Source organism: Flavobacterium soyangense, from assembly GCF_015277675.1.
Lineage (GTDB): Bacteria > Bacteroidota > Bacteroidia > Flavobacteriales > Flavobacteriaceae > Flavobacterium > Flavobacterium soyangense.
In genome coordinates, this window is sequence record NZ_JADHEC010000003.1 from 57672 (window position 1) to 115342 (window position 57671).

Sequence of the window (57671 nt, forward strand, 5' to 3'; positions counted from 1 at the left end):
TTAATAAGACTATTCCAATACTCTTGGATATTATTTCCTATTGGAGTAAGCGCACCCAAACCTGTAACTACAACTCTTTTTAATACCATAACCTAGGGTGTTTTTTATATATTTCAACAAATAAAACCCACGCTTTCTTTCCTGTATTATTACTACAAAAGAGCATGGGTAATTCTATTTTTAATATTATTGAGATTGAAATTCAATCCGAAATTTAGTTTTTAAAATAATAACACCCGTTTACAATGAAGCAAACGGGTGTTTTTTTATTATTTCTTAGCTTCTTCGATATAAGAAATCGCTTGACCTACAGTAGCAATGTTTTCTGCTTGATCGTCTGGAATTTGAATATCAAATTCTTTTTCGAATTCCATAATAAGTTCTACTGTGTCTAATGAATCTGCTCCTAAATCATTAGTGAAGCTTGCTTCTGTTACAACTTCGTTTTCGTCAACGCCTAATTTGTCTACGATAATCGCTTTTACTCTTGATGCAATGTCTGACATAATCTTTAATTTTAAATTTTAATTTGTTGGCAAAAATAAAAAACTTTATTTTAAAACAACTATTTAGTTAATAAATGTGACAGCTAATTTATAAAATAAATTTCACAAAGACTTCAGTTTGTTATTTATTATCACTTTTTATTCTTTTTTTTGCATAAAAGAAATCATTTTGGTTATGAAGAAAATTGTAATTTTCGCTTCTGGTTCGGGGACTAATGCCGAAAACATCATAAAATATTTTGAAAATAAAGCCATTGCAACTGTTGTCGCTGTCTTTACCAATAATCCAAACGCCAAAGTGATTGAAAGAGCCAAAAACTTTCAAGTTCCAACAGAAATCTTCAACAAAGAAGAATTAATAGAAGGTAATGTCCTACAAAAATTAAATAATTTAGTACCCGATTTGATAGTTCTCGCCGGATTTTTATTAAAACTGCCCAAAAGTATGATTGAATCGTATCCAAATGCCATAATAAATATTCATCCTGCCTTGTTGCCAAAATTTGGCGGAAAAGGAATGTACGGCATGAATGTTCACAAAGCGGTTGTTGAAAACAAGGAAAAAGAAACCGGAATTACCATTCATTTTGTTAATGAAAATTATGACGAAGGTAATGTTATTTTTCAAAAAAGTGTTATGCTTTCGCCAACAGATTCCCCAGAAGTTGTTGCCGAAAAAATACACGAATTAGAACAAGATAATTTTCCAGTAGTGATTGATAAACTTCTAACCTCTAACCTCTAACTTTGAATCACGACGTACATATTTATACTGATGGCGCTGCCAAAGGAAATCCCGGACGAGGCGGTTACGGCGTTGTTATGGAACTAGTGGGAACGCCGCACAAAAAAGAATTTTACGAAGGTTTTCGTCATACTACTAATAACAGAATGGAATTGTTGGCCGTAATTGTGGGTCTCGAAAAGTTGAAAAACCCCAATATGAAAGTTTTAATAGTTTCAGATTCTAAATATGTGGTGGATTCCGTTTTAAAGAAATGGGTTTTCGGTTGGGAGAAAAAAGATTTTGCAGGAAAGAAAAATCCCGATTTATGGAAACGCTTCCTGGCAGTTTACAGAAAACACCAAGTCGATTTCAAATGGATAAAAGGACATAATAATCATCCTCAAAACGAACGTTGCGATGAATTGGCAGTTTTTGCATCTAGCCAAAAAGAACTTTCTGTCGATGTTTTTTATGAGAAAGAAGAGTCTAAACTTAAATAGTAACTTCTAATCACATACATTTTTAAACTTCAAACTTATAAACTATCTTTGCCGCTTAATTCGAATTACATATAATGAATAAATTATTGATTGTTGGAACCGTAGCTTTCGACGCTATTGAAACGCCTTTTGGCAAAACAGACAAAATTTTAGGCGGAGCAGGAACTTACATAGGACTTTCGGCTTCTCATTTTAAACTTCAATCTGCAATAGTTTCTGTAGTTGGAGATGATTTTCCGCAAGAATATTTGGATTTATTGACAGATAAAAACATAGATATTTCAGGTCTTGAAGTGGTCAAAGGAGGAAAAACCTTCTTTTGGAGTGGTCGTTACCATAACGATTTGAATTCAAGAGACACATTGGATACCCAGTTAAACGTTTTGGCTGATTTTCAACCAAAAGTTCCCCAGAATTTCAAAACTGCCGATGTTGTGATGCTAGGAAACTTGCATCCATTAGTACAAAGCAGCGTTCTGGATCAAATGGATGTCAAACCAAAATTAGTGGTTCTAGACACTATGAATTTTTGGATGGATTGTGCTTTGCCAGAATTATTGGATGTGATTAAACGTATCGATGTAATTACCATCAATGATGAAGAAGCAAGACAATTATCAGGAGAATATTCATTGGTAAAAGCAGCAGCAAAAATCCATACTATGGGACCAGAATATGTGGTTATCAAAAAAGGAGAGCACGGAGCTTTGTTGTTTCACGACCATAAAATTTTCTTTGCCCCAGCTTTACCTTTAGAAGAAGTTTTTGATCCAACTGGAGCTGGAGATACATTTGCAGGAGGATTTGCTGGATATATTACACAAAGTGAAAACGTATCTTTCGAAAATATGAAAAGCGCCATAATTTATGGGTCAAATTTGGCTTCATTTTGTGTAGAAAAATTTGGAACAGAAAAAATGGTTGACCTTGAGAAAGAAGAAGTGATTGCTAGATTGCAACAATTTAAATCTCTAACTCAATTTGATATAGAAATATAAAAAAGTATGCCTCGAATTTCGGGGCTTTTTTTATTAAGAATAGCCGCAGATTCACAGATTTTAATTTGCAAACTGCGTTAAAAATAATTAACTACAAATTACAACAACAATGAGCGACGCAATTAAACACGAATGTGGCATTGCCCTTTTAAGATTAAAAAAGCCGTTAGAATTCTACAAAGAAAAATACGGCACTGCTTTCTACGGTATACAAAAAATGTATCTCCTAATGGAAAAGCAGCACAATCGAGGACAAGACGGAGCAGGTTTTGCAAGCATCAAACTTGATGTGGAACCGGGTGAAAGATATATAAGCAGAGTTAGGTCGAATGATGCTCAACCTATCCAAGATGTTTTTGCCCAAATAAACGACAGGATAAATGAAGAATTAGCATTACATCCTGAATATTTGGACGATGTGGCTTTGCAAAAAAGGAAAATCCCTTATTTGGGTGAATTGTTTTTGGGACACGTTCGTTATGGAACCTTTGGAAAAAACAGCATCGAAAGCGTACACCCTTTTTTACGTCAAAACAATTGGATGCATAGAAATCTGATATTGGCTGGAAATTTCAATATGACTAATGTAAAAGAACTTTTTCAAAATCTTGTTGATTTAGGACAGCATCCAAAAGAAATGACGGATACGGTTACCGTAATGGAAAAAATAGGTCATTTTTTAGATAAAGCTGTTATTGAATTGTATCAAGATTGCAAAAATGAAGGCTTGACAAAACAAGAAGCTTCTCCAGTAATTGCAGAAAGATTAGATATTGCCAAGATTTTGACCAGAGCTTCAAAAAATTTAGACGGTGGTTATGCAATGACTGGGCTTTTGGGTCACGGAGACGCTTTTGTTTTTAGAGATCCAGCTGGAATTCGTCCTGCTTATTTTTATGAAGACGATGAAATTGTGGTAGTGGCATCGGAACGACCGGTTATTCAAACAGTTTTCAATGTAGATTTCGAAAAAGTAAAAGAACTTCAACCCGGAAAAGCCTTAATCATCAAGAAAAACGGAAAAGTTACAGAAGAAGAAATTCTTCCGCCAACTATAAAAAAAGCGTGTTCTTTTGAAAGAATTTATTTTTCTCGTGGTAGTGATGCCGAAATATATCAGGAACGAAAAAACTTGGGAAAACTAATTCTACCAGCCGTTTTAGAAGCCATTGATAACGACACAGACAACACCGTTTTTTCCTATATTCCAAACACTGCCGAAACTTCTTTCTATGGAATGGTCGAAGCGGCTCAGGATTTTTTGAATCAAAGGAAGAATAATTACATTCTCGAGAACAGAAAAAAACTGACAAGAGAAAAACTCGAGGAAATCCTTTCAGTAAAAATCAGAACCGAGAAAGTGGCTATTAAAGATGCAAAACTGCGAACTTTCATCACTGAAGACAGTAGCCGAGATGATTTGGTTGCCCACGTATATGATGTTACGTATGGCGTTATTAAACCAACAGATAATTTGGTAATTATTGATGATAGCATTGTGCGTGGAACAACACTCAAAATGAGTATTATCAAAATGATGGATCGGTTGAAACCCAAAAGTATAGTTGTAGTTTCATCGGCACCGCAAATTAGGTATCCGGATTGTTACGGAATTGATATGGCAAAACTTGAAGGATTGGTGGCGTTTAGAGCTGCATTAGAACTTTTAAAAGAAAGAAACCTATACCATATTGTCGATGAAGTTTATGCCAAATGTAAGCAACAGCAGGATTTAATGGATCATGAAGTCCTTAATTTTGTCACCGAAATTTATGCTCCATTTCAACCGCAAGAAATTTCAGATAAAATAGCACAACTTTTGAGTTCACCAGAAATCAATGCCGAAGTGAAAATTATTTTCCAAACGGTTGAGAATTTGCACATCGCTTGTCCAAAGAATTTAGGGGATTGGTATTTCACCGGGGATTATCCAACTTCTGGGGGTAACCGTGTTGTAAATAAGGCATTTATGAATTTTTATGAAGGTAAAAATGCAAGAGCATATTAATAGATCAATATTTTAGTAGTTCATCGAGTTTTTGTGTATTTCATCTAATTTATTTGTTATTAGCATATTGTGATTATATCTTTGATTCACCATAATATTAGTAGGTTAAGTTTATGGTAGATTTGGGGCAAAAAGGGTGAAAGCAATTTCACCTTTTTTATTGGAATAAAGTCAAGGGAAAGAGAATAGATAATAACCTTTTATTAGATAAAAGACAAAAAAATAGACGAACAAACCTTTTCAAGTCTATTCGTCTATCAGTTAAAGTCTAGTTTCTTAAAAGACTATTTCTCTAAAGCATATCTTCTGGCAACTTCATCCCAGTTTATTACATTGAAGAAAGCTTCAACATAGTCCGGTCTTCTGTTTTGATAATGCAAATAATAAGCATGTTCCCACACATCCATTCCAAGTATTGGTCTTCCGCCACAACCTACGCCAGGCATTAAAGTATTATCTTGATTTGGTGTTCCGCAAACTTCTAATTTACCATCTTTTACACAAAGCCAAGCCCATCCTGAACCAAACTGTGTGATTCCAGCTTTGGCAAAAGCCGCTTTAAACGCTTCAAATGTTCCAAAAGCACTTTCAATTGCAGTCAATAATTCTCCTGTTGGCAATCCGCCGCCGTTTGGAGACATAATTGTCCAAAACAAACTGTGATTGAAATGTCCGCCGCTGTTGTTACGAACAGCCATATTTTTCATATCCAAATTTGTCAAAATATCTTCAATGCTTTTTCCTTCTAAATCTGTTCCTGCAATAGCGGCATTTACGTTAGTGATATAAGCATTATGGTGTTTTGTAAGATGGATTTCCATAGTGCGCGCATCAATATAAGGTTCCAATGCGTCATACGCATAAGGTAATTGTGGTAATTCGAAAGCCATAATATAGTTGTTTAATGATTTATAAATATTTTATTCAAAAATAAACAATTAACTTTGGAATTGGAAATTCTATTTCGTTATAGTTTTATTAAATTAATTGATAGTGCTGTTTTATATCACACTGAGCTTTCGAAGTGAGGAGCTTTTTCCTGCTGTCATTCCAATCTCGCCAAGAAAAATGGCGAGGATTTTCCCTTCCATCAGGGCATTCGGGATAAGGAACTAAATCTGAAATGCTTCGCCAGTTCGCTATCGCTCGGGTCAAAAATCGTTACTCTGAAATCAAAAATCTAAATGCAAAGACCATCATTCTCCATATATGACGCATCGGCAGGTTCCGGGAAAACCTATGCACTCGTCAAAGAATACCTGAAAATCATTCTCGTTGCCAATAAAAATGATGCCTATCGAAACATTCTCGCCATCACGTTTACCAACAAAGCGGTGCACGAAATGAAAAGCAGAATCGTGGGCAGTTTATCCGAGTTTTCAAAAGACAATCCAAGCGAAAAAGCTCAGGATTTAATGCAACATTTGGCCATAGAAACGGAACTTTCCATTATCCAAATCAAAACCAAATCGCAACAAATCATCAAGCATATTATTCACAATTATGCGGCTTTTGATATTTCGACAATCGATAAATTCACGCACAAAGTCATTCGTGCTTTTGCACACGATTTAGGTTTGCCAATGACTTTTGAAGTGACTTTGGACACTGAAAATCTGCTCACAGAAGCCGTCGATGCCATTATTGCTCAAGCCGGAGAAGATGAAACCTTGACAAAATTGCTGATCGATTTCACAATGGAAAAAACTGATGACGACAAATCTTGGGACATTTCCAGAGAAATTCTCGAAACAGGTCGTTTGGTTCTCAATGAAAATAACCGAAATGAAATTACTCATTTTCAAGATAAATCCATCACGGAATTTGTCGAAATAAAAGAAAAACTTTCCGAAGCCTGCAAAGCTTTGGAAAAAGAAAATACAGCAATTGCAGAAAGTGCATTACAATTAATTGAGAAAAACGGAATTGATACCAAATCCTTTTCTGGGGCTTATTTCCCCAAACATTTACAAAGCATTCAAGAAGGAAAATTCAATCCAAAAAATAAAACTTACCACGAATCTGAAGACATAAAAATCAATAAAACCGCTAAAGACGGTGCTTTAATTGAAAATATTATCCCGGAATTATTGAAGATTCTTGCGACTGTTTATAAAAACTTTGAAAAACGGGATTTTTACAAAGCATTCCTGAAAAACATTACGCCTTTATCTTTGTTGAATACCGTCAGCAATGAATTGACAAAAATTCAAAGTGAACAAAACGTGCTTTCCATTTCCGAGTTTAACGCCATTATTCATCGAGAAATTCAAAACCAACCGGCTCCGTTTATCTACGAAAGATTGGGCGAACGCTATCGTCATTTTTTTATAGATGAATTTCAAGACACTTCTGAAATGCAATGGCAAAATCTGATTCCGCTTATTGACAACGCTACATCAAGCGAATTCGAAGGTGAAAAAGGAACTTTGATGATTGTTGGAGACCCAAAGCAGTCCATTTATCGCTGGCGTGGAGGCAAAGCAGAACAGTTTATAGAATTGAGTAAAGACCATAATCCGTTCAACAATCCTGATAAAAAGCCCTTTCATTTAGATAAAAATTACCGCTCTTATTCGCAAATAATCGAATTCAACAACGAGTTTTTTCAATTGTTGTCCAATGAATTCGAACAAGAAGATTACAAGGATTTGTATGCCAATCACAGCCATCAAAAAAGTAATACTAAAACAGGGGGTTATGTGAATATTTCTTTTATTCCAAAAGTTGAAAATGAGGAAGACGACGAAGAGGCTTTGGGTAAAACAGAATTGTATATTTTGACGACTTTAAACACCATTCAAAAAGTTGTGAAACAGGGTTTTGAATATAAGGAAATTGTTGTTTTGACACGGAAACGCAGTCAAGGAATTGCAGTTGCCAATTATTTGACAGAGCAAGGAATTCCGCTTTTGTCTTCAGAAACATTGATGATAAAAAATGCCACCGAAGTCCGATTCATTATCCATTTGTTAAAGTACTTAAAAAACAATTCGGATAAAGAATCAAAAGCCTATTTCTTGCATTATTTAGCGCAAAATAGTCAAGACAAATTTCCAATTCACGATTTTATTGCGCAAGGAATGGGGTTTGTAAATGAAATGGATTTTGAGAATTGGCTTGAGAGTTTTGACGTTAGCTTGTCTTTTCAAAACATCAAAAAAAAATCTTTGTATGAAGCGGTTGAGATTATTGTTTCTAAATTCCTTAATCTCAATAAAAGCAATGCTTACGTTCAGTATTTTATGGATATCGTTCTTGAAAGAGATATTCGCAATCAAGCGGGAATATCAGATTTTTTAAATTACTGGGACAAAAATTCGGAGAAATTCAGCATTCCTTCGCCCGAGGGGAATAATGCGGTTCGGATAATGACTATTCATACTTCTAAAGGATTGGAATTCCCAGTCGTAATTATGCCTTTTGCCGATGAAGATTACAGTCGCAGTCCAAAAAATAAATTATGGATTGACACAGAAGTAGAGGATTTTGGACTGCCAAAAGTATTGGTTGATAACAGCAAAGCCGTTGAAGGTTTTGGAGAAACGGCAAAAGCTGTTTATAGCCAAAAATCACAGGAAGAATTATTAGACAATATTAATATTTTGTATGTGGCTTTGACACGAGCCGAAGAACAATTATATGTGATTTCGAATATGAATTTAGATTCCAAAGGTGTTGTGAGAAAGAATAATATGGCTACTTTTTTTGTCAATTATCTGATTAATAAAGGAAAATTTGAAGAAGATAAATTCGAATACGAATTTGGAAATCCTGCCAAATTGTCAGACGAGAAAAAACACGTCGATACTTTGAAAACTATTTCTTTAGTTTCAGAAATTTTGAATCCCAAAAACATTAAAATCGCCCAAAGAGAAGCATTGATGTGGGGAACGCATCAGCAAGAAGCAATAGAATATGGAAATGTGGTTCACGAAATTTTGTCTTTTATAAAAATTAAAACTGATGTTGATTTAGCCATTACAAAAGCTATCGAAAGTGGATTAATTACTATGAATCAAAAAGAAGTGGTTTATAAAACCATTCAGGAAATTGTCAATCATTCGGAACTTTCAAATTATTTTGCCGAAGGAAACGAGGTATTGAATGAACAAACCATTATTCAAAAACTTGGAAACACCATCAAGCCTGACCGAATGGTTTTGACAAATCACAAGGAAGTTTACCTTTTGGATTATAAAACCGGAACACATAATTCAAAGTATCAATTACAATTGGAAAATTATCAAAATGCAATTGAATTAATGGGTTATAAGGTTGTAAAAAAAGCACTTATTTATATTGGTGAACAAATCAATGTGGTAAATTTGTAGAAATCTTTGACACTTAAACATAAGAAATAAAAATATGTACGGAAAAATAAGAGAATATCTGCAAAATGAACTTCAAACCATTGAAGACGACGGAATTTTCAAGAAAGAAAGAATCATCACCTCGCCACAGGGAGCTGAAATCACTGTGAATGGAGAGACGGTTTTGAATTTTTGCGCCAATAATTATCTTGGATTGTCATCTCATCCCGAAGTGATCCAGGCGGCAAAAGACACGATGGATACGCACGGTTTTGGAATGTCATCCGTTCGGTTTATTTGTGGAACGCAGGATATTCATAAAACTTTAGAAAAAAAGATTTCTGATTTTTATGGAACTGAAGATACGATTTTGTACGCTGCGGCTTTTGATGCCAATGGAGGCGTTTTTGAACCTTTGTTAAATGAAAACGATGCAATAATTTCGGACAGTTTAAACCACGCTTCAATTATTGACGGAGTTCGCTTGTGTAAAGCGAATCGTTATCGATATGAAAATAGCAATATGGAAGATTTGGAACAACAATTAATAAAAGCCAATGAATCTGGTGTTCGTTTCAAACTTATTGTCACAGATGGTGTTTTCTCTATGGATGGCATTGTTGCTCCATTAGACAAAATATGTGATTTAGCTGATAAATATGATGCAATGGTGATGGTTGACGAATGTCACGCTGCTGGATTTATAGGCGCAACTGGAAAAGGAACTCTCGAGGCAAAAGGGGTAATGGGAAGAGTTGACATCATTACAGGAACATTAGGAAAAGCACTTGGCGGCGCGATGGGAGGTTACACCACGGCCAAAAAGGAAATTGTCGAAATACTGCGTCAACGCTCCAGGCCATATTTGTTTTCAAATTCATTGGCTCCGGCAATTGTTGGAGCTTCCATAAAGGTTTTTGAATTGTTGGAAAAAGATACAACACTTCGGGATAAATTGGAATGGAATACCAATTATTTCAAATCAGGAATGAAAAATGCTGGTTTTGATATTATTGACGGTGATTCTGCCATTGTTCCTGTGATGTTATATGATGCAAAATTAGCCCAGACTATGGCAAACGAACTTTTGAAGAAAGGAATCTATGTTATTGGCTTCTTTTTTCCAGTTGTGCCAAAGGATAAAGCAAGAATCAGGGTGCAACTTTCGGCCTCACACACAAAAGAACATTTGGATAAAGCGATTCAAGCTTTTGTGGAAGTTGGAATGAATCTAAATATTGTATAATTCACGCTTTTATAGGTTTTTGCGTGTTTTTTTTAACTTTTTATTTTGTAGTTAAAAAATTACGGATTACTTTTGTTTAAAATTAACTAAATCGTAATTAAACCAATTTAAGTATGAAACATCTAGACAAAATTTTATTTATTGTGATAATGGCAATGAGCTTAAGCTCATATGCGCAAGACAAAAACAACCAATGGGCACTCTCTTTTGGGGTAAATGCAGTTGATACTAAAACTAGTGCACGCGGAGGGAAAAATTCGCTAGACGCTCATGTTTCTCAAATATTCGCTGCTAAAGACAATTGGAACATTCTTCCTTCAATATCGTATATCGGTTTATCTAAATATGTAGGGGATAATTTTTCTTTTGGAATTCAGGGTTCTGTAAACAAAATAGACAAATTTGTTAGTTTTAATCCTACTGCTGTTGGTCATGATTCTCGTGGATATGTGGTTTCTAATCCAGGAGATTTAATGTATTATGGCATTGATGCCAGTGTTAAATACAGTTTTATGAGTTTAATTAAATCTAAAGTGATTGATCCTTCCTTACATCTTGGTGGAGGTTATACTTTCTTTGGAGACAATAGTTTCGGAACCATAAATCCAGGACTTGGTTTAACTTTTTGGTTTTCTGAAAATGTTGGGTTTTCATTAGAATCTACTTATAAGCATTCATTTGGTGATAGAGACAATGGTGATGTATCTACTCCAGTAGCACCTACTCATATTCAACATACAGCTGGTCTTACATTTAAATTTGGCGGGAAAGATACTGATGGAGATGGAATTTATGACAAAGACGATGCCTGTCCAGAAGTTGCAGGTTTAAAACAATTTAATGGTTGTCCTGATACTGATGGTGATGGAATCATTGACGGAAGCGATGCTTGTCCAACTGAGTTTGGTTTAGCTGCTTTGAACGGTTGTCCTGATAAAGATGGAGACGGAATTGCTGATAAAGATGATGCTTGTCCTGATACAGCAGGTTTAGCTAAATTCAAAGGTTGTCCTGATACTGATGGAGATGGTCTTGCTGATAAAGATGACAAATGTCCTACTGTAGCTGGTCCTATAAGTAATCAAGGTTGTCCAGTATTAGATGCTGACAAAGATGGTGTTCCAGATTTAGAAGATGATTGTCCTACTGTAGCTGGTCCTGCTAGCAATAAAGGATGTCCTGAAGTAACTCCAGAGGTCGTTGAAAGTCTTAAAATTCAAGCTAGATCGGTTTTCTTTAATACAGGTAAATCGACTTTCAAAGAGGGAGATGCTGCAACAATAGCAAGTTTAGATGCTATGAGAGAAATTCTTAAAAACTATCCAAATGCTAAATTTAGCATTGAAGGACATACAGATAGCGACGGTTCTAATGCATTCAATCAGAAACTTTCTGAAGACAGAGCTAATGCTGTTAGAAACGCTTTAATAGAGAAAGGAGTTAAATCTGAAAATTTAGCTGCTGTAGGTTTTGGTGAAACTAAGCCAATTGCTACAAACAAAACTAAAGCTGGTAAAGCTCAAAACAGAAGAACTGAAGTTAGACACATAGGTTCTATATACGAAGGTAAAATGTAATTTACTTTTAAATAAATAATTTTAAAAAGCCATTCTAAATTGAATGGCTTTTTTTATATTTATAGAATGACAAATACTTCTTTTTTAAATAGAATAGCAAAAGTTTTAATTGAAGACTATTCAGGAAAACTATCAAACACAACTGTTGTTTTGCCAAACAAGCGTGCCAAAATATTTCTGATTGAAGCTTTAAAAAAACAAGTTGAAACTAATATTGTATCTCCAGAGATTATTAGTATTGAAGAATTTATTCAAGATATAGCAAGTATTCGTGCTGTAGATCCAATAGAATTATTATTTGAATTCTATGAAGTTTATCTTTCGATTACCGAAAAAGTAAATCAACAATCGTTTGAATTATTTGCCAATTGGGCCAAAACACTTTTACAGGATTTCAACGAAATTGACCGCTACTTATTAGTGCCATCACACGTTCTTTCGTATCTAAAAGACATCGAAGACATTAAAAAATGGGGAATTGAAGTCGAAAATAAAACCCAATTACTCGAAAATTACATTGATTTTTGGAAACTGTTGCCCAATTATTATCAATCACTTTACAATCATTTACTCAACAAAGGGATAGGTTATCAGGGATTAATTTATCGGGAAGCAGTTAATAATCTTAATCATTTTTCGGATTCCATTAAAGAAAAACAATTTGTTTTTGCTGGGTTCAATGCACTTAATGCCGCCGAAGAAGGAATTATTCAGCATTTAATAGCATCTGATCAGGCTTCAATATACTGGGATGTAGATAAAACGTTTCTTAGTGACCCATTTCACGATGCAGGATTGTTTGTGCGACGGTTCAAAGAAAGTTGGAAACATTATAAATCCAGTCCTTTTGAATGGATTGTAGACGACTTTTCGCAATCTAAAAACATTCAAATTATTGGAACACCTAAAACAATTGGTCAAGCCAAAATTACTGGAAGCATCATTGAAAATATTATTAAGGATAATCCGAATGCCACATTAGACAAGGTTGCCGTTGTTCTCGGGGAAGAAAACCTTTTGGTGCCGCTTTTATATTCGTTACCATCAACTGTTGGAGCATTGAATATCACGATGGGTTATTCGAGCAAGAACAATCCGGCCCAGATTTTGATTGCGAAATTGTTCAAAATGCACACTAATGCCTTGGCAAGAAATGCCAAGAGTTATGTGTTATATTACAAAGACATTTTGGATATTTTAACACATCCTTTGGTGGAGCCTTTTGCCAAAACTAGTGTGTTAGTTGGTATTATCAATCAGAATAATTATACGTTTATTACTCATCATAAATTGTTGGAATTGAATCCAAATCCAAGTGATTTGTTTCTTTTATTATTCAAAAAATGGGAGACTGGTTCGATGGCGGTTTTGGAAACCATTTCTAATTTGTTACTAACGATTAAAACTAATTTAAGTAACGAAAACGAAGAAGAAAAAATCACCAAAGCCTTTGTTTATGCAATTTTCAAAGTTATTAATAAACTGATAAATTACTATTCGAAACATTTGCATATTGATAAAATCGAGACACTTTATGCCATTTACAAACAAGTAATTGATTTGGCCGAAGTTTCTTTTGAAGGAGAACCTTTGAATGGTTTGCAAATTATGGGGGTTTTGGAAAGCCGCGTTTTGGATTTCGAAACTGTTATTATCACATCAATGAATGAAGGTAAATTGCCTGCCGGGAAATCACAGAATTCGTTTATTCCGTATGATGTGAAAAGAGAATTAGGCTTGCCGACTTTCAAAGAAAAAGACGCCATTTATACCTATCATTTCTACCATTTATTGCAACGTGCCAAAAATATTTATTTGATTTATAACACCGAAAGTGAAGGTTTAGACGCTGGCGAAAAAAGTCGTTTTATCACTCAATTAGAAGTCGAAAGACAACCAAAACACCTATTGACCCACGAAATTTACAATGTGGTTTTGCCCGAAACTGCTTATCAGCCAATGGTGATTCCAAAATCGGAATTAGTGATGTTGCGATTAAAAGATATTGCCGATAAAGGTTTTTCGCCATCAGCATTAACGAGTTACATCAGGAATCCGATCGATTTTTATTTCCAAAAGATTTTACGCATCAGTGAAGTCGAAGAAGTTGAGGAAAATATCGCTTTAAATACTTTGGGAACCATCATTCACGAAACTTTAAAGGTTTTATACGAACCGTTTATTGGTAAGTTTTTGTCTGAAGCAGCTGTTTTAAGCTGTTTTAAATTGATGGATGATGAAGTTTTGAAACAATTCAAGCTCGTTTACAAAGAAGGTGAAATCAAGAAAGGGCGCAATCTTTTGGCTTTTGAAGTCGCTAAACGGAATGTTTTCAATTTCTTGAAGGTAGAATTGGAAAATATAAAAAAGGGAGATGCTATAAAAATTCTGGCATTAGAACAACGATTCGAACGAATATTGGAACATCCAAGTTTGCCATTTCCTGTAAAAATTGGTGGATCAGTGGATCGAATTGAAGAACGTAATGGAAACATTAGAATCATCGATTATAAAACCGGAAAAGTTGAAAAGACAAATGTCACATTAAAATCATGGAAAGGTTTGACTGAAGACATCAAAAACGATAAAATCATCCAAGTTTTGGCGTATGTTTTTATGTTCGAAAAAGAAGCAAACGGTAAGCCGATTGAAGCTGGAATTATCTCATTCAAAAACTTAAAATCTGGTTTTTTGCCTTTCAATTTTAAAGATGGGAAAGAAGGAAATGTAATTATTGGCGAAGAAATTTTGAATAATTATTTAGAACAAATGGTTTTGTTGTTGAATGAAATTCTAGATGTGAACATTTCTTTTGAGGAAAAGGTTTAACCGCAAAGTTCGCTAAGATTTCGCAAAGGACACAAAGAGAATTATAAGTAGTTTAGTTAAGAAAAAGATGTTTCTAATTTGAGGAGAAAATTTAAATCGCTTTAAAAAACGCTAATAAAACCTCTTTTAATTCTTCCTGATTTTCAATAGCACTCATGTGTCCGTCGGAGAAAGTGACTAGTTTTACGTCGGTATTTTCTATTTGCTCCAAAGATTCTGGGTAGATTAAAACAGGATCTTTTTTTCCGAGAATAAGCATTTTCGGGAAGGGAGTAAGATGCAATAAAACTTCGCGGTCTTTGCGGATTTTCATTCCTTCGAGTGAAGCAACAATTCCTTGTAAAGGCGTTTTTAGCGCTTCTAATTTTACGCTTTCGCTTTCGGCACTAAATTTTTCACGATTATCCGGGCTAAAAAGATTGGCAATCGAAAGCCGAATAAAACCCATATAATCTTTCTTTACGGCTTTTATGGCGCGATCTCTATTCTTTTTTCGTTCCTCGCTGTCGGCTTTTGAAGTCGAATTTAATAAAACCAACCCTTTTACATTGTCGGGATACAATTCGGCAAAAGCCAATGCCACGTAACCGCCCATAGAATGCCCAACAAAAATCGCTTTTCGGATTCGTAATTCCGATAAAACAGAATGAACTGCATCGGCGTTTTCCTCCATAGAATGCACATAACCTAAGCATCCTGATTCGCCGTGGCCCAACAAATCGATGGTGATGATGCGATGTCTTTTACATAATTCCGGGATCAATTCCTGCCACATTGTTTGGTTTTCAAGAAAGCCGTGAAGCAACACAATAGCGCCGCCTTTCCCAGAATCAGAATAGGAGATTTTCGTGTTTTTGTAGAGGATTTGATTCATAGTTGTAAACTTGAAGCAAAAATAAGGCTAAAATTTTTAAACCATATAAGTCATATAAGAAAAACTTATATGACTTATATGGTTTAAACTTAATACTCAAAACAGCAATTTGATTATTTATATGTTTTAGAGTTTGTCCTAATATAATTTACAAGTTCATTCAACATAGCATTGTTCATTTCTTCGGGCATATATGTTGTGCCAGCAGAAATCCCTATAACATTAGTCTTTAGTTTTCCTTCAACTTCAAACACTTTTCCTTTCGAAGGGTCGACTATAATTATTTGTCGAGTGTCTTTATCTGTGTTTGAAAGTGTTTGAGCTACAAAAATAAATTTTTTATAATCCTTAAAAATGAATTCTGCACCTTCTTTAGTATTTATGTTATATTTTGAAACGTCAAATCCTCCTTTTTTAATTTCTTTTTGAAACTCTTCAAAAGTCATAATTTGTGAAAAATAATTTATTTTTTCAAGTTCTTTTCTAAAATGGCCTCCAGGAATAATAACTAATTCTTTGAAGTTGTCTAAGTTAATTGTGTCATTTATGGTTACGTTCGCTTTGATTTTGGTTTTAAAAAGTTTGTTGATTACTTCTGAGTTTTGACCAAAGCTATTCAAGCCAATAAACAGCATTAAAAGGGAAAAAAGTCTTTTCATTTTATTTTTTTTGTAAATTTTTAAAAAACGGATTACATTGCTGCAAACCGTCTATTTTCTTTTCTCTATATTCTATCCTCTAAATCAAGAATTCATAAGTGTTTCAATTTCTTCAATTTCAATTGGAATATTGCGCATTAAGTTAAAAGGTTCTCCAGTTTTTTGAATTACCACATTATCTTCCAATCGGATTCCAAAACCTTCGGCGGGAATGTAGATTCCTGGCTCGACGGTAAAAACCATATTGGCTTTCATTGGCTCGGTCAAGATGCCGTAATCATGCGTGTCTAATCCCATATGGTGAGAAGTGCCGTGCATAAAATATTTTTTGTAAGCTGGCCAATCCGGGTTTTCGTTTTGCACATCGGCTTTGTCGATAAGTCCTAGACCAAGTAATTCCGAAGTCATTATTTTGCCCACTTCAAATTGATATTGTTTCCAAAGGGTTCCTGGCGTAAGCATTTTTGTTGCTTCATTTTTCACTCGAAGAACGGCATTGTAAACCGCTTTTTGTCGGTCGGAATAACGTCCGGAAACCGGAATAGTTCGCGTCATATCGCTGGAATAATTGGCATATTCAGCGGCAACGTCAAGCAAGATTAAATCACCGGCTTTACATTGTTGGTTGTTTTCGATGTAATGCAATACATTGGCATTGTTACCCGAAGCTATAATAGGAGTATAAGCAAAGCCTTTAGAACGATTTCGAACAAATTCGTGAATCAATTCGGCTTCGATTTCGTATTCGGTTACATTTGGTTTTACGAAAGAAAGAATTCTTTTAAAGCCTTTTTCGGTGATGTTGCAGGCATTTTGGATTAAATCCAATTCTTCCGTTTCTTTCACGGAACGAATGCGTTGCAAAATAGGATTGCTTTTAGCTACTTGATGGGCTGGATATTTGGCTTTCCACCATTTTACAAAACGGGCTTCGCGGGTTTCGGTTTCCACGGTGGCGCGATAATGCTCATTCGTATTGATATAAGCCGTTTCGCAATGGGTCATCATTTCGAACAAAACCTTTTCGAAATCCTGTAACCAATGCACGGTTTTTATTCCAGAAACTTCAAAAGCTCTGTCTTTGGTTAGTTTTTCGCCTTCCCAAATCGCAATGTGTTCGCTGGTTTCTTTCAAGAATAGCATTTCACGTTGGTTTTCATAGGGTGCATCGGGAAAAAGCAATAGAATACTTTCTTCTTGATCAACGCCGGATAAATAGAAAATATCGCGATGTTGTGCGAATGGTAAAGTGCTATCGGCAGAAACCGGATAAATATCATTCGAATTGAAAACCGCCACACTATTTGGCTTCATTTGAGCCGTGAATTTGGAGCGATTTTTTATAAAAAGTTGTCGGTCTATTTGATGGTATTTCATAACATTTAATTTTTAAACTTTGAGTACTCAAAAGTAAAAACTTTGGCAACAAAAAAGGAAGAATAGCAGCTTTAATTTTTATGCAGTTGATAAAATGTTTCAAATAAAATGACAATCCGATTTTTTCAATAAGCCTAGGCACAATACTAGCTCAAAAAAATACGTATTGAACAGTAACAATAAGGTAAAATGAAGTGGGTATAAAAGGTTCGTATTGTTTATCAAATAATTAACAGTCTATTAAGCATAATTAAACAAGAAAAGGTTGTGATTAAACTCAATTTGCTTTATTTTTGTGGCACTTTAAAAAATAATTTATTTTAATACTTATGGCAAAATCTGCAATATTGAAGTCGTCAATTGCTAAAAAAGTGGCAATGGCGCTTTCAGGACTTTTTTTGATTTCGTTTCTATCGCTTCACTTTTTTATTAATATGGTTTCAGTGTTTAGTGCCGATTCATTTAATGCGATGTCACATTTTATGGGTTACAATCCGTTAATTCAATTTGTTATGCAACCCGTTTTAATTGCCGGTGTTGTTTTTCATTTCGTTATGGGAATGGTTTTAGAACTTAAAAACCGAAAAGCTAGACCAATAGCTTACGTGAATTACAACGGAGCAGCAAATGCTTCTTGGGCTTCTAGAAATATGATTATTTCTGGATTAGTGGTTTTGGCATTTATCGGACTACATTTTTATGATTTTTGGGTTCAAGAAATTGTTTACAAATATGTAGATGTTAATTCAATCGAACCAACTAGATATTTTGAAGAGTTGAATCATAAATTCGAAAGTCCAATTCGTACTGGTTTGTATTGTGTGGCTTTCTTATTGTTGTCATTACACTTGTGGCACGGCTTCGGTTCATCATTTCAATCGGTAGGATTTAGCAATAAATACTCTAGATTTTTACAAAAAGTAGGATATGCTTTTGCAATAGTAGTTCCTTTTGGGTTCATTTTTATTGCATTATTTCATCATTTTAATCAAATTTAATATTCAATTATAATGGCATTAGATTCAAAAGTTCCTAGCGGTCCAATTTCGGACAAATGGACAAATTATAAAGATCATATTAATTTAGTAAATCCTGCTAACAAACGTAATATCGATATTATCGTTGTTGGCACTGGACTTGCTGGAGGTTCTGCTGCTGCAACATTGGCAGAATTAGGATATAACGTAAAAACTTTTTGCTTTCAAGATTCACCACGTCGCGCACACTCAATTGCGGCACAAGGAGGAATTAACGCTGCAAAAAATTATCAAGGCGACGGGGATTCCACTTTCCGTTTGTTTTATGATACTATAAAAGGAGGCGATTATCGTTCTCGTGAGGCTAACGTACACCGTTTGGCCGAAGTTTCTACTAATATAATTGACCAATGCGTGATGCAAGGTGTTCCATTGGCACGTGAATATGGTGGATTATTGGACAATCGTTCTTTTGGTGGAACATTGGTAGCCAGAACATTTTATGCCAAAGGTCAAACCGGACAACAATTATTATTAGGTGCTTATTCTGCCATGAACCGTCAAATAGGTCGTGGGAAAATAAAATCAAATACCCGTCACGAAATGCTGGATTTAGTATTGGTAGACGGAAAAGCTCGTGGCATTATCGCCCGTAACTTGGTTACTGGAGAAATCGAAAGACATTCAGCTCATGCTGTAGTTATTGCATCAGGTGGTTACGGAAATGTTTTCTTCCTTTCGACTTACGCAATGGGAAGTAATGCAACCGCAGCTTGGAAAATACATAAAAAAGGAGCGTTTTTTGCCAATCCTTGTTACACACAAATTCACCCAACCTGTATTCCTGTTTCTGGAGATCACCAATCGAAATTGACTTTGATGTCTGAATCATTGCGTAATGACGGTCGTATTTGGGTTCCTGCAAAACTCGAAGATGCCAAAGCGATTCGTGAAGGAAAGAAAAAACCAGCCGATTTAAAAGAAGAAGAAAGAGATTATTACTTGGAAAGAAGATACCCGTCTTTTGGAAATTTGGTGCCCCGTGATGTAGCTTCCCGTGCCGCAAAAGAAAGATGTGACGCCGGTTTTGGAGTAAACAAAACGGGTGAAGCTGTTTACTTGGATTTTGCTTCAGCGATACAACGTTACGGAAAAGAGCAAGCGTACATAAAAGGTTTAGATGCCAATGATGCCAAATTAATTATCGATTTAGGAGCAGCCGTTGTTGCTAATAAATACGGGAATTTGTTTCAAATGTATGAGAAAATCGTTGATGAAGATCCCTACAAAACCCCGATGATGATTTACCCCGCGGTACATTATACAATGGGTGGAACTTGGGTGGATTATAACTTACAAACCACGATTCCGGGTTGTTTCTCTATTGGAGAATCCAATTTCTCGGATCACGGTGCCAATAGATTAGGTGCTTCGGCATTGATGCAAGGTTTAGCCGATGGTTATTTTGTATTGCCATACACCATTGGAGATTATTTAGCTCCAGACATTAAAACAGGAACAATCTCTACCGATTTACCTGAATTTGTTGAAGCGGAGAAAAAAGTGAAAGACCAAATTGATAAATTCATCAATAATAACGGAACCCATTCTGTTGATTATTTCCACAAGAAATTAGGAAAAATCATGTGGAATAAAGTTGGTATGGCCCGTAATGCAAAAGGCTTAGCCGAAGCTATCGAAGAAATTGCCGCCTTGCGTGAAGAGTTTTATAAAGATGTGAAAGTACCTGGAACTGCGAATAGTTTTAATCAAGAATTAGAAAAAGCAGGTCGTGTTGCTGATTTCCTTGAATTAGGAGAATTGTTTGCCAAAGATGCTTTGCACCGTAATGAATCATGTGGAGGTCACTTCCGTGAAGAATACCAATCCGAAGAAGGAGAAGCACAACGTGACGATGAAAACTTTGCTTATGTTGCCGCATGGGAATATAAAGGAAAACCTAGTGATGCTGTTTTACACAAAGAACCATTGGTATTTGAAAACATTAAATTAGTAACTCGTAGTTATAAATAGTCTTTAGGCAAGAGCCATCAGTCAAAAGTTAATTAGTCAAAAAATAGAAATATGAGTGATTTTAAATCCTATAAAGATTTATTGATTTGGCAAAAAGGCATTTTACTTGTAAAAACAATTTATATTAATTTAGAAAGTTTCCCAAAAGATGAAATCTTTGGTTTACAAAGTCAAATAAAAAGAGCTGCGGTTTCAATTCCTTCAAATATAGCCGAAGGCTGGGGAAGAAGTTCAACGATAAGTTATATTCATTTTTTGAAAATCGCAAGAGGTTCGTTATTTGAATTAGAAACGCAAATCATTATTGCAAAGAGTTGAAATTTATAAGTGAATTGAAATTTGACGAAATAACACAAATAATAACAGAAGAAAGTAAAATGTTAAACGCCTTTATAAAGTCATTGAGCAAATAATACAACTTTTGCCTTTTGCCTTATGGCCAATAAACTAAATATTATGAAACTTACATTACAAATATGGCGTCAAAAAGATGCCAAAGCAGCCGGAAAAATAGTTGAATATCCACTAGACGGAATCGAAGGCGATATGTCTTTCCTTGAGATGCTCGATGTTCTTAACGAACAACTGATCAATAAAGGAGACGAGCCAGTATCTTTTGACCACGATTGTCGCGAAGGGATTTGCGGAACTTGTTCTTTGTTCATCAACGGAGAGGCGCATGGACCGGACAGGGGAATACCAACCTGCCAATTGCACATGAGAATGTTCAAGGATGGCGATACCATTTTTATCGAACCCTTTAGAGCAGCCGCTTTTCCGGTAATCAAAGATTTGGTTGTTGACAGAAGCGCTTTTGACAGGATACAACACGCTGGTGGGTTTGTGTCAGTAAATACTTCCGGAAATCCGGTTGATGCCAATACTATTCCAATTCCAAAACACGATGCAGACAGAGCCTTTGATGCTGCAACTTGTATTGGTTGTGGTGCTTGTGTTGCGACTTGTAAAAACTCATCGGCAATGTTATTTGTTGCTGCAAAAGTTTCTCAATATGCATTATTGCCACAAGGAAGAGTGGAAGCGGCTGATCGAGTTTTAAATATGGTAAAACAAATGGATGCTGAAGGTTTCGGAAACTGTACCAATACAGGAGCTTGCGAAGTGGAATGCCCTAAAGGAATTTCTTTGGAAAACATTGCTCGTATGAACAGAGAATATTTATCTGCAAGTATGAAAGGATAAAAATATTCACAGAATATACAAAAACGCATTCATGATTTGGATGCGTTTTTTTGTTACAACCAAATTTAAAATCGTGCTTATCTGTGTCATCTGTGTGTCATTTTTTAGTAATTTTATGAAATGAAAGTGGCACTGATCCAATCGTCGTTATCCTGGGAAAACCCAACTGCCAATCGAAACTATTTCGAAGAAAAAATCTATGCCATTACCGAAAAAGTAGATTTGATCGTGCTTCCAGAAATGTTCACGACGGGTTTTACGATGAATCCTTCTGCGGTTGCCGAAACGATGCAAGGCGAAACAATATTGTGGCTTCAATCTTTGGCGAAAGCCAAGAATAATGCCATCACAGGAAGCATAGTTATCACTGAAAACGGCAATTTTTATAACCGTTTAGTATTCGTTTTTCCGTCAGGCGAAATACAATTTTATGACAAACGCCATTTATTTACTTTGGCAGGAGAAGATAAAGTATATAATTCTGGAAAACAAAAATTGATTGTGGATTATCTAGGTTGGAAAATTTGTCCGCTCGTATGTTACGATTTGCGTTTTCCGGTTTTTACCCGAAATGTCGAAGATTATGATGTTTTGATTTATGTTGCCAATTGGCCAAAAGTACGCACAAATGTCTGGGATATTTTAATAAAAGCACGCTCGGTCGAAAATATGTGTTATACTATTGGCGTGAATAGAATAGGATTTGATAACAATAATTTTGAACACGTTGGACATTCGCAAGTGGTTGATTGTCTCGGAAATTATGTTCTGGAACCACAAGAAACAGAAGGCGTATTCATAGTTGAATTAAACAAGGAAAAACTTTTTGAAACCAGAAAAAAACTAGGATTTCTTAACGATAGAGATATATTTGAATTAAAAACCAATTGATTTATCTTTCTTTTTTTTGTCTACTTTCTTTTTGGGTTCTGGTGTGTAAGGAATACTCACGTCAAAAACTTGTTCCACATCCCAATTTGCCCGAACGTCAATTCCTTTCGAAAAATAGATCACTTCCTCGGCTTGGTGTTTTTCTAGATAATTTCCAGAATCCCATATCTTATTTTTGTTGTCGTCATAAATCAAACGAAGCCAAAACAATGTTGGGTCAACCAAATTAAATTCAATTTTAGCATTATTTTCTGAATATTCAGAAGCCAAAACATCTCCTTTTTCATTCGTCAGTTCAACAATTAAAGGAAAGCGTTTTGCGTTTTTTAAAGTCACTATAAGGTTTCCATAATCAGCAAAACTCTTTGTATTCAGGGTATAAATAATTTTTTCATTCGATTTTCCCAAATAATCGGTAAAGGCACCTGGCATAATCTCGAAAGTATATTTTTCAGAAGGCTCCTTTTTAAAATCAAAATACAGTCGTTGATTAAAATCATCATATTCAGTTTTAAAATCTACCAAAACGGAATCTTTATTGATGAGTTTTATTTTTGAATTGTCAAATTTAGTCAATGGCGTAGCACTTTCTAAAGTAAACCGTTCCCTAAAATTCAAGAAACTAGTTTGTACTGCACTAATATTTAAGGTGTCTTTTTTCTGAGTTTTAATTTTAAAGGCAAATTTTTCTTTGTATTTATCCTTGCCCACAGCTAATGAAAGTGAATCTACTTTCAAGGGTTTAAACCAAACTTGAAGTGAATCTTTTTTTGGAAACTTAGTAATAATTGTTGGTAGTATTTCGGCTCCGTTTTTTAAAGTAATTTTCACGTCATTTGTTTTCCCTTCAAAAGGCAAAATCAATTTGTTTCCTGAAGTCTGTATAGGCTTGTAAGCTTTAAAAGGAAGCACTTCCTTGAATAATTTCAATTCATAAGTTGTATCATTTGGAATTGTAATAAACTCCTTTTTAAACCCGATTTTGTCTTTTTTGGGATTGAATTTATTGTTAGAATTGTAATCTTTCATTGCCACCAAAAGATATTTCCCGGCTTTTAGATTTTCTAATTTAAAAGTTTTCAAACTGTCTAAAGTATTAGTGATATATCTTGGAGTTTGATTGTAAACCACAGAATCCTTAAATTTATCATTCACATCATAAAGCATTACAGAAACAAATGATTCCACTTCTTTATTGTACGCATCTTTCACGCTTCCGCTAAGGGTTAAAGAATCTATATTTTCACCAGTCGAAAACACATATTTAAACTGATTATACGGATTTCCTTCGTTATTATCCTCAATACTTTGTCCAAAATTGAAACTATAAGTTGTATTGGGTTTTAAGGTATCGTTTATTTTTATAGTAAGGTATTTGCTTGTGGTAGTAGGTAAAATTAAAGGTTCGTTCTTCATTGGCGGCGAAATAATCAATTGCTTTTTCAAGTCCTTCAGCTTGATGTATTCATCAAAAGTTAATTTAATTTCGTTTCCTTTAAAATTAGTACTGAAATTTTTCGGAAAACTCATCTTCAAAACCGGAGCAATAGTGTCCTTTAAACCGCCAGTAATACTTCCTCTTTTGGCACAGCCAACCATTGTCAATACAAGTAAAAGTAGAATATATTTAAAGTTGTTTTTTAACATAATGAGTCATAATTAAGAAGCTACAAAATAACAATTATATTCGCTGTAAACGAAATGTTTTTTATAACAATTTTTAGACCTGACAGGTTTTAAAAACCTGTCAGGTCTGGTTTTCTGCAACTAATCAAGAATGTGCCATGGCCATGCAAACAATACTAATTTTTGCTCCAGGGATTTTCAGTAATGCGTGCGAACAGGCTTCTAGAGTTGAACCAGTCGTTATTACATCATCTATCAACAAAAAATGTTTGTTATGGTCTTTTTCGGTAAAAACAACATCAAAAATAGTGTCGATTCCATCACTTCGATTCAATAGGGTTTTCTTGGACTGCGTTTTGGAATAAATATTCCGAACCAATATATTTGAATTATAGGCAATATTTAAACCTTCGGAAAGCGTAGTTCCAAAATTAGTTACTTGATTGTATCCCCTTTCTCTTAGTTTCCTTTTGTGCAAAGGCACCGGAATTATTTCATCGACAGATTGGATTATTTTTGAATCTTTTAAATCTTCGGTATACCATTCACCCAGAACAGTTCCAATTTCTTCTTGTCCTTTGTATTTCAGGTTGTGAATTAATTCCTGTACAATTCCCTTTTTGTGAAAATACAACAATGCCGAAGTGTATTCAACTGGAATTCTCCCGTAAAATTTTTTGAAAGCTTCGTTTTCAGGATTCAAATGATGATTGGTTAATGGAATATTGTGCCGGCAAAGCGTGCAAATCACATTTTCATTCGACAATAAAAACGAATGACAACCAGCACAAACGGGTGGAAAAAATAGATTGATAATATTTTTGAACATAAAAAGCCAATTTGTTTATAAAAATAGGGAAATCAATGCTTCAAACTTCAAGAAATTCCTTTTTTTTAAGTTCACTTTTTATATTTTTGCATCATTATGGCAAAACAAGAAGATTTATTCAAAAATGTAGTTTCGCACGCAAAGGAATATGGATTTATTTTTCCGTCAAGCGAAATATACGATGGTTTAAGTGCAGTCTATGATTATGCACAAAATGGAGTCGAATTAAAAAAGAATATACGCGAATATTGGTGGAAATCGATGGTTCAAATGAACGATAACATCGTTGGACTCGATGCGGCAATATTGATGCATCCCACGACTTGGAAGGCTTCCGGTCACGTTGACGCTTTTAATGACCCATTAATTGACAACAAGGATTCCAAAAAAAGATACCGTGCTGATGTTTTAATTGAGGATTATGCCGAAAAACTAAATCTGAAAGCCAAAAAAGAGATTGAAAAAGCCAAATCACGTTTTGGAGATGCTTTCAATGAACAAGAATTCATTACTACTAATACTAGAGTGGTAGAATATCTTGCTAAAGAAAGAGAAATTCTAGAAAGAATGGGGCGTTCTTTAGGAAACGGCGATTTAGAAGATGTAAAAGCATTAATCGAAGAACTTGAAATTGCCGATCCTGAAACAGGTTCTAGAAACTGGACTGAAGTGCGTCAATTTAACTTGATGTTCGGTACAAAATTAGGTGCTTCTGCTGATACGGCGATGGATTTATACTTGCGTCCGGAAACGGCACAAGGTATTTTCGTCAATTTCTTGAATGTTCAAAAATCTGGAAGAATGAAAATTCCTTTTGGAATTGCACAAACGGGAAAAGCGTTTAGAAATGAAATCGTTGCGAGACAATTTATTTTCCGTATGCGTGAATTTGAACAAATGGAAATGCAATTTTTTGTAAAACCAGGCGAAGAAATGCAATGGTATGAACATTGGAAAACTGCTCGTTTGAACTGGCATTTATCACTTGGTTTAGGAGCAGCAAATTATCGTTTTCATGATCACGAAAAGTTAGCGCATTATGCCAATGCAGCTGCCGATATAGAGTTTAATTTCCCTTTTGGATTCAAGGAATTAGAAGGAATTCACTCTCGTACGGATTTCGATTTGAAAGCCCACGAAAAGTTCTCAGGTAAAAAGATGCAATATTTCGACACCGAAACCAATGCAAATTATACACCTTACGTTGTAGAAACTTCGGTAGGATTAGACAGAATGTTCTTAGCCGTTTTTGCCACGTCTTTAAAAGAAGAAACGCTGGAAGATGGTTCTACAAGAACTGTTTTGCAATTACCATCGGTGCTTGCGCCAACAAAAGCAGCCGTTTTGCCATTGGTAAAAAAAGACGGATTGCCTGATATTGCACATAAAATCATCGAAGATTTGCGTTGGGATTTCAATGTGGCCTATGACGAAAAAGACGCTGTAGGAAGACGTTACAGAAGACAAGATGCGTTGGGAACTCCATTTTGTATCACGGTGGATCATCAAACTATCGAAGACCAAACGGTTACGATTCGTCATAGAGATTCAATGAAACAAGATCGCGTAAAAATTACTGATTTGAAATCAATTATCGAAAATGAAGTTTCGATGAAAAACTGGTTGATGAAAATGTAATCGTAAGATTCAATTATATAAAGAAAGGCTTCTCAATCGAGAAGCCTTTCTGATTTTAAAAGCTGTTTAATTCAGTTGTTCTCTGCATTTTATCGGATTTATTTGCACTTTATTTTAATGTATTAACATTTGTTAATAAAATATTAACAACATATGTGAAAAATGCTGCAAATGTTTATTTTTAGCTTGTTAAATAAGGTTTTTTATTAAAAAACGGAAGATTTTGTTTAATTAGTTTCCCAAAACTACCTATATTACTTAATATTTTAAAGTGTTTCGCTTTGAACGTCTAATGTTATGCCTAACAAAATAGGACAAAACATTGATGAATTACCCGTACATTATTATTGACGACAATCAAGAAAGTGTTTTGAAAACTAAAGCAATTGCTGATGGTTTCTCGGAGCTTGTCTTTGTGGCATCGGCTAATAACTACTCGAACGGTTTAAATCTAATATTAGAACACTCTCCAAAACTAATTTTTCTCGAAATTGATCCTGCTGATAAGGAAAGTAATTTATCATTGGCACTTATCAATGAACTATACAGGTATTTGAAGGTAATTCCGAAAATTATAATAACTACTTCTAAAAAAGATTTGGCTTTTGAAGTCATTCAATACGAAGTAGCCGATTATATGATAAAGCCATTGGTGCGTATTGATTTTATAAAATCAATTTTAAAAATAAAGAAAGCGATTGGTGAAGATGCTGTCTTTATGGTTCAAAAACCAGCTTTTAATGATTCTCAAAAACTTATTGAAGAACAACCGCAATCTTCGGATGATTTGCAAGAACCTATAGCAAAAGAAACTCCGGTTCTCAATGAAACTCCAGTGCTTTTAGAAGAACAAATTCCAGAAAATTTTGTACAACAAGTAGTTCCAATGGTGGAGCAACCGCTAATATTATGTATCAAATCGTATGGTGATTATAGATACATTGATGCTAATGATATTTGCTATTTTCAGGCCGATAATAATTCAACAGACATACACTTAAATAATGGGGAAATGGTTACGGCTTTCAAAACACTGAAACATTTTGAAGGTATATTGTCTTCTCCTTTTACCAGAATTCATAACAGTTATATTGTAAACCGCAATTACATTTCCAGAATTCATACCGGAAATGCGGTATGTTATATTAAAAACACCACTACAAAAATCCCGTTTTCCAAATCTTACAAGGAAAATATCGACGGTATTATCACTGATTTTGCTAATGGCAATTATTTGGAGATTTAAAAAATATCCATCCACCATGATTTGATGGTCATTCACTATCAAACGCCTGCATTCTACCACAAACGCCCATTTTTACTACAAAAATAGAGATATGCTCTATACTTTTACATCGTGATTCTGTGGTACTCACAAGTCATATAACAAACGTAAAATCAAAATAATAATATAAAAACCCCATAATTATGAAAAAATCAATTTTAACTATCGGATTATTGTCATTGGTAATGATATTAACTTCTTTCACTACACCTAAAACAACTGTAAACAATAATACAACTGTAGAAGCAGCTGGTTCTGGAAGTACAGGCGGAAACGTGAGGTTGGATGCTGCTGGTTCTGGAAGCACAGGTGGAAACGTGAGACTGGATGCTGCAGGTTCTGGAAGCACAGGTGGAAACGTGAGACTGGATGCTGCAGGTTCTGGAAGTACAGGTGGTAACGTGAGATTGGATGCTGCAGGTTCTGGAAGTACAGGTGGAAATGTGAGATTGGATTGATCCAATATCATCGCAAATTTGACTTTTATTTATAAATATAATAAGGCTATCAATATTTTGATAGTCTTTTTTTTATGACAATAGTTTTATTTTAGTATTTTTGAGGAAATTGATAAATAACTATTGAAAAACATTTACTACATAATGTTATTGCTGCTGCTGGTATTCTATGCTTGCACCAAGAAGAATGCAGCAAATCAAACTACTACTTCATCAGATGATAGTCTTACAAGCTATATGTCTAAAGCGAATGATTTTAGTGCTACTACTAAAAAACGGCAAGATTACATACAGAAAGCATTTGGTATCATCATTAACCAGCCCAATGATTCCTTGCAAAGGGCTAATCTATTTAGGGTTGCCAATCGCTATTATAATTTGAACGATTGGGCTGGCTATCACAAAATTGCAATAATCGTTTTAGAAAATGCAAAAACTAGTAATGATACTGTGAGTACAGCCAAAGCCTATTCGTATTTAGGCGATTATTATGGATCACAAGGAGTTTCGGATAGTGCTTTTATGTACTATTTCAAAGCCGAAAAAATATATCTTCAACGGAATGACAATTTAAATCTTGCAAAAGCACGATTAAACAAAGCACAATTACAATATAACGAAAGTGATTTTTCGGGAAGTGAAATATCTATTTTTAAGGCCTTGCGAGTTATCAAAGGAGAAAAAGCAAATGATATTGTTTATGAATTATATAATCTTTTGGGATTAGTTTACAATGAACTTGGAGAGTTTGATAAGGCCATTGAGTTTCATAACAAGGCATTGGCAAGTATAAATGATGAGACAACACCAGTTGAGTTTCAGTCAAAAGCTACCTCATTAAATAATATGGGATTAGTCTATCAAAATTTGAATCAATACAAGAAAGCAATACCTTATTTTCAAAAAGGATTGGAACAAAAAAAAGATTTAATTTTGTATAAACCACCTTTATATGCAATGCTTTTGGATAATTTGGGCTATTCAAGATACAAGCTTAAAGACCCTAACGGCCTTCCGAAACTATTATTTCAATCTCTGGAACTAAGAGATAGTTTGCAATTGACCATTGGAGTTATTATCAGTAAAATCCATTTGTCGGAATATTTTGCTTCTAAAAATGATACTATAAAAGCATTACAGTACTCGAAAGAAGCACTAAAGACGGCCAAAACATCTAAAAACAATAGAAATGCTCTATTGGCTCTCAAACAACTGGCTATTATTGAACCAAAGAAAGCGTCCATTTATAACAAAGAATACATCCACATTAACGACAGTTTGCAAAAAGCAGAACGTAAAATTGGGGATAAATTCACCCGTATTGAGTATGAAACAGATGAAATCAAACAGGAAAACACGGATCTAACAACTCAAAACAGGAACTTGGTTTACATCTTTGGTTCTATTTTAATTTTGGGGATGTTCTTATATATCATCAAAGCACAAAAGGCTAAAACCAGAGAGTTGTTATATAAACAAGAACAACAAAAAGTCAACGAGGAAATTTATAATTTAATGATTTCACAACAAGGCAATGTAGAAACCATCAGGATAAAAGAGAAAAAACGAGTGGCTCAAGAATTGCATGATGGGGTTTTGGGAAGAATGTTTGGTGTGCGAATGAATTTGGACAGTTTAAATAAAATTCATGATGAAAGTGCTTCTTATCAAAGGAACAGTTACTTAACTGAATTGAAAAATATAGAACAGGACATTCGTGAAATTTCGCATGATTTAAATAGGGAAAAATCAGAATTAATTAATAACTTCGTTGCCATAGTAGACAACTTATTTGAAGATCAAAAAAAGACATTTAAATCAAAATTAGTTTCAAATATTGATTCAAACATAAAATGGGAATCAATGAGTAACGCCAATAAAATAAATTTATACAGAATAATCCAGGAATCACTCCAAAACATTAATAAGTATGCAAATGCCGATTCTATCAATGTAGAATTCAAAAAAGAAATTGACAATTTACTTTTGCAGATAAGTGATGACGGAGTTGGATTTAATGTAAATAGGGCAAAAAAGGGAATTGGCTTGCAAAACATGCTTTCTAGAATTAATGAATGCAATGGAACATTTGAAATAAAATCAAAAAAAGGAGAAGGAACAATAATTACAGTTACAGTCCCAATTTAACAAAACAAAAATTTACAAAAAAATGACATTTGATTCAACTGCCAAAGAAATAATTAAAAACAATATATTAATAGTAGATGACCACCCATTTATTATTCAAGGCTATAAAAATGCCATTACTAGGTACAATCCTAAAGAATATGAGTTTTTTATAGATCAAGCCAATGATTGTAAATCAGCATACGATATCATTACAAATCCTGAAACTGTGGTTTTTGATATTGCTTTTTTAGACATCAGTATGCCAACATATGAAGAAAAAGGCATTTTTTCCGGGGAAGATTTGGCAAAATTGTTAAATGAATACATGCCAAACTGCAAAATTATTTTGCTCACTATGTACACGGAATTGTTAAAAATACAGAATATCATTGACGCAATAAATCCTAATGGATTAGTTATAAAAAACGATTTAACATTCGACGAGTTACTTTTTGGTTTTGATAAAGTTATAAATAATGAGATTTATTATAGTCAGTCAATCCAAAAAATGATAGATCAGTCACAACACGAAACCATTGAAATTGATTTGTTTGACAAACAAATCCTCTTTCATATTTCAAAAGGCACAAAAACAAATGATATTTCTCAATATGTTCCCATTTCTTTAGAAGCAATTGAAAAAAGAAAGCTTAACCTAAAAAAATTATTGAATTTACAAGACGGCAGTGATATTGACTTGGTACGAGAGGCCAAAAACAGAGGTTTGTTGTTTTAGATTTCAACAATTTAAAAAAAAAAATTGGCACTTATTAAGTGCCGTTTTTATCTAAATCTATTCTTCGCTTAGAGCATTCCAACCTCTGGCTTTCAGCGGAATTTTTGTGTTGGCGCGTGTTACCAAATGTATTCCTTCACTTTCCTGGGTCATATGACCAATAATCGTAAAGTTTGGATTTCCTTTTATTTTGTCAAAATCTTCCATTTTAATAGTGAAAAGTAATTCGTAATCTTCGCCGCCATTTATCGCCACGGTTGTTGAATCCAAATTAAATTCTTCACAAACATTTATCAATTGCGGATCAAGAGGCAATTTATCTTCATACAAATTACAACCTACTTTTGATTGTTTGCATAAATGCATAATTTCAGATGATAATCCATCCGAAATATCGATCATTGATGTTGGTTTTATTTCCAATGCGTGTAGCAAAGTGCGCACGTCTTTTCGGGCTTCAGGTTTTAATTGGCGCTCAATTAAATATGTATAAGCATCTAAATCTGGTTGTGAATTTGGGTTGACTTGGAATACTTGTTTCTCTCTTTCGAGAACCTGCAATCCCATATATGCCGCACCAATATCGCCGGTTACCACCAATAAATCAGTTTGACCAGCTCCATTTCTATAAACAATTTCATCTTCATTGGCTTCGCCAATAACAGTAATGCTGATAATCATTCCTTTTTGCGAAGAAGTGGTATCGCCACCAATAACATCAAGCTTGTACTCATTGGCGGCAAGCGTAATTCCATCAAACAGTTCTTCTAAAGCTTCTAGTGGAAACCTATTGGAAACCGCAATAGAAACCAAAATTTGTGTAGCTTTGGCATTCATCGCACAAATATCGGAAACATTGGTCACCACAGCTTTGTAACCTAAATGTCTCAATGGCATGTAGCCCAAATCAAAATGAACTCCTTCAACCAACATGTCAGTTGAAATCAATACTTTCTTGTCTTTAAAATCAAGAACCGCAGCATCATCGCCAATTCCTTTTAGAGTTGAAGGTTGAATAATTTTAAAGTTTTTCGTTAAATGGTCTATAAGTCCAAATTCGCCTAATTGAGCAATGCTCGTGCGTTGCGGTGATTTATCTTCAATCATAGTCATTTCGAGGAACGAAGCAATCTCTTCATTCACTTGTTTTAAGTTTAAAAAATTTGTGATGCAAAGGTACGAAGTTTTTTAGCCACGGATTACAAGGATTCTCTGCGATTTCGGTGAATCTTTACTAAACAAAAAAACCTGACTATTTCCATCATCAGGTTTTTTATTTATTTCAGCAAAGTCCTTCCCTTTAAGAAGGATTTAGGATGGGATTAATCATTCAATTTCAAAACAGCCATAAAGGCTTCTTGCGGAATCTCCACATTTCCCACCAATCTCATCCTTTTTTTACCTTTTTTCTGTTTTTCTAAAAGTTTACGTTTACGCGAAATATCACCACCATAACATTTTGCGGTAACATCTTTTCGTAAGGCTTTTATGGTCTCGCGAGAAATTACTTTCACGCCAATCGCAGCTTGAACGGGAATGTCAAATTGCTGACGTGGAATTAATTCTTTGAGTTTTTCGCACATTTTTTTACCAATCGAATACGCATTGTCGGCGTGCATCAACGAAGACAAAGCATCTACAATGGTAGCGTTCAACAAGATGTCGACTTTGACCAAATTCGAAGTCCGCATCCCAATTGGAGTATAATCAAACGAAGCATAACCTTTAGAAACGGTTTTTAAACGGTCATAAAAGTCAAATACAATTTCGGCCAATGGCATGTCAAATGTCAATTCGACACGTTCGGTTGTCAAATAAGTTTGATTCGTAATCAGGCCTCGTTTTTCAATACATAAGGACATTACATTTCCAACATAATCGGACTTAGTGATAATAGTCGCTTTTATGAATGGTTCTTCAACATGGTCTAAACGAGAAGGCTCGGGTAAATCTGTTGGATTGTTTACAACCAATGGTTTTTCTGGATCCTTTTTGGTATAAGCCAAATACGAAACGTTAGGAACGGTTGTAATTACGGTCATATTAAATTCTCTCTCCAAACGTTCCTGGATGATTTCCATGTGCAACATTCCCAAGAATCCGCAACGAAAACCAAATCCTAATGCTGCTGAACTTTCCGGTAAAAACACCAATGAAGCATCGTTCAACTGCAGCTTTTCCATCGAGTTTCTAAGTTCTTCATAATCTTCGGTGTCCACAGGATAGATCCCCGCAAAAACCATTGGCTTCACATCTTCAAAACCCTTAATGATATTCGTTGTTGGCACTTTGGCATCCGTCAAGGTGTCGCCCACTTTTACCTCTTTGGCTTCTTTAATTCCCGAAATCAAATAGCCAACATCACCAGCCGAAATTACATTTTTAGGAACTTGGTTCAGTTTCAAAGTTCCTATTTCATCCGCAAAATATTCATTTCCGGTGGCCATAAATTTTATTTTCTGACCCTTTTTAATCTGACCGTTTTTCACTCGAAAAATAACCTCAATTCCGCGAAATGGATTGTAATGCGAATCGAAAATTAAAGCCTGCAACGGTTCGTCAATATTCCCTTTTGGAGGTGGAATTCTTTCGATGATGGCTGCCAAAATATTTTCGACACCCAAACCCGTTTTCCCCGAAGCGTGGATAATATCTTCGAGTTTACAACCCAATAGGTCAACAATATCATCGCTAACTTCCTCTGGATTGGCACTAGGTAAATCCACTTTATTTAAAACCGGAATAATTTCCAAGTCGTTTTCTAATGCCAAATATAAATTTGAAATTGTCTGTGCCTGAATACTTTGCGCTGCATCTACAATCAAAAGGGCTCCTTCACAAGCCGCAATCGAACGGGAAACTTCGTACGAAAAATCTACGTGACCCGGAGTGTCAATCAAATTCAGGATGTATTCTTCTCCTTTATAAGTGTATTCCATCTGGATGGCGTGACTTTTTATGGTGATGCCACGTTCGCGTTCCAAGTCCATATTGTCCAGCAATTGCGCCTTTTCCTCACGTGCCGTTACAGTATGTGTTGCACCAAGCAAGCGATCGGCAAGCGTGCTTTTTCCGTGATCAATGTGTGCAATAATGCAAAAATTCCGTATGTTTTTCATTCTCTATTTATGTCAAATTTTTGGGCGTGACCCTCCAGATTGCTTCGTCGTTCCTCCTCGCAACTCCGGGTCGGGCTATTCGCTATATCTTTTGTTTCGCTATCGCTCCACAAAAGGATGCCGCTTCTATCCCTCACGCAATTAATCTGCAAATATAGTTTAAATTCAGCAGTTTCAAAGTCTCATTATGGCAAACTAATTGGTTTAATAGTATGGCTATTATCTTTTCATCTAAAAAATCTATCTTTGCAAAAAATTTCCCTTGATAAAAATTGGCAACATAACATTACCAGAATTTCCTCTACTTCTTGCACCTATGGAAGATGTGAGTGATCCACCATTTCGTAGATTATGCAAAATGCACGGCGCAGACTTGATGTATTCCGAATTTATTTCTTCTGAAGGGTTAATTCGCGACGCCATCAAAAGCCGAATGAAATTAGATATTTTCGATTATGAAAGACCGGTTGGAATCCAAATTTTTGGAGGAGATGAAGAAGCTATGGCACTTTCTTCCAAAATAGTTTCTACTGTAAATCCAGACATAATCGACATTAATTTTGGTTGTCCCGTGAAGAAAGTAGTTTGCAAAGGAGCAGGAGCAGGAGTCCTAAAAGATGTCGATTTGATGATTCGCTTGACACAAGCCGTTATCGATAGTACGCATTTGCCAGTGACGGTTAAAACCCGTTTGGGTTGGGACGATAATTCCATCAATATTGACGAAGTAGCTGAACGTTTACAGGACATTGGTGTTGCAGCTTTGAGCATTCACGCCAGAACTCGAGCCCAAATGTATAAAGGTCATTCTGATTGGTCGCATATTGCGCGAGTGAAAAATAATCCTAGAATTACGATGCCTATTTTCGGTAACGGCGATATCGATTCTCCCGAAAAAGCATTGCATTATAAAAATGAATACGGCATCGACGGCATTATGATAGGTCGCGCTGCCATTGGTTATCCTTGGATTTTTAATGAAATAAAACATTATTTCGAAACAGGGGAACATTTAGCAAAACCAACAGTTGCATATAGAGTGGAAGCAGTGCGCAACCATCTTACTTGGGCAATGGATTGGAAAGGAGAACGACTCGGAATTGTAGAAACGCGTCCTCATTATTCTAATTATTTCAAAGGGATTCACTCTTTTAAAGAATACAGACAAAAGTTAGTTACCCTTAGCACTCCAGAAGAATTATTTGCTGTTTTGAATGAGATTGAAGATGCGTATTCGGATTATCAGGTGGTGTAAAATCATAAATTTCCAAACCCGACAGGTTTTTAAAACCTGTCGGGTTTTTTTCTAATCCAACAACTTTTTGCTCACGCGACTACTCGCAATCAAAGAAGCGATAAAACCAAGCGTGACAATCGTTGAAAAAACAATCAGGACGTTTTCAATACTAAAAACCACTGGATAAGCAAGAGTAGGAGTTATCATTACGAGTTCGAAATGTTGTTGTAATAATACAATTGCAATTCCTAAAGTTAATCCAATAATCCCACCGATAACACTCAATAAAGTGCCTTGCAGCAGGAATATTTTACGCAAATCCTTGATTTCGGTTCCCAGATTCAACAGTGTTTTCAGATTTCCTTTTTTGTCGAGAATCATCATAATCAATGCGCCAATCAAGTTAAAAAGTGCAATAATAATTACCAATGTAAAGATGAGATATACCGCAAGATTCTCGGTATTTAACATTTTATACAGGGATTGATTGAGTTGAGCCCTGTTTTTTATGGTGATTTTATTGTTGAAAATTGTTTGAAGTCGATTGATGATGGCATTTTCATCAGCACCTTTTTTTTCTTTGATTTCAATTCCCGAAATTTGATTGGGTTTGTATTCCAATAATTCTTGCGCCAATCCCAAATCTGCAAAAACATATTTTGAGTCATAGTCTTCGCTTATGGCATAAATTCCAACGGGCGTTACAACCACTTTATTAAAGGCTTCTGCAGGATTTTCGATAGCGCCTTTTCCTGGTTTTGGAACTAAAACTTCAAGAGAATTGTTGTAATCTAGCAAGCCCATCGAAAATTTATCGGCGATTCCGTAACCTACAACTACGTCATAAGTGTTTGGTTTTAGCCATTCTCCATTGTAGAGATTTTTTTTAATCGCATTTACTTTGCTAAAAGCAGAATCAACACCTTTCAAATAGGTGACCTCTTGCTTTCCGTTAAAAATAAATAAAACGCGTTCTTCTATAATTTTACTATAAGAAGCTATGCCTTTAATTTCCTTGATTTGGTTTTCTTGATTTGGCGAAATATAAAATGATTTTCCTAAAGTGCTGCTAATTTTTAATTCAGGATCAATATTATTGGAAAAAGAAAGGCTAAAATCTTTTAATCCGCTAAAAACGGATAAAACCACGAACAAAGCCATTGCGCCAACAATTATTCCCATACTGGCAATGCGATTTATTATATTGATGGCATTATTTTTACTATTGCTAAAAATATAACGTTTGGCTATGTAGAGGGGAAAATTCAAGTTATGAATGTCTGCGTTTTTCTAAAAGATCACGGTTTTCAATAGGATTTTCTTTGGAAGACAAAGCATTGTCAATTTTTTCAATATAGTCTAAAGAGTCGTCTATGAAGAATACTAAATTAGGAACTTTTCGCAATTGTAATCGAACTCTTTGCGATAAATCGTGCTTGATTAATTTAGAATTTGTTTTTATTGCCACCAATGTTTCTTTGGCTTTATCTTGAGGAAAAATACTTAAATGCACCGTCGCTACTGATAAATCTGTAGTAACACTAACTTTGGATACCGAAATTATCAAATTTGTAACTCCGTTTTTTCTCACTTCACCTTGTAGAATGTCAACCAAATCTTTTTGGATAACGCCACCTATTTTTTTCTGTCTATTTGTTTCCATTGTGCAAAAATACTAATTTTTTGAGTGGCAAAGTTACAAAGTCGTAACGTCAAAAAGAGTTTTATATCTATATTTATAATGTAGAACCAAAATTTTTGATTTTATTTTAGGTTAGATTTCCGAAAAACCACAAATTTCCTTTACTTTTAATGGTGTAAACGTACAATACAAAATGAAAAAAATTGAACATATAGGAATAGCCGTTAGTAGTTTAAAAAATGCTTCTATAATTTATGAAAAACTCTTTGGAGCACCAGCTTATAAAGAAGAAGAAGTCGCCAGTGAAGGTGTCAAAACTGCTTTTTTTATGAGTGGTCCTAACAAAATTGAACTTCTTGAAGCGACAAACCTTGAAAGTCCCATCGCAAAATTTATTGCAAAAAAAGGAGAAGGAATTCATCATATTGCTTTTGAAGTTGAAGATATAATGGTTGAAATAGCCCGTTTAAAAAACGAAGGTTTTATCATTTTAAACGAAACTCCAAAAAATGGAGCTGATAATAAATTAGTTGTTTTTTTACATCCAAAAAACACAAATGGAGTTTTGATTGAATTGTGTCAAGAAATTCGATAATTTTTCATAAGATAACATTTTGTTCAGGATTCTAGTAATCAGGGGTTTTGTGTACTATACATAATTATATTGCAGCACTATATAAATCTAGTTCAAAAATATTTGCATCAAATGTAAAATTGTAGTAATTTCGCAACCGCATAAATGGTCCTATAGCTCATTCGGTTAGAGCAACTGACTCATAATCAGTAGGTGCTTGGTTCGATTCCAAGTGGGACCACATTAAAACCTTGTAAAGCCTTGAAAATCAGTTATATTTTTGAGGCTTTTTTTGTTGAGCTAAAACATATGCTCAAACTCCCTCCGAAAGTCTTGCCTTTATTGACATTATTCAAAAGTATCGCTTCTTCAAAATTAATTTTAAAATGATTTTGTTAGAAGCAGATTACAAAACTAATCTTCCTCTTTATCCTTTTATTACTTACACCTAAAGAGATTGAAAATATTTCCATTTTCGTCAATCAATAAAAATTTACTTAAATTCGCTTTAGAAAATTAAGTAGTCTCTTTGAAAGTCCTCAATATGCCAAAGTACGATAGAATTAAATTAGAATTAACAGATTTATCTCCTAAGAGTGCTTCAATGGTTTTTGAGTTTCTTCATATTCTTTTAGAGGAACATTTATTGGATCTTAATTACTTCAAAGATAGTATTTCAAACTACTCAATAAGAGAGCAATATTTTATTTTTAAGTATGCGAAATCATATTTTGGTTATAATTCTAATAGCTATTTATATGATTGGTTAAAAAAGCAAGGAATAGACAATCAAACAAACGATGAGAACAAAATTTTAGACTTGATTAACACTAACAGTTCCAATATTTTGAATTATATCGAGAACAACGAAAAAACAACTGAGAGACGATTTAAGTTTTATAAGAAGAATGAATCGAATTATTTAATTGGGGGCGAAATCCGATATAAAATTCCTTTGCGTTCATTAACCACCAAAGTACAATTAGATGAAAATCCTGAATTTTTAGAAAAACTAAAACTTATTGATAAAAAGAAGAACGATGAGTTTAAAATTGAAAACTATTTGGTAGAAAAGGCATCGGATTACTTTTTAGAATTCAAATCTGAAGTATTTAGATTATTGACAGGTCTATTTGATAAAAATCAAGTCAAAGAACTATTTTACAACTCATTTTCCACAGGAAACAATACAAATCCAATTTGTTTAAACATAGAATTTAAAAATAGTGCAGAATTATATAATGCATTTTTTGAGATATATGAGTTATATAATTCAGAGAAAAATTCATCTTTAAGATCAAAACAAATTATTGAACATAAAAAACAAACTAAGGAAATTAAAAAAGTCAGAAAGGGTTTTAAAACAAAACCATCAAACAAAAAAATTACCAAACTTGACATTATGAAAGTAATGTACAATTCCTTTCCACAAATTAGAGACTCCTACAAAGATTTCGTTGCTAGAAATCCTTCCACTGATTTAGATAAATACCTCCTTACTAAAAGTAGAAATATCAGAAAATCTTAATCAAAAGAATTTTTCAAGATTTTACGCATTCATATTAAATTATTTGCGTAAAAAAAACATAAATACCCCTCGTTTACGCACCGAGAAATAAACCTCATATGTCCATATTACCTTTGCTGAAAGAAAGCAGAAGTTATATGGAAAATCAAGCACTTTACAACCATTTTTTAAAATTCTTTTCGGAGTTAGAAAACCGAATAGCAGGGAAAGTATTATCTCAACTATTGGAACATTCTAATGTATTTGTAGAGACGTCTACAACTCAAGGAAACTTTTTAAAGCCAAATGAATTGTGTAATGCTCTTCAAATTTCTCTTTCACAATTTTATAAGATGAAGAAAACTTACAAAAACTTTCCAGTTTGTAACGTAGGAGGCGCAAAGCGTTATAAACTATCGGAAGTCGAGCAGTTCATCAAAAACTTAAAAACATAATTTTATGAAAAATGAAAAAAACGAAATAACACAAAAGGTTATTTCAACCCCATTTCGCAAAACTGCAAAGGGGAGGATCTATATTCCAACGATGGATTTTATTAATTTCTTGAACTTTCTGAGTTTTTATAGAGCTAAAGTAAATGGGATGCTTGAATATGTGCAAGTTAAAGGTAACTTAGTTAAGATTGTTGATAAGCCATTTATGATAGAAGTCTGTTTAGATTGGTTGGAAAATAATTTTGAAAGTTATTCGAATGATGGATTCACAATAAAAGACGTCTTGGAGTCTTGGGTAGCCAAAATAAGGGTTTTGATGGATGAAAAAACATTGTATTTTCTTCCCACAATTGAGATTCTACTACATCTTGATACGGAGAATGAGAGTTATTTTTACTTCAAAAATACAGCTGTAAAGGTTGATAAATACAGTATAACATTAGTTGATTACAAAGACTTAAACGGAAATGTATTGGAGGAACAGATCATTGACAGAGAATTCAAACTACCAAAAAGCGGTTCGTCGAAAACGTCTGTGCCATTTCAGAGATTTATTTGTAATATTTCAAACCAATTACCAGATAGGATAAATGCTTTTGAATCAGTTATTGGTTATATGCTCCATCGTTATCAAAACCCTGCGAATTCAAAAGCAGTAATTTTACTTGATGGAACAATCAACGAGTTAAACATAGTTTCTGGGGGTAGTGGAAAGTCTCTATTTGTGAAAGGATTAAGTTATATGCGTAGTCTATGCGATATATCGGGGAAAGATTTTGATAGCCGTAATAATTTTTCTTTCCAAAGAGTTAGTCCACAAACCAATATTGTTGCAATAAATGACATTAAGGAAAACCAAAATTTTGAGATGTTTTACGGAAGGGTTACAGACGGCTTTACAATTAGCAAGAAGTACAAAACTGACGTTTATGTTCCTTTTTGTCTTAGTCCTAAAATGATTATAACCTCTAATTATTTATTAAAAGCCCCTATGGGTAATAGTACTGAAAGAAGACGTTATGAAATAGAGTTTTCAGAACACTACGGAAAACATCTTACTGTTTTTGAAGATTTTGAACATTATTTTTTTGACGATTGGAATACAGACCAATGGAATGAGTTCTCTATGTATATGATATGTTGTATTCAAAAATATCTCAATAGTGGATTAGTACAAGCAGATTCGATCAATTTAAACGAGAGACGATTGATAAATGATGTTGGCATTGAACTGATAGAATTTTTAGACGAAGAATTGATTCGGTCTAAAAAACTACATAAAAAAGAATTGTTTCAAACCTTTGTCAAAGGAGGCTATGTTTCTTATAAATACCAACCTACGCAAAAATCATTTACTACTCGATTAAAAAAATACTTAGAGTATAAAGGATATAATTACAAAGAAACTCCAAGCAATACTAAAATATATTTTGAAGTAGTCAATAACTCCCCTCCTATAGTTTACACAACAATTAAAGACATTTCTGTTGATTACAGAATAGTTGACACCAAAAATAAAATGACTCGTTTGGTAAAAGAACTCACAAAATATTTTGGAGAAAACCGTCAAGGAGTTTTGGCAATAGATTTGGAAACTACTGGTCTTGATCCCCATAACGACGAGATTGAATGTATGGCTTTGACTTTTAAGGAACGTACTGGATTTAATGTCAGTTTTCGAATGCAGAAAGGTAAAATTCTTGATTTTATCCAACCTATAATGCCTTTTGTGACAAGTGAAACCATCACAAAGGTATTTCACAACGCAAAATTCGATTTGAAATTTCTCCAGCTGTACGGAATTGAGATTAATGGACAGATTAAGGACACTATGATTATGGATTATTTATTAGACCCCAATCGCAAAACTCACGGTTTAAAGGAAATTTCAAAGTTACACTTAGGTTACTGTCAAGTCAACTATGAGGAAATGCTCAAAGGAAAATCAATTAAGGAAGTTCCTATAGAAGAGCTGACAAATTATGCATGTGAAGATACTGACCAAACATTTCAATTGTATCATTATATCAATAACCAATTAAATTCCAAATTATGAATGATACAATTATAAATGTAGAACATCAATTAATTCCTGTTCTCATAAAAATGGAACTGGAAGGCGTAAAAATAGACATTAAAACATTATCGAATGTAGAACTTGAATTAATTGAGTTGAGTAACAAAACCAAAATCCAGATTCATCGATTTGCAAATTCTGAACTAAACCTTAACAGTTCTGAACAAATTAGTGAATTACTTTTTGATGTTTTAAAATTAGAGTCAAAAACAAAGAAAAAATCAAATAGTAGTTATTATTCTGTCGATAAATCACACTTAAACAAGTTAAGTAAAGACCACGAAATTATCCCTTTGCTTTTGGAATTTCGAAAAATAGTGAGCCTTTTGAAATTCTGTAGTCAGTTAAAAAAAGTTAATTGTAAAACAAAACGCTTGCACGGAAATTTTAATCAAATCGGAACGGCTACAGGAAGATTTAGTTGTAGTAATCCTAATTTACAAAACATTCCAAACGTAGATATAAAACCTAAAGAAAATGAAGAAATAACTAGATTAAAAGTACTTGAATCTAAATTTAGAGAGGTGTTTATTCCAAAACAAGGATGCCAATTTATTGGAGCAGATTATTCTCAAATTGAACTTAGGGTAACGGCAGAAATGAGCCAAGATACTTTTTTGTTGAAAGCTTATAACGGAGATTTAGACATTCACAAACTTACTGCGAGTGAAATTTTTAAAGTAAAATTTGACGATGTAACCAAGGAACAACGTTCTATCGCTAAGTCAATTAATTTCGGTTTGATTTATGGAAAGACTGCTAATGGACTTGCGGAATCACTAACTGAAATCACAAAAAGGGTTCATTCTGAGGAACAGGCTCAAAAAATTATGGATGATTATTTTAAACGTTTTAGTGGGGTGAAGTCCTTTTTGGATGGATTGATTGTTTTTGCTGACGACTACGGTTACTCCCAAACAATCTATGGAAGAAAAAGACCAATTCCAGAGTTAAGTTCTTCGAGAATGTCAGAAAGAGAAAAAGGAAAACGTCTTGCTATGAATTCTCCTATTCAAGGTAGTGCAGCGGATATTATTAAAATGGCGATGATAGCTTGCGACAAAGCTATTACAAAAAATAATCTCAAATCTAAGTTAGTACTCCAAATTCACGATGAATTATTGTTTGAAGTTCCTGATGATGAGGTGCCAATTATGAAAATTTTGGTAAAAAAGGAGATGGAAAATGCAGTAAAATTATCTGTTCCATTAACAATAGATCTTAAAATAGGTAAAAACTGGGCTATTGCTCACTAAAAATTAAAATATTATGAAAAATACACAATTAGAAAAATATCAAATCGATTTTGTCAAAATTAAAGTTAACATCGATAGTTCTACAACGATTAGAAAGGACAGATTAGTAGAACATCCTGCACTTAGGAATCAATATAGTTTAAATCCTATTTTAGGAGACTATGTAAAAAACTTTAGTCTCTATTTCTGTAATGACAACTCCGTAGTTATCAAATCTAGCATCCCTTATTTTCTATATGGACATAATTATAAAGAGATTAGAGAGGGCCAGTTAAGTAAATTCGCAGAAATAATCGAAGGGTTATTGGGGATAGACGTAACTAAGGGAGTAGTCAAAGAGTTTGAATTTGGAGGATATGAAAAAATCGAGATTAGGAGCGATTCCTATTTGAAAAGTATTTTTGGAATGTGTGGATTTCAGTTAGAGAAATCAACATCTTTTATGAAAATGTACGGAAATCAATCAAGTGCGATTCATTATAAAGTTTATGATGCTATCGCAAATGCTAAAGTGAAGAAAACCTTCGAAGTTGCTAAATTCCCTAAAAGCACAGTAATAAAGCACGAAATTAAATTCCTAAATCCTAAAAAATATTTTGGAGAGGATATATTATTTTTTGATCTCTCAAATAATTTTCACTTCGGAAAAAATATTATGGACTGTTTACATAATTTACTACACGATTTTAAGGGTAAAATTATTTTTAAAAACGAAATAATCTATAAACCAATCAAAGACGATCTAATAAATATTCTTTATGCTACTGTTAAAAATTTGGAAAAGAAAAACAGTATTATGGTTTATGAAGAATTGATGGATCTCATTAATACTTTGGGATTAACTGCATCTCAAAAAAGTAAAAGAAAAAAATCAATTGAATTATTGGAGGAAGCATATAATCGAGAATTCAATATTTTTTAATAAAAATCAATATGTGCGGTAACCTCACGTCGAAATAAGGGGTAATGTTACCTCAACAAAAAAAATTGAAACTATGGCAACATTAAAATTTGTATTAAGTAAATCGCAACATCAGCGAAAAATAAAAAGTAAGGAGTCTATGCTTATGTTGAGGTATATTCACAAAAAGGAAGTTACTTACTTTACTGCTCATAAAAACATCGATGAAAAGTATTGGGACGATAAAGCTCAACAAATTAAGAGAAGTTATTCAGGCTCTGACCGCTTTAACATCTACATCAAAACTGTTAGACAAAAAGTTGAAGATATTGTAAATGGGTTACTAATCAAAGGAGAGGATCCGAGTAAGGATTATGTTAAAAGATTATATACTTCGGGTATAGAGTTGCAGGAAAAGAAGAGACAATATAGTTTTTTTGAATTTGCAGAGATATATTTAGAGAATAGTAAAAAGCGTAAGACCGAAGGAACTATAAAAGGGTATCGTACCACGTTAAATCAGCTTAAAAAGTATGAAAAATATTCAAAGGTAAAACTAGATTGGCAGAATATAGATATGACTTTTTATTATGACTTTTTGGATTACTACACAGGAATTCAAGGGTTGACAAATAATGGTTTTGGAAAGGTTATCAAAATAATTAAAGTTATTTTGAATGACGCAACAGAAAAGGGGTATAATTCAAATCGGACTTATCAGCATAAAAAATTCAAAACGATAAAAGAAGAAGTAAATAACATTTATCTTTCAGAGGACGAAATTCAAAAATTAATTGATTTAGATTTGAAGAGCAATGGTTCCTTAGAACGTGTAAGAGATTTGTTTGTTTTTGGGTGTTATACAGGACTTCGATTTAGTGATTTTAGTCAAGTTAAATCTGAACACATAGTGGACAACAAGTTAAGAATAAAAACAATTAAAACTGATGAATGGGTAACAATTCCATTGTTAAATGAAGTCAAAGACATAATGGAGAAGTACAAGGAAAGTCCGAACAGTTTGCCTAAATCGTGTGTAAACCAGACGATGAACCGATATTTAAAAGAGTTAGGGGAGTTAGCTAAAATTGAGGATAAGGTGTTGAAAATAAGAAACAAAGGGAAGGAAAGAGTAGAAGAGGTCTTTTATAAATGGCAGCTAATTTGTACGCATACTGCAAGACGTTCTTTTGCTACCAATATGTTTAAGAGAGGTGTTCCGACCAGAGTAATTATGAAAATTACAGGGCATCGCACAGAAAAAGCATTTTCAAGCTATATTAAAATATCGCAGGAGGAAAACGCAGATTTGATGTTGGAATACCTTAGCAAATCAGCATAAAAATAAGTTTCTTTCAGTGTCTTTTTATTAAAGAGGAAGGCACTCAAAGAAACATCAGCATTACATTATTAGTACTGCTTTCTAAAGAAATACGACATAACCTCTCGTAAGCATAACTTATAAGTTGGGTAAAAATACTTAACTGGATAAAAGTCCTGTCTTTTAGATGCATTATGCAACAGGTAAAAAGTAAATTTCAAAGAAAATAGAAAATGAAAGGCAGGACAACTTTAAGGCGTAGCTTTAAAAAGTTGTCCTCTTTTTTTTACTTCAATCTTTTAAATGAAGTGGTGCTTTAAGGTACTGTTGTTTAAAAGGGTTAAATCTGTTTTTCAACTAAAGAGGAATCTCAGGAAGAAAATCCTTAGGAGAGCATTCAAGAATCTCTGCTAATTTATTGATATGAGATAGATTATACTTCGCTCTAAATTTTGAACTTTCAACATTTCCAATAAAACCGATGGACAGATTTAAAGCATAAGACAACTCTTTTTGAGAAATCTTCTTTTCTATACGCATTCTTCGAACTGTATCAATTACATATTGTTCAATCGGTTCTATATTCGAATTGTCCATAAACTTGCATTTGGACAAAGTGAGTTAATGCCTAAAAATATTTCACTTACACAGGTGTAAGTGTTTGAAAAAATGTTGATATTTGTGTAAAAAAAATAATACAATGAAAAGCAAAACTTCAATCTTAGTTCTACTATCACTTTTGATAATGAGTTGCAATCAAAAAAACAATAACGCTGACATTACTGAATGTCCTTTTGAAATTATTAAAGCAGAAAATAATTTTTTTAAAAAAGTTGGTACAAAATACCAATTTACATTTACGGGTGCTACAAAAAATAAATCTGCAAATATTTTCGATGATGTTTATACCACATTAAATGTAGAATTTGAATTAGATAATGGAAATATATTAACTCGTGAAGATTATAAAAGTGGATTAATGACAGGTTTTGGTGATTTGGAACATGCTTGGAAACCAAACGAAATTAGACAGATTGATGATAATGGTGGAATAGATTCTGATTTTATACCTGAACACTATAAGCAATATCCAATTAAAAAAGTAACCGCAGTAATTAGGTTTAATACTAAAGACGTAATGAATGGAGCAGAGGCAGATTACTATTATAATATGGACATAACAGACATTTGGAAAAAACTTTAAAAGTATAAAATTGAAACTTTTATTTGCAATTGATAATAATACTTTCGTCTTGCAACAATCTGTCATTCAAACCAATTTTATGATTGAAATGGTAAAATATGAGTCCACACTCACTGAAGATACAGAAATAAATGATACTCCAATAATAGACCAAACTAAATTAAAACCTCGTCCAAAAATTAAAGCCCTTATAGACGGCAAAGAAGTGTGGGTGTAATATGAAAATTAATTTTTCTTCCAAATTGATTAAATTCTTTTTTTTTACAAATAGTTTATAAATTGATTGAAACAGTAATGTTAGAATTTTTAAAGTTTCAAAATGTAATTATTACGGTTAAAAATTGTAGAACCATTGATAATAATCAATTATCTCTCTATTCAGAGATAGAAAGTCATTTCAAAAAAATAAAATTGATTTTTGAATGGTCTCTTATAAAAAATCGTAGCTAAACTAAATTTAGCTACTGGAATTGAAGCGCTATGTCTTATGTAAATATTTTTTGAAATTAAGAAAAACAATGTATTATCTTAGTTATTTAATAAAGAATAGTTTTACATTTGTTACTAACGAAATTTCAAAATGAGTACAATTCAAGATCAACATACGGCTGGCCCAATAGCGATAGGGTTTGATTATCAGTTCTATTACTTTATGTACTTAGCTCTTGAACTTAAACATGGGCAGAAGATTGGTTTTGAGGTCAAAGATGATGTTCATATTGATAGAGAAGATGGAACTACAGTTTTGTTTCAAGCAAAACATACTATTGTAAAAAACACAGACGGGTCTTTGCAAAATTTAACTACGTTAGATGCCGACTTATGGAAAACACTAAGTAACTGGGCTACTTTTATCAAAACTGGGAATACTAATTCAGATTTTCTCAATAAGCATTCATTTATCTTGGTTACTAATAAAAGTGAAAATAATAATGATTTTATTAATTCACTTTCTTTATTTAAAGTAGATGAAAATATTGACAAAGCATTAGAGAAAGTAATTGAATTAGAGAATAAAACTAAAGATGAAACTCTTAAAAAATATCTTAAGAATGTTTCTTCTCTAGGCAAAAGGAAATTAAAATCGTTTTTATTGAAACTTACAATTGAAACAGATGTAGATGAAATAATAGAGAAAATAAAAAACAGGATATTTGAAAATATTAGACAAGAAAATTTAATAGATGCAGTATTTGAAAAATTGTCATCAAACTTGCAATTAGCAAAATATACGGATATTAAAGAGAGAAATAAATTTGAAATTTCTTTTAGAGATTTTAATGACAAATTTGGAAAATGTTTTAAAGCAGCGTATGAAAATAAGCCATTACCAAAAAGAGAATTTCCAATTCTTTTACCTGACGATTTAGAAAGCCAAATATTCATAAAGCAACTACTTGATATTGGCGAAATACAAAGCGGGTCAAAGGAAATTAGGATTTATACCACTCAAATGTTGAAAGCTCTAAATAATTTTTCTTATTGGGTAGATGAAAATTTTGTTCTGCCAACTGATATGGATGAGTTTAAGAAAAATAGCATACAAATTTGGGTTAATGAATTTAAGTCAAAATATAGACAAATTGAAAGACAAGTTAATTCAGGTTCACTTATTGAAGACTTGGAAAACGATATTAAAAACTTAGGTGTTGACCTCATTGACTGTTTGCGTAAACAAGACTTATTTATACCAAGCTATCCTTCTCTTGGCATAGAACATAGCAACGGACATTATTATGCTCTATCGGATAAATTAGAAATAGGCTGGCATTTTGATTGGGAAAGTAAATACAAGGTATAATGAAAGAAATGTATTATATATATAATAACGAAGCAATTGCAAGTTGTGTGTTTTTGTCAATATTGAATAAAGTTGGCACATTGGATATTGCTCGTTCGTGTTTGGTTTTGCCTTTCTTATTGGATGATAGGACTGTGAATTATTTAAGAAGAAACCAAGATGTTGAATTGAATTTGGAGCAACTAATAAGAGAGCAATCAAGGTTATTCATCTCTTTCAATAAAAGATATTTGTCGTTATTACCCATTACAATTAATTCTTTGATGTTGTTAAGTAAAAGTAATCAAATCAAAATCGAAAACGAAATATCGATTGATGATTTTATAAACTTTGAGAGTGAAGATTTAGGTGATAGGTTTAACAAAATAGAAGACATTACGTCAAAATTTTTATCAATTATAGAACAGTATTCGACAGCACAACTCTATAAAATTCTAAAAGTACAATTATGAAATTCATACTACATGAAATAAAACTATGGTTTAAGGATGAGGATACAGAGCCAAAAAGCTATCATTTTTTAGCCGACAAAGTAAATGTTATTACAGGTGATGCGACAACAGGGAAAACAAGTTTTTGGAGTATAATCGACTATTGTCTTTTATCAGGAAAAGTAAAAGTTGCAAATACTATTAATGATAAAGTTTTGTGGTTTGGAATACAATTTACAATAAATGAAAAAGAAATATCCATAGTTCGGAAAACGCCAATTAATGGGGCTGTTTCTTCAGAAGTATGTTTTAATTTTGGTTCATTGCCAAGCCAACCAACAAGCAATATAAGTATTGCTGAAATAAAAGCTATACTTGATGAGGAATTTGGAATTACTGATGCTTTAAGATTTCCTTATGGGAAAGCATTGGGAGGAACATCGTTCAATATTTCATATAGGCATTTCTTGTTATTCAATTCATTAACAGAAAATGTCATAGGAGTTCAGGAAACTTATTTTGACACTACATATTATGGAAAAGAAGAGTATGATAAAGCCCTTGGTCATATTTTCGATTTGGTTATTGGTGTCAATGATATGGAGAATATCAAAGCCTTGGAAAGATTACAGGAAATAGAAGTTGAACTAAAGAAAATTAAAAACCAAGAAAAAAGTAATCAAAGCAAATCGAAAAATTTTGAAAAAGAAATATTTGGATTAATTGACAAATGTAAAAAACACAATTTTATTGAATATTCTGAATCTATTGATGATTTAGACTATGCTTTATCTGTAATTCAAGAAGTTATAACCAATACAAAAAAGGTTGCAGAAAACTCAAAGTTGTTCACCGAAATTGACAGTTTATATAAAAGAAAGAATGAAATACAGACTCAAATTATTGCGATAAGTCAGTATCAAAAAGAATTCGACTCATATAAAAGGAATCTGAATAAGTCTGCCGATAGTCTGCAACCTATTGAATTTTTAAATAAAAAATTATCAGACCAGTTAGTAGAGTCGTATGAAACAAAACTATTTATAGAGTCATTAGAATCGTCTTTGAAAAACATTAAGGCGAATCTTTCAACAAAAATAACAGAACCCTTAAAAGTTACAGGAGAAGTAAAGGAGTTGCAAACTTGGTCACAGGAAATAGATAAGAGAATCAATCAACTAAACGAGATAAAGAAGAATTATCATGCTGAAGGTGAAAAATTCATTGCATTAGGTGAAATAAAGTATGTTTATGAGCAATCACAAAAAAAAGAAGGAAACAAACCTATTAATACAATTAAATTAAATAGTTTAAATGAAGAGAAATCGAGGATAGAAAAAGTACCCGCAAACACTTCGCAGATTAAATTTCAGATGAAAACCATGTTTAATGAAAGTATTCAAAGGAATTACGATCAATTAAAGTCATTACCCACTTATAAAAATTATAAAACAGGATTTGATGATTCAGAAATGATACTGAAGTTGTATCCTCCATCAAACCAACTTCAATTTCCATTGGATAATGTTGGCAGTAAATCAAATTATATGTTTATGCACCTATGTGTTTATTTAGGATTACACGAGCATATGATAAATCTTGAGCAAGTACACGTTCCGCAATTTTTATTTATTGACCAGCCGAGCATTCCATATTATTCAGGCACAGACGAAAAAGGGAATGATGATAAAACGAAACTTATTGACGCATTCACTTTATTAAATTCATTTGTGAATTACATTACAACACAAAAACAAAAACATTTTCAGATATTAATGGTTGAACATGCTTCTAAGGATTATTGGATCGATAACGACTTAACTTATTTTCACACCGTAGATGAATTTGTTGACGGAAAGGGATTAATTCCAAATGATGTTTACAATAGTTAACCTATGAAGGATATGAAATTAGGACAAATGGATAAACTAATTATTCATTTTGTTGGAAATAAAAATAGTGGTGATGGTGTGCGCTTTTCTGATGTTCTCACCAATTTTGAAAATATCGAAGAATACATAAAGAAATTAACGGAAAATAGCTTCAAATTAGAAGAGTTGTTTTGTTTTTATTCGGTACCTACTTTGGAGCTAAATCCAATGTATCAATTTGTAAGTTCAATCTTCCAAGACAATGATTCATTTCTTAAACAATCACAAAATAGCGCTCGACATTTATATGACAAAAGTACTCATCCGCAAGTTAAGGCTGGCGAATTGTTTATGACATACTTTAAAGATTGTGAAATAAATGGAGAGTGTGCAGATGCTATAGGATTATTTAAATCAGAGAACAAAGACACTATACTTAAAATTTCTACATCAAATGATGGCTTCAATCTAAATGATGAAAAAGGAATGAATATTAATAAATTAGACAAGGGATGCCTAATTTTTAATGTACAAAAAGAAAATGGTTACTTAATAGCTGTAGTTGATAATACTAATCGTAGTAGTGAGGCTCAATATTGGAAAGAACATTTTCTAAATATACAACAAATAAAAAATGAATTTCATCAAACAAAACAATTTTTAGGAATTGCAAAGCAATTTGTTACTAAACAATTAGTAGAAGATTTTGATGTAACGAAAGCAGATCAAATAGATTATTTAAATCGTTCAGTAGATTATTTTAAAAATCACGAAACATTCGACAAAAAAGAATTTGAAGAAAAAGTTTTTGAAGATGATAGTCTAATTGAATCTTTCCGAAATTTTGATAAAACTTTTAGGAAAGATAATGACATTTCTGATTATGATAATTTTGAAATTTCAAATAAAGCAGTAAAAAAACAGTCGCGAATTTTTAAAAGTGTCCTTAAATTGGATAAGAATTTCCATATATACATACATGGGAACAAACAACTTATCGAACAAGGAACGGATCAAAATGGAAAGAAATATTATAAAATATATTACGACGAAGAAAGCTAATGTTATTTTAAACAGGAACACCTACTTTAAGATCTGTAATTAGTTATAACAATTTTGAAGAAGCAAAGACGATATTGATGTTTTTAATAAATCCCGATCTTTAGAGTATGAAAAAGGATAGAATAATAAACCAAATTTAAAGATGTCATTAAACATTGAAATAGATAATACAACACTTGATATACTTTCAACTAGACTCAAAAAAGTCACTAGTCCACTTGATATATTAAAATGGCTAGGAAATTTTAAACCTTCCGAAGTTGAGTTAGCTATTGATATTATTTCAAATATGACGGTATACACTACTAATGAAATTGAAGAGATTTTAAATGATAGTTTTCAATCTATATTTCCTAATATTAGTAAAAATGAAAGAATCATTGTTAATCCAATCGGCGATTTTGGAAAAAGCGGAAGTATGATAACTTACTTTTTTCAAAAAACCAGCTTTTATAAAACCAGGAAAAATCAAGGCAAAACAAAATTATTAGCATCGGTAGATAAAATTGACTACAAATTAAATAAAGAATATACTTTAATATTATTAGATGATTTTATAGGTTCAGGAAATACAATTGAAGAGTATTTTTTAAAACATATTGAACCAATAAAAAATAATTTTAAAGGAATACATTTCGTTGGTATAGCTGGAATGCAAGATGGTTTTAGAAGGATATCACCTTTGTTTACCAAAGTAAACATTCCTAAATCAAATATTTTCAAAAAGGCTTTTTCAAATGACAGTAGTTTTTTCGGTTATCGAAACTACGCTAAGTATAGAGAGCTTTGCTATTTATATGGTAAAAAACTAACGAAAGAAACTGTTAGTAAAACTGGAAAAATCAAATTTAATGATGCATTAGGCTATGAAAATTCACAATCATTAGTTTCTTTCGGTTATGGTAGTCCAAATAATACTTTACCCATAATTTGGTCTAATTATGATGGATGGTATCCTCTCATACCAAGAAATTCTGTTGACAAAATGAGTATAGCAAAAAATTTTAGAAAGAGTATTCTACATGAATTATCTATTCTTAAAGAATTTGGGAGTGAACAAATTAGAGATAATTTTTTTAGCTTTAAAATTAAGAAAGGTAAAAGAGAATTTAGTTCCGTTGATAAAATTGATTTTTCAATATATTCAATTATAAAATTATCGAGAACAGGATTTACACCCGTTAGTATCTGTCAAAAATTAGGTATCTTTTATACTGATTATGAAAATTACATAAATAAAGGCAGAGAAAGAGGTATTTTTGATGGTAAAGATGAGTTAACACTTTTCGGGTTGGAATTGTACCAAGACGCAAAAAAATGTATTAATAAATGTAAAAAATCTATATTTTACGAAAATGATGAACAATTTAAAATAAAAAACATTAACTATACACCTTCAAAGTTTAATGGAAAGTCATAAAGAGCAAGCAATTTCAAGTCAATGTAGTTTTTTAACTACATTTAAAGGGCAAGAATACCCGGGTAGTTATCCAAGTAGGGCTGAAGCATCTTTTCATCATTTCCCACACAACATCCTCCTAAAAAGTCGGACCTGTGTGGGATATGCTTCGCATAATTTAATTAGTAGTTGCTCCTATGACTTTTCCATTTAATAAATTGATACCTATTTCTAATGAGGAAATTGTTCATTCCGAAGAATTTTATGAGGAAATCAGAAAATATGGTTCATTTCTAAGCGATAAAAAATTACCTATAATTTATTCATTGCCTCATCTCTGTCTGCTATCTGGTGTAAATATTAATAATATTAAAAAACTCTGTGGCTCCAATCGAATTGACGATTACAAACGTTTCAAATTAAAAAAAAGAAGAGGTGGATTTAGAGTTATACAGACTCCAAATGAAGAATTAAAATACTTACAAAGATGGATTTTATTTAACATTCTTGATAAAATAACTGTTCACGATAGTTGTACAGGCTTTGAAAAGGAAAAATCAATTAAACAAAATGCTGAAATTCATTTAAAAAGCGAAGCTGTTTTGAAAATTGATTTAATGAGGTTTTTTGACACCATAAATGAGAAAAGAATATATGGACTTTTCAAAAATTTTGGATATCATAAAAATTTGGCGGTATCATTTGCTAAAATTTGTACAATAGAGCCGAACGAAAAATTTATGAAGTCATTTAAAAAAAATGAAATTGGAATTAAAAACTTTATAATTGAAAATGAAGAAGGTATTTTGCCACAGGGTTCGCCAACAAGCCCTAAATTATCTAACCTTGTCGCTTTTAAACTGGATAAAAGGCTTTATGGTTTAGCTTTAAAAAGTAAATTGAATTATTCGAGATATGCTGATGATATAACATTTTCAGGAAATTTAGATACCCTTAAAAAAATAAAAAGCATCATATATAAAATCATAAATGAAGAGAGATTTTTTGTTAATCATTCAAAAACAAAACTTTTGATTAGAGGAAATCCTTTTTTTGTCACTGGATTATCCGTGAACAATAACTATGTAACAATTCCAAAAAAACGAAAAATAGATATTGAACATCATCTATTTCATTGTTTAGAAAATGGAGTTGAAGAGCATATGAAAATATGTGAAATAAAAAAAAGGAATTTTAAAGATTGGCTTTTAGGCAATATTGCATTTGTTTATTCTGTAGAAAAAGAGTTGGGACAAAAATATTTTGATAGTTTTAATAAAATCCAATGGCCAATATAATCTTAATATTTATAATGAATAAATTCTAATTTCTTTATTGGACTTGCTAATTTTTAAATCAAGAAGTGTTAATTGTGTTCAAAATTGATAACCTTTTTTCAAATGATGCTCAAACCCACATACATCCATAGGGTTGCATTGTAGTTTAAATATTCGTATCATTGCACTCGAAAGTTTACGTGACTGCACAGAGCTATTTCTAAGTAAATTAATTGAGATACAAGTGGGACCACGAATTGATAATCAAGCACTTACAATTAATTTTGTAGGTGCTATTTTTTTAGTTGTTGCACACATTTTGCACACAACTATTGATAAGGCATAAAAAAACCCGATTAAACTCAATTAATCGGGTCATTCTAAAAACCTCTATTTATTATTTCAATCCATATTTTTCAGCCCAGTAGAAAAATGTTCCAATTGTATAGGAATATTGATTTTGGAGAAGTGGATTAAATAAATTATCGGTTTTTACAGGATGATACTCTTGGTGATTTTTTGAAACCAGATGAAATAATTCCCTTCCCTCTTCACCGAATTCATTTGCGAGAGCACAACCAATTTGAATCCATTGTTCATATCTCTCGGTTATGTCCGTAGAGGTGTTTTGTATTTGAGCAATTATTTCAAGAACTTTTCTCTTAGTGTAGCTTTCAGACTTTTTTATATCTGTATTGCTATATTGATTTTCGGGTAATGATTGTTCTACGATAGTCATGTAATCTATATATTGGTTGAATACTTTTGCATCAGGATTAAAATATGCATTGGCATCATACGAATATCCTCTTAATCGTGTTACATCACCGCAAGCCGTATCAATTATAATTCCTATTTTTTCAAAGCATATTTTCAAAGCTTCAAAATGTTCTTTATGTTTATCAGCAAACATTAATGGAATCAAACAGAAAACACCATTTCCGCTCACTGATAAACTTACATAGGCAATATTCAATATGTTTTTTAGTTGGTCTCTCAAATTTGCAAAGTCTGTAACGCCAGGATTATCCCCTGAGTCTATATCAATACAGATAAATCCACTATGCTTAACAAGAGAATCTCCTTTACGTTTAGAGAAGGTTCCGCTTGGTGTTATTCCTGGAAGATTGGCTTTTAGTCGATTGCGGTCTTCTTTATTGTCAACAGTTCGTATAAAATCCACCTCATTTTTTAAGCTGTCATCATTAAACCAATCCCAAAGAGAAACAACATTTTCCGGGATTGAAGATCTGTAATTTTTGAATTTACTTATATATGTATTTTTCATTGTTATTGTTTTTTATTAAATTAAAAATTGGCATTTGTTAATTTTAAACGCTAACAAACCTATTGCGTTAGCGTTTAAAATTACATCAAGGGTTCTTTAAATTTTTATAATTGTTGCACCGTCATAACTAAAATCCGAAATCAATTTAGCGTAAAAAACATTAGTAAAACCATTTTTACTCCTTTTGACTTCAAAACCTGCATTTCTTAATTGTGCACTTAGGTTTTTAATTTGATAAGGATAAAATCCGTTTCTAGTACAATAATCTCTATATATTTGATAAAATATATCCAAGCCCATTTTAGAATCTGGTGATGGTATATAATTTTCATCATCAATAAATGATAATATGGAACTAGATTCTCTTCTGTATTTTTCTAACTCTTTATCTACTATTTCTGATTTTGTAAAATTACCTTGCTGCCTTAGTCTTTTCATCCCATCTATTACCATATTAAAAACGCCTGGCAATTCATTTGCAATAATTTTACTTGCTAGATTTATATCCTTTTCCTTATCCGAAATGGTTTCATTAAATGGTAAGATAATAAAGCGGCGATAAAAAGCATTGGTGTTCTCGGAGTTTTTAGGCAATGTGTTACAATTGAACATAAATCTGCCGTAATTCTCAATGATAAATGGGTTTTTATATAATAATTTGGACTCACAGGGCTGGTTACTAACTAAGGTTTTAAGCATGTCAATTTCAAATTTTCCATTTCCAATTTCTTGAGCAAAATTAAGAAGTGTGTTTTCAATCAATGCACGTGTTTGACTTTTTTGGTTGCATAAACTAGATAATGAGAAGTTAGTCATATTTTGTTTCCCCAATAGAGCATATATTATATCATTTATGACACTTTTTCCATTACTTCCAAATCCAAATAGTAATAACATTTTTTCAATTTTAATATCTTTCACAAATACATAACCCAAAAATTCAAGTAAAATGTTTTGAAGTTTTTTATCTGGCAAAATTCTATCTAAAAAAGCTTGAAACATTACTGCTTTTGCATTAATATCATATTTAAAATTCAATTTGTATTTCAAAAAGTGTTCTTTTTTAAATCCAATTAAATCTATTTTTCCACCATTTAAAATAAGGGTTCCATTTTCCACTGGAATTCGAATTTCGTTAATTTTTGAATTAAACCCAGGAATTGGAGCTGATATTTGGAATTGTTTAAATAAAGAATCTTTAACTTTAAATTGTTGTGCTTGTAAATTTTCTAGGCCACATTTTTCCGCGAAGTCTCCCAAAAAACCTGTTAGTATTTCATTATCTCTCTTCACCCAATATTCTGCATTATAAAAGTAAAAATCGCCATTTGATATTCCCATTCCAAACCCTTTTTCTTCTGTTAAAACCAGTAATTGGCGAATTATCATTACGTATTTTTCAAATTCATTAGGAGCTTTTTTTTGAATTTCTTTTTCTATAGCTTCTTTCATTTTAAAATCGGTAGCATCATTTAATTTCTCTCTTAAATTAAGAACCGCTTTTTTGTTGGCCTCTAATTCAAAATCTATTTTTTCCGTATCTTCAAGTAAAGTCCGAAAAAGATCTTCTTCTTTTATAGCTTTTTGCATCATGCTCTGAAATACTTTAATTTCGTTTTTATTTGTGTTTGGCTTTTCTATAATTGGGTTTAATGATAATTCATTAAAATCAATCTCACCATTTATATAATTTTTTTTATTTTTCATTATTTAAAATCTTTTTTAAATATTTAGTTCACTTACTTCACTATTAAAAAAATATAATAATGTTTATTATTATAAACAAAATATATATATTTGTATATAATAACAAACGTTTTTATTATGA

50 protein-coding genes and 1 tRNA gene (2 of these 51 cut by a window edge) are annotated in these 57671 nt (G+C 32.9%); 36 read left to right on the forward strand and 15 right to left on the reverse strand.

The features are described from left to right. Window positions 1-89: the 5' portion of a beta-ketoacyl-ACP synthase II gene (fabF, locus tag IR213_RS02125; RefSeq protein ID WP_194310668.1), read on the reverse strand. It extends 1165 nt beyond the left edge of the window; 89 of the gene's 1254 nt are visible here — the first part of the coding sequence; the start codon lies at window positions 87-89; its stop codon lies beyond the left edge, outside the window. Window positions 90-269: 180 nt separating this feature from the next. Further along, a complete protein-coding gene (locus IR213_RS02130; protein ID WP_007137004.1) occupies window positions 270-506 on the reverse strand; it encodes an acyl carrier protein in 237 nt (78 codons plus the stop codon). Between the two features lie 175 nt (window positions 507-681). On the opposite strand from IR213_RS02130, the gene purN reads away from it, so the two are divergent. The 4 genes from purN to IR213_RS02150 all read left to right on the forward strand — a co-directional run bounded on the left by purN (window position 682) and on the right by IR213_RS02150 (window position 4739). Continuing rightward, a complete protein-coding gene (gene purN, locus IR213_RS02135) occupies window positions 682-1251 on the forward strand; it encodes a phosphoribosylglycinamide formyltransferase (protein WP_194310669.1) in 570 nt (189 codons plus the stop codon). A gap of 2 nt (window positions 1252-1253) precedes the next feature. After that, window positions 1254-1733 carry a ribonuclease HI gene (gene rnhA / locus IR213_RS02140; protein WP_194310670.1) on the forward strand — a complete coding sequence of 160 codons (480 nt, stop codon included), beginning with the start codon at window positions 1254-1256 and terminating at the stop codon, window positions 1731-1733. Window positions 1734-1807: 74 nt separating this feature from the next. Beyond that, window positions 1808-2731 (forward strand): PfkB family carbohydrate kinase, encoded by a 924-nt coding sequence (locus IR213_RS02145; RefSeq protein WP_194310671.1) that lies wholly within the window; start codon window positions 1808-1810, stop codon window positions 2729-2731. A gap of 109 nt (window positions 2732-2840) precedes the next feature. Beyond that, the gene (locus IR213_RS02150) at window positions 2841-4739 is read left to right on the forward strand and encodes an amidophosphoribosyltransferase (protein WP_194310672.1); all 1899 of its coding nucleotides are present in this window, start codon (window positions 2841-2843) and stop codon (window positions 4737-4739) included. Window positions 4740-5023: 284 nt separating this feature from the next. On the opposite strand, the gene IR213_RS02155 is transcribed toward IR213_RS02150, so the two are convergent. Then, entirely contained in the window at window positions 5024-5629 is a 606-nt protein-coding gene (locus IR213_RS02155) for a superoxide dismutase (RefSeq protein ID WP_228479060.1), read from the reverse strand. Between the two features lie 294 nt (window positions 5630-5923). Here IR213_RS02155 and IR213_RS02160 point away from each other — a divergent pair, with 294 nt between their 5' ends. From IR213_RS02160 to IR213_RS02175, 4 genes are all read left to right on the forward strand, one after another. Then, window positions 5924-9073: a UvrD-helicase domain-containing protein gene (locus tag IR213_RS02160; RefSeq protein ID WP_194310673.1), complete on the forward strand. Its 3150-nt coding sequence runs from the start codon at window positions 5924-5926 to the stop codon at window positions 9071-9073. A 34-nt stretch (window positions 9074-9107) separates the two neighbouring features. After that, a complete protein-coding gene (kbl, locus tag IR213_RS02165; RefSeq protein WP_194310674.1) occupies window positions 9108-10298 on the forward strand; it encodes a glycine C-acetyltransferase in 1191 nt (396 codons plus the stop codon). Window positions 10299-10411: 113 nt separating this feature from the next. Next, a complete protein-coding gene (locus IR213_RS02170; protein ID WP_194310675.1) occupies window positions 10412-11875 on the forward strand; it encodes an OmpA family protein in 1464 nt (487 codons plus the stop codon). A 66-nt stretch (window positions 11876-11941) separates the two neighbouring features. Continuing rightward, window positions 11942-14704 carry a PD-(D/E)XK nuclease family protein gene (locus IR213_RS02175; protein ID WP_194310676.1) on the forward strand — a complete coding sequence of 921 codons (2763 nt, stop codon included), beginning with the start codon at window positions 11942-11944 and terminating at the stop codon, window positions 14702-14704. 91 nt (window positions 14705-14795) lie between these two features. Here IR213_RS02175 and IR213_RS02180 read toward each other — a convergent pair whose 3' ends face one another. The 3 genes from IR213_RS02180 to IR213_RS02190 all read right to left on the reverse strand — a co-directional run bounded on the left by IR213_RS02180 (window position 14796) and on the right by IR213_RS02190 (window position 17614). Continuing rightward, entirely contained in the window at window positions 14796-15578 is a 783-nt protein-coding gene (locus tag IR213_RS02180) for an alpha/beta fold hydrolase (protein ID WP_194310677.1), read from the reverse strand. Window positions 15579-15691: 113 nt separating this feature from the next. Continuing rightward, window positions 15692-16237 (reverse strand): hypothetical protein, encoded by a 546-nt coding sequence (locus tag IR213_RS02185; RefSeq protein WP_194310678.1) that lies wholly within the window; start codon window positions 16235-16237, stop codon window positions 15692-15694. Between the two features lie 84 nt (window positions 16238-16321). Then, a complete protein-coding gene (locus tag IR213_RS02190) occupies window positions 16322-17614 on the reverse strand; it encodes an aminopeptidase P family protein (protein WP_194310679.1) in 1293 nt (430 codons plus the stop codon). A gap of 329 nt (window positions 17615-17943) precedes the next feature. Here IR213_RS02190 and IR213_RS02195 point away from each other — a divergent pair, with 329 nt between their 5' ends. The 5 genes from IR213_RS02195 to IR213_RS02215 all read left to right on the forward strand — a co-directional run bounded on the left by IR213_RS02195 (window position 17944) and on the right by IR213_RS02215 (window position 22719). Beyond that, window positions 17944-18612 (forward strand): succinate dehydrogenase cytochrome b subunit, encoded by a 669-nt coding sequence (locus IR213_RS02195; protein WP_194310680.1) that lies wholly within the window; start codon window positions 17944-17946, stop codon window positions 18610-18612. 12 nt (window positions 18613-18624) lie between these two features. Next, the gene (locus IR213_RS02200) at window positions 18625-20625 is read left to right on the forward strand and encodes a fumarate reductase/succinate dehydrogenase flavoprotein subunit (protein WP_194310681.1); all 2001 of its coding nucleotides are present in this window, start codon (window positions 18625-18627) and stop codon (window positions 20623-20625) included. 51 nt (window positions 20626-20676) lie between these two features. After that, the gene (locus IR213_RS02205; protein WP_317173105.1) at window positions 20677-20943 is read left to right on the forward strand and encodes a four helix bundle protein; all 267 of its coding nucleotides are present in this window, start codon (window positions 20677-20679) and stop codon (window positions 20941-20943) included. A gap of 138 nt (window positions 20944-21081) precedes the next feature. Further along, window positions 21082-21828 (forward strand): succinate dehydrogenase/fumarate reductase iron-sulfur subunit, encoded by a 747-nt coding sequence (locus tag IR213_RS02210; protein WP_194310682.1) that lies wholly within the window; start codon window positions 21082-21084, stop codon window positions 21826-21828. A 120-nt stretch (window positions 21829-21948) separates the two neighbouring features. After that, complete coding sequence (locus IR213_RS02215) at window positions 21949-22719, forward strand: nitrilase family protein (protein ID WP_194310683.1); 771 nt, start codon at window positions 21949-21951, stop codon at window positions 22717-22719. Here the strand turns inward: IR213_RS02215 and IR213_RS02220 are convergent. Together IR213_RS02220 and IR213_RS02225 are read right to left on the reverse strand one after the other, a co-directional pair. Then, window positions 22705-24366 (reverse strand): Ig-like domain-containing protein, encoded by a 1662-nt coding sequence (locus IR213_RS02220; protein WP_194310684.1) that lies wholly within the window; start codon window positions 24364-24366, stop codon window positions 22705-22707. The two genes, IR213_RS02215 and IR213_RS02220, sit on opposite strands and share 15 nt — an antisense overlap. A gap of 124 nt (window positions 24367-24490) precedes the next feature. Next, window positions 24491-25174, reverse strand: a complete 684-nt coding sequence (locus IR213_RS02225) for a ComF family protein (RefSeq protein WP_194310685.1) — start codon at window positions 25172-25174, stop codon at window positions 24491-24493. Between the two features lie 96 nt (window positions 25175-25270). On the opposite strand from IR213_RS02225, the gene IR213_RS02230 reads away from it, so the two are divergent. From IR213_RS02230 to IR213_RS02250, 5 genes are all read left to right on the forward strand, one after another. Next, on the forward strand, window positions 25271-26812 hold the full coding sequence (locus IR213_RS02230; protein ID WP_194310686.1) for a glycine--tRNA ligase: 1542 nt from the start codon (window positions 25271-25273) through the stop codon (window positions 26810-26812). 325 nt (window positions 26813-27137) lie between these two features. Continuing rightward, window positions 27138-28058 carry a LytR/AlgR family response regulator transcription factor gene (locus tag IR213_RS02235; protein WP_194310687.1) on the forward strand — a complete coding sequence of 307 codons (921 nt, stop codon included), beginning with the start codon at window positions 27138-27140 and terminating at the stop codon, window positions 28056-28058. A gap of 182 nt (window positions 28059-28240) precedes the next feature. Next, window positions 28241-28555 (forward strand): 3-oxoacyl-ACP reductase, encoded by a 315-nt coding sequence (locus tag IR213_RS02240; protein WP_194310688.1) that lies wholly within the window; start codon window positions 28241-28243, stop codon window positions 28553-28555. Between the two features lie 123 nt (window positions 28556-28678). Then, window positions 28679-30703: an ATP-binding protein gene (locus tag IR213_RS02245; protein ID WP_317173106.1), complete on the forward strand. Its 2025-nt coding sequence runs from the start codon at window positions 28679-28681 to the stop codon at window positions 30701-30703. A gap of 22 nt (window positions 30704-30725) precedes the next feature. Continuing rightward, window positions 30726-31421 (forward strand): response regulator, encoded by a 696-nt coding sequence (locus IR213_RS02250; RefSeq protein ID WP_194310689.1) that lies wholly within the window; start codon window positions 30726-30728, stop codon window positions 31419-31421. A gap of 57 nt (window positions 31422-31478) precedes the next feature. On the opposite strand, the gene thiL is transcribed toward IR213_RS02250, so the two are convergent. Both thiL and lepA read right to left on the reverse strand, forming a co-directional pair. Then, window positions 31479-32528: a thiamine-phosphate kinase gene (thiL, locus tag IR213_RS02255; RefSeq protein WP_194310766.1), complete on the reverse strand. Its 1050-nt coding sequence runs from the start codon at window positions 32526-32528 to the stop codon at window positions 31479-31481. Between the two features lie 215 nt (window positions 32529-32743). Next, window positions 32744-34540 (reverse strand): translation elongation factor 4, encoded by a 1797-nt coding sequence (gene lepA, locus IR213_RS02260; RefSeq protein WP_194310690.1) that lies wholly within the window; start codon window positions 34538-34540, stop codon window positions 32744-32746. Window positions 34541-34802: 262 nt separating this feature from the next. Here lepA and dusB point away from each other — a divergent pair, with 262 nt between their 5' ends. Beyond that, window positions 34803-35795 carry a tRNA dihydrouridine synthase DusB gene (dusB, locus tag IR213_RS02265; protein WP_194310691.1) on the forward strand — a complete coding sequence of 331 codons (993 nt, stop codon included), beginning with the start codon at window positions 34803-34805 and terminating at the stop codon, window positions 35793-35795. A gap of 51 nt (window positions 35796-35846) precedes the next feature. Here the strand turns inward: dusB and IR213_RS02270 are convergent, their stop codons facing one another. Both IR213_RS02270 and rbfA read right to left on the reverse strand, forming a co-directional pair. Then, window positions 35847-37046, reverse strand: a complete 1200-nt coding sequence (locus tag IR213_RS02270) for an ABC transporter permease (protein ID WP_194310692.1) — start codon at window positions 37044-37046, stop codon at window positions 35847-35849. 1 nt (window position 37047) lies between these two features. Continuing rightward, window positions 37048-37440 (reverse strand): 30S ribosome-binding factor RbfA, encoded by a 393-nt coding sequence (gene rbfA / locus IR213_RS02275; RefSeq protein ID WP_194310693.1) that lies wholly within the window; start codon window positions 37438-37440, stop codon window positions 37048-37050. Between the two features lie 172 nt (window positions 37441-37612). Between rbfA and mce the strand changes: the two genes are divergently transcribed. The 8 genes from mce (at window position 37613) to IR213_RS02315 (ending at window position 45531) form a co-directional block, all read left to right on the forward strand. Then, entirely contained in the window at window positions 37613-38014 is a 402-nt protein-coding gene (mce, locus tag IR213_RS02280) for a methylmalonyl-CoA epimerase (RefSeq protein WP_194310694.1), read from the forward strand. A gap of 146 nt (window positions 38015-38160) precedes the next feature. Beyond that, window positions 38161-38234, forward strand: a tRNA-Ile gene (locus IR213_RS02285). Window positions 38235-38537: 303 nt separating this feature from the next. Then, window positions 38538-39521, forward strand: coding sequence for a hypothetical protein (locus IR213_RS02290; protein ID WP_194310695.1), 984 nt, complete (start codon window positions 38538-38540; stop codon window positions 39519-39521). 98 nt (window positions 39522-39619) lie between these two features. After that, window positions 39620-39955 (forward strand): MerR family transcriptional regulator, encoded by a 336-nt coding sequence (locus IR213_RS02295; protein WP_194310696.1) that lies wholly within the window; start codon window positions 39620-39622, stop codon window positions 39953-39955. Window positions 39956-39959: 4 nt separating this feature from the next. Then, window positions 39960-42011, forward strand: coding sequence for a hypothetical protein (locus IR213_RS02300; RefSeq protein ID WP_194310697.1), 2052 nt, complete (start codon window positions 39960-39962; stop codon window positions 42009-42011). Continuing rightward, a complete protein-coding gene (locus tag IR213_RS02305; RefSeq protein ID WP_194310698.1) occupies window positions 42008-43288 on the forward strand; it encodes a DNA polymerase A family protein in 1281 nt (426 codons plus the stop codon). Before IR213_RS02300 ends, IR213_RS02305 begins: the two co-directional genes overlap by 4 nt. A 13-nt stretch (window positions 43289-43301) precedes the next feature. Beyond that, window positions 43302-44210 (forward strand): hypothetical protein, encoded by a 909-nt coding sequence (locus tag IR213_RS02310; protein WP_194310699.1) that lies wholly within the window; start codon window positions 43302-43304, stop codon window positions 44208-44210. A gap of 73 nt (window positions 44211-44283) precedes the next feature. Then, entirely contained in the window at window positions 44284-45531 is a 1248-nt protein-coding gene (locus IR213_RS02315; RefSeq protein ID WP_194310700.1) for a site-specific integrase, read from the forward strand. Between the two features lie 336 nt (window positions 45532-45867). Here the strand turns inward: IR213_RS02315 and IR213_RS02320 are convergent, their stop codons facing one another. Further along, a complete protein-coding gene (locus IR213_RS02320; RefSeq protein WP_228479061.1) occupies window positions 45868-46107 on the reverse strand; it encodes a helix-turn-helix domain-containing protein in 240 nt (79 codons plus the stop codon). 103 nt (window positions 46108-46210) lie between these two features. Between IR213_RS02320 and IR213_RS02325 the strand changes: the two genes are divergently transcribed. The 8 genes from IR213_RS02325 (at window position 46211) to IR213_RS02360 (ending at window position 54576) form a co-directional block, all read left to right on the forward strand. After that, on the forward strand, window positions 46211-46714 hold the full coding sequence (locus IR213_RS02325) for a hypothetical protein (RefSeq protein ID WP_194310701.1): 504 nt from the start codon (window positions 46211-46213) through the stop codon (window positions 46712-46714). Between the two features lie 10 nt (window positions 46715-46724). Beyond that, complete coding sequence (locus tag IR213_RS02330; protein ID WP_194310702.1) at window positions 46725-46931, forward strand: hypothetical protein; 207 nt, start codon at window positions 46725-46727, stop codon at window positions 46929-46931. A 363-nt stretch (window positions 46932-47294) separates the two neighbouring features. Further along, window positions 47295-48515, forward strand: a complete 1221-nt coding sequence (locus IR213_RS02335) for an ABC-three component system protein (RefSeq protein ID WP_194310703.1) — start codon at window positions 47295-47297, stop codon at window positions 48513-48515. Continuing rightward, the gene (locus IR213_RS02340; protein WP_194310704.1) at window positions 48515-48967 is read left to right on the forward strand and encodes a three component ABC system middle component; all 453 of its coding nucleotides are present in this window, start codon (window positions 48515-48517) and stop codon (window positions 48965-48967) included. The genes IR213_RS02335 and IR213_RS02340 overlap by 1 nt, the downstream gene beginning before the upstream one ends. Further along, entirely contained in the window at window positions 48964-50838 is a 1875-nt protein-coding gene (locus IR213_RS02345) for a DUF3732 domain-containing protein (protein ID WP_194310705.1), read from the forward strand. Before IR213_RS02340 ends, IR213_RS02345 begins: the two co-directional genes overlap by 4 nt. Before the next feature lie 12 nt (window positions 50839-50850). Further along, complete coding sequence (locus IR213_RS02350; RefSeq protein ID WP_228479062.1) at window positions 50851-51879, forward strand: nucleoid-associated protein; 1029 nt, start codon at window positions 50851-50853, stop codon at window positions 51877-51879. A gap of 142 nt (window positions 51880-52021) precedes the next feature. Further along, window positions 52022-53299: a phosphoribosyltransferase-like protein gene (locus tag IR213_RS02355; protein WP_194310707.1), complete on the forward strand. Its 1278-nt coding sequence runs from the start codon at window positions 52022-52024 to the stop codon at window positions 53297-53299. A 176-nt stretch (window positions 53300-53475) separates the two neighbouring features. After that, the gene (locus IR213_RS02360; protein ID WP_194310708.1) at window positions 53476-54576 is read left to right on the forward strand and encodes a reverse transcriptase family protein; all 1101 of its coding nucleotides are present in this window, start codon (window positions 53476-53478) and stop codon (window positions 54574-54576) included. A 376-nt stretch (window positions 54577-54952) separates the two neighbouring features. Here the strand turns inward: IR213_RS02360 and IR213_RS02365 are convergent, their stop codons facing one another. After that, complete coding sequence (locus IR213_RS02365; RefSeq protein ID WP_194310709.1) at window positions 54953-55843, reverse strand: BT4734/BF3469 family protein; 891 nt, start codon at window positions 55841-55843, stop codon at window positions 54953-54955. Window positions 55844-55939: 96 nt separating this feature from the next. Then, window positions 55940-57550, reverse strand: a complete 1611-nt coding sequence (locus IR213_RS02370; protein WP_194310710.1) for a DNA primase family protein — start codon at window positions 57548-57550, stop codon at window positions 55940-55942. A gap of 117 nt (window positions 57551-57667) precedes the next feature. On the opposite strand from IR213_RS02370, the gene IR213_RS02375 reads away from it, so the two are divergent. Then, window positions 57668-57671: the 5' end (the start) of a helix-turn-helix domain-containing protein gene (locus IR213_RS02375; protein WP_194310711.1), read on the forward strand. Its footprint extends 284 nt past the window's final position; the window shows 4 of its 288 coding nt (coding positions 1-4); it begins with the start codon at window positions 57668-57670; the stop codon falls past the right edge of the window.

Bases quoted from the DNA above. Each gene is read 5' to 3' on its own strand.
- IR213_RS02130 (WP_007137004.1), bottom strand. From the start codon at position 506: ATGTCAGACATTGCATCAAGAGTAAAAGCGATTATCGTAGACAAATTA.
- purN (WP_194310669.1), top strand. From the start codon at position 682: ATGAAGAAAATTGTAATTTTCGCTTCTGGTTCGGGGACTAATGCCGAA.
- IR213_RS02145 (WP_194310671.1), top strand. From the start codon at position 1,808: ATGAATAAATTATTGATTGTTGGAACCGTAGCTTTCGACGCTATTGAA.
- IR213_RS02150 (WP_194310672.1), top strand. From the start codon at position 2,841: ATGAGCGACGCAATTAAACACGAATGTGGCATTGCCCTTTTAAGATTA.
- IR213_RS02155 (WP_228479060.1), bottom strand. From the start codon at position 5,629: ATGGCTTTCGAATTACCACAATTACCTTATGCGTATGACGCATTGGAA.
- IR213_RS02160 (WP_194310673.1), top strand. From the start codon at position 5,924: ATGCAAAGACCATCATTCTCCATATATGACGCATCGGCAGGTTCCGGG.
- kbl (WP_194310674.1), top strand. From the start codon at position 9,108: ATGTACGGAAAAATAAGAGAATATCTGCAAAATGAACTTCAAACCATT.
- IR213_RS02170 (WP_194310675.1), top strand. From the start codon at position 10,412: ATGAAACATCTAGACAAAATTTTATTTATTGTGATAATGGCAATGAGC.
- IR213_RS02175 (WP_194310676.1), top strand. From the start codon at position 11,942: ATGACAAATACTTCTTTTTTAAATAGAATAGCAAAAGTTTTAATTGAA.
- IR213_RS02180 (WP_194310677.1), bottom strand. From the start codon at position 15,578: ATGAATCAAATCCTCTACAAAAACACGAAAATCTCCTATTCTGATTCT.
- IR213_RS02185 (WP_194310678.1), bottom strand. From the start codon at position 16,237: ATGAAAAGACTTTTTTCCCTTTTAATGCTGTTTATTGGCTTGAATAGC.
- IR213_RS02190 (WP_194310679.1), bottom strand. From the start codon at position 17,614: ATGAAATACCATCAAATAGACCGACAACTTTTTATAAAAAATCGCTCC.
- IR213_RS02195 (WP_194310680.1), top strand. From the start codon at position 17,944: ATGGCAAAATCTGCAATATTGAAGTCGTCAATTGCTAAAAAAGTGGCA.
- IR213_RS02200 (WP_194310681.1), top strand. From the start codon at position 18,625: ATGGCATTAGATTCAAAAGTTCCTAGCGGTCCAATTTCGGACAAATGG.
- IR213_RS02205 (WP_317173105.1), top strand. From the start codon at position 20,677: ATGAGTGATTTTAAATCCTATAAAGATTTATTGATTTGGCAAAAAGGC.
- IR213_RS02210 (WP_194310682.1), top strand. From the start codon at position 21,082: ATGAAACTTACATTACAAATATGGCGTCAAAAAGATGCCAAAGCAGCC.
- IR213_RS02215 (WP_194310683.1), top strand. From the start codon at position 21,949: ATGAAAGTGGCACTGATCCAATCGTCGTTATCCTGGGAAAACCCAACT.
- IR213_RS02220 (WP_194310684.1), bottom strand. From the start codon at position 24,366: ATGTTAAAAAACAACTTTAAATATATTCTACTTTTACTTGTATTGACA.
- IR213_RS02225 (WP_194310685.1), bottom strand. From the start codon at position 25,174: ATGTTCAAAAATATTATCAATCTATTTTTTCCACCCGTTTGTGCTGGT.
- IR213_RS02230 (WP_194310686.1), top strand. From the start codon at position 25,271: ATGGCAAAACAAGAAGATTTATTCAAAAATGTAGTTTCGCACGCAAAG.
- IR213_RS02235 (WP_194310687.1), top strand. From the start codon at position 27,138: ATGAATTACCCGTACATTATTATTGACGACAATCAAGAAAGTGTTTTG.
- IR213_RS02240 (WP_194310688.1), top strand. From the start codon at position 28,241: ATGAAAAAATCAATTTTAACTATCGGATTATTGTCATTGGTAATGATA.
- IR213_RS02250 (WP_194310689.1), top strand. From the start codon at position 30,726: ATGACATTTGATTCAACTGCCAAAGAAATAATTAAAAACAATATATTA.
- thiL (WP_194310766.1), bottom strand. From the start codon at position 32,528: ATGATTGAAGATAAATCACCGCAACGCACGAGCATTGCTCAATTAGGC.
- lepA (WP_194310690.1), bottom strand. From the start codon at position 34,540: ATGAAAAACATACGGAATTTTTGCATTATTGCACACATTGATCACGGA.
- rbfA (WP_194310693.1), bottom strand. From the start codon at position 37,440: ATGGAAACAAATAGACAGAAAAAAATAGGTGGCGTTATCCAAAAAGAT.
- mce (WP_194310694.1), top strand. From the start codon at position 37,613: ATGAAAAAAATTGAACATATAGGAATAGCCGTTAGTAGTTTAAAAAAT.
- IR213_RS02290 (WP_194310695.1), top strand. From the start codon at position 38,538: ATGCCAAAGTACGATAGAATTAAATTAGAATTAACAGATTTATCTCCT.
- IR213_RS02295 (WP_194310696.1), top strand. From the start codon at position 39,620: ATGTCCATATTACCTTTGCTGAAAGAAAGCAGAAGTTATATGGAAAAT.
- IR213_RS02300 (WP_194310697.1), top strand. From the start codon at position 39,960: ATGAAAAATGAAAAAAACGAAATAACACAAAAGGTTATTTCAACCCCA.
- IR213_RS02305 (WP_194310698.1), top strand. From the start codon at position 42,008: ATGAATGATACAATTATAAATGTAGAACATCAATTAATTCCTGTTCTC.
- IR213_RS02310 (WP_194310699.1), top strand. From the start codon at position 43,302: ATGAAAAATACACAATTAGAAAAATATCAAATCGATTTTGTCAAAATT.
- IR213_RS02315 (WP_194310700.1), top strand. From the start codon at position 44,284: ATGGCAACATTAAAATTTGTATTAAGTAAATCGCAACATCAGCGAAAA.
- IR213_RS02320 (WP_228479061.1), bottom strand. From the start codon at position 46,107: ATGGACAATTCGAATATAGAACCGATTGAACAATATGTAATTGATACA.
- IR213_RS02325 (WP_194310701.1), top strand. From the start codon at position 46,211: ATGAAAAGCAAAACTTCAATCTTAGTTCTACTATCACTTTTGATAATG.
- IR213_RS02335 (WP_194310703.1), top strand. From the start codon at position 47,295: ATGAGTACAATTCAAGATCAACATACGGCTGGCCCAATAGCGATAGGG.
- IR213_RS02340 (WP_194310704.1), top strand. From the start codon at position 48,515: ATGAAAGAAATGTATTATATATATAATAACGAAGCAATTGCAAGTTGT.
- IR213_RS02345 (WP_194310705.1), top strand. From the start codon at position 48,964: ATGAAATTCATACTACATGAAATAAAACTATGGTTTAAGGATGAGGAT.
- IR213_RS02350 (WP_228479062.1), top strand. From the start codon at position 50,851: ATGAAATTAGGACAAATGGATAAACTAATTATTCATTTTGTTGGAAAT.
- IR213_RS02355 (WP_194310707.1), top strand. From the start codon at position 52,022: ATGTCATTAAACATTGAAATAGATAATACAACACTTGATATACTTTCA.
- IR213_RS02360 (WP_194310708.1), top strand. From the start codon at position 53,476: ATGACTTTTCCATTTAATAAATTGATACCTATTTCTAATGAGGAAATT.
- IR213_RS02365 (WP_194310709.1), bottom strand. From the start codon at position 55,843: ATGAAAAATACATATATAAGTAAATTCAAAAATTACAGATCTTCAATC.
- IR213_RS02370 (WP_194310710.1), bottom strand. From the start codon at position 57,550: ATGAAAAATAAAAAAAATTATATAAATGGTGAGATTGATTTTAATGAA.